The organism is Lysobacter olei, assembly GCF_054777355.1.
In genome coordinates this window covers 1-57,671 of sequence record NZ_BAAHAT010000003.1, presented here as the reverse complement: position 1 = coordinate 57,671, position 57,671 = coordinate 1, and the positions used below count along the sequence as shown (strand labels likewise).

General features: G+C 65.8%; 49 protein-coding genes and 1 pseudogene (1 of these 50 running past the window's edge). 33 read left to right on the top strand and 17 right to left on the bottom strand.

Features of this window, described 5'->3' with window-relative positions:
* From murL to ACYVBS_RS05160, 3 genes are all read left to right on the top strand, one after another.
* Positions 1-1,327: the 3' portion of a UDP-N-acetyl-alpha-D-muramoyl-L-alanyl-L-glutamate epimerase gene (gene murL, locus ACYVBS_RS05170; RefSeq protein WP_460822617.1), read on the top strand. The gene continues 56 nt to the left of window position 1, outside the view; 1,327 of the gene's 1,383 nt are visible here — the last part of the coding sequence; its start codon lies off the left edge, out of view; its stop codon occupies positions 1,325-1,327.
* The gene (gene murD, locus ACYVBS_RS05165; protein ID WP_460822244.1) at positions 1,308-2,708 is read left to right on the top strand and encodes a UDP-N-acetylmuramoyl-L-alanine--D-glutamate ligase; all 1,401 of its coding nucleotides are present in this window, start codon (positions 1,308-1,310) and stop codon (positions 2,706-2,708) included. The genes murL and murD overlap by 20 nt, the downstream gene beginning before the upstream one ends.
* Before the next feature lie 126 nt (positions 2,709-2,834).
* Positions 2,835-3,620, top strand: coding sequence for a dienelactone hydrolase family protein (locus tag ACYVBS_RS05160; RefSeq protein ID WP_460822242.1), 786 nt, complete (start codon positions 2,835-2,837; stop codon positions 3,618-3,620).
* Between the two features lie 87 nt (positions 3,621-3,707).
* Here the strand turns inward: ACYVBS_RS05160 and ACYVBS_RS05155 are convergent, their stop codons facing one another.
* A complete protein-coding gene (locus tag ACYVBS_RS05155) occupies positions 3,708-4,709 on the bottom strand; it encodes a polyprenyl synthetase family protein (protein ID WP_460822240.1) in 1,002 nt (333 codons plus the stop codon).
* Between the two features lie 172 nt (positions 4,710-4,881).
* On the opposite strand from ACYVBS_RS05155, the gene ssb reads away from it, so the two are divergent.
* The 8 genes from ssb to ACYVBS_RS05115 all read left to right on the top strand — a co-directional run bounded on the left by ssb (position 4,882) and on the right by ACYVBS_RS05115 (position 15,709).
* On the top strand, positions 4,882-5,364 hold the full coding sequence (gene ssb, locus ACYVBS_RS05150) for a single-stranded DNA-binding protein (RefSeq protein ID WP_460822239.1): 483 nt from the start codon (positions 4,882-4,884) through the stop codon (positions 5,362-5,364).
* Positions 5,365-5,605: 241 nt separating this feature from the next.
* Positions 5,606-6,271, top strand: coding sequence for a response regulator transcription factor (locus ACYVBS_RS05145; protein ID WP_460822237.1), 666 nt, complete (start codon positions 5,606-5,608; stop codon positions 6,269-6,271).
* On the top strand, positions 6,258-7,649 hold the full coding sequence (locus tag ACYVBS_RS05140) for a sensor histidine kinase (protein ID WP_460822236.1): 1,392 nt from the start codon (positions 6,258-6,260) through the stop codon (positions 7,647-7,649). Before ACYVBS_RS05145 ends, ACYVBS_RS05140 begins: the two co-directional genes overlap by 14 nt.
* A gap of 84 nt (positions 7,650-7,733) precedes the next feature.
* A complete protein-coding gene (locus tag ACYVBS_RS05135; RefSeq protein WP_460822235.1) occupies positions 7,734-8,774 on the top strand; it encodes an efflux RND transporter periplasmic adaptor subunit in 1,041 nt (346 codons plus the stop codon).
* Positions 8,775-8,776: 2 nt separating this feature from the next.
* Entirely contained in the window at positions 8,777-11,854 is a 3,078-nt protein-coding gene (locus tag ACYVBS_RS05130) for an efflux RND transporter permease subunit (protein WP_460822233.1), read from the top strand.
* Positions 11,851-12,165: a DUF3240 family protein gene (locus ACYVBS_RS05125; protein WP_460822232.1), complete on the top strand. Its 315-nt coding sequence runs from the start codon at positions 11,851-11,853 to the stop codon at positions 12,163-12,165. Before ACYVBS_RS05130 ends, ACYVBS_RS05125 begins: the two co-directional genes overlap by 4 nt.
* Positions 12,162-13,484 (top strand): TolC family protein, encoded by a 1,323-nt coding sequence (locus tag ACYVBS_RS05120; RefSeq protein ID WP_460822230.1) that lies wholly within the window; start codon positions 12,162-12,164, stop codon positions 13,482-13,484. Before ACYVBS_RS05125 ends, ACYVBS_RS05120 begins: the two co-directional genes overlap by 4 nt.
* 221 nt (positions 13,485-13,705) lie before the next feature.
* Complete coding sequence (locus tag ACYVBS_RS05115) at positions 13,706-15,709, top strand: alpha/beta hydrolase family protein (RefSeq protein WP_460822229.1); 2,004 nt, start codon at positions 13,706-13,708, stop codon at positions 15,707-15,709.
* 84 nt (positions 15,710-15,793) lie between these two features.
* Here the strand turns inward: ACYVBS_RS05115 and ACYVBS_RS05110 are convergent, their stop codons facing one another.
* A complete protein-coding gene (locus ACYVBS_RS05110; protein WP_460822227.1) occupies positions 15,794-17,371 on the bottom strand; it encodes a peptide MFS transporter in 1,578 nt (525 codons plus the stop codon).
* Between the two features lie 177 nt (positions 17,372-17,548).
* On the opposite strand from ACYVBS_RS05110, the gene ACYVBS_RS05105 reads away from it, so the two are divergent.
* Both ACYVBS_RS05105 and ACYVBS_RS05100 read left to right on the top strand, forming a co-directional pair.
* Positions 17,549-19,615, top strand: a complete 2,067-nt coding sequence (locus tag ACYVBS_RS05105) for a dipeptidyl-peptidase 5 (RefSeq protein ID WP_460822226.1) — start codon at positions 17,549-17,551, stop codon at positions 19,613-19,615.
* A gap of 106 nt (positions 19,616-19,721) precedes the next feature.
* Complete coding sequence (locus ACYVBS_RS05100) at positions 19,722-21,020, top strand: diguanylate cyclase (RefSeq protein WP_460822225.1); 1,299 nt, start codon at positions 19,722-19,724, stop codon at positions 21,018-21,020.
* A gap of 145 nt (positions 21,021-21,165) precedes the next feature.
* On the opposite strand, the gene ACYVBS_RS05095 is transcribed toward ACYVBS_RS05100, so the two are convergent.
* The 8 genes from ACYVBS_RS05095 to ACYVBS_RS05060 form a co-directional block, all read right to left on the bottom strand.
* Positions 21,166-21,627, bottom strand: coding sequence for a hypothetical protein (locus ACYVBS_RS05095; RefSeq protein WP_460822224.1), 462 nt, complete (start codon positions 21,625-21,627; stop codon positions 21,166-21,168).
* A 176-nt stretch (positions 21,628-21,803) separates the two neighbouring features.
* Positions 21,804-22,025 (bottom strand): YbdD/YjiX family protein, encoded by a 222-nt coding sequence (locus ACYVBS_RS05090; protein ID WP_460822223.1) that lies wholly within the window; start codon positions 22,023-22,025, stop codon positions 21,804-21,806.
* Complete coding sequence (locus ACYVBS_RS05085) at positions 22,025-24,094, bottom strand: carbon starvation CstA family protein (RefSeq protein WP_460822222.1); 2,070 nt, start codon at positions 24,092-24,094, stop codon at positions 22,025-22,027. The genes ACYVBS_RS05090 and ACYVBS_RS05085 overlap by 1 nt, the downstream gene beginning before the upstream one ends.
* A gap of 168 nt (positions 24,095-24,262) precedes the next feature.
* Positions 24,263-25,255, bottom strand: a complete 993-nt coding sequence (gene corA, locus ACYVBS_RS05080; protein WP_460822220.1) for a magnesium/cobalt transporter CorA — start codon at positions 25,253-25,255, stop codon at positions 24,263-24,265.
* Positions 25,256-25,309: 54 nt separating this feature from the next.
* On the bottom strand, positions 25,310-26,569 hold the full coding sequence (locus tag ACYVBS_RS05075) for a lipoprotein N-acyltransferase Lnb domain-containing protein (protein WP_460822219.1): 1,260 nt from the start codon (positions 26,567-26,569) through the stop codon (positions 25,310-25,312).
* Positions 26,570-26,603: 34 nt separating this feature from the next.
* Positions 26,604-27,461, bottom strand: coding sequence for an HlyC/CorC family transporter (locus ACYVBS_RS05070; RefSeq protein ID WP_460822218.1), 858 nt, complete (start codon positions 27,459-27,461; stop codon positions 26,604-26,606).
* A gap of 132 nt (positions 27,462-27,593) precedes the next feature.
* On the bottom strand, positions 27,594-28,079 hold the full coding sequence (ybeY, locus tag ACYVBS_RS05065) for an rRNA maturation RNase YbeY (RefSeq protein ID WP_460822217.1): 486 nt from the start codon (positions 28,077-28,079) through the stop codon (positions 27,594-27,596).
* A 31-nt stretch (positions 28,080-28,110) separates the two neighbouring features.
* Entirely contained in the window at positions 28,111-29,097 is a 987-nt protein-coding gene (locus ACYVBS_RS05060; protein WP_460822216.1) for a PhoH family protein, read from the bottom strand.
* A gap of 230 nt (positions 29,098-29,327) precedes the next feature.
* Here ACYVBS_RS05060 and ACYVBS_RS05055 point away from each other — a divergent pair, with 230 nt between their 5' ends.
* Entirely contained in the window at positions 29,328-30,890 is a 1,563-nt protein-coding gene (locus ACYVBS_RS05055) for an amidohydrolase (protein ID WP_460822215.1), read from the top strand.
* A 146-nt stretch (positions 30,891-31,036) separates the two neighbouring features.
* Here ACYVBS_RS05055 and miaB read toward each other — a convergent pair whose 3' ends face one another.
* Positions 31,037-32,458 carry a tRNA (N6-isopentenyl adenosine(37)-C2)-methylthiotransferase MiaB gene (miaB, locus tag ACYVBS_RS05050; protein WP_460822213.1) on the bottom strand — a complete coding sequence of 474 codons (1,422 nt, stop codon included), beginning with the start codon at positions 32,456-32,458 and terminating at the stop codon, positions 31,037-31,039.
* 232 nt (positions 32,459-32,690) lie between these two features.
* Between miaB and ACYVBS_RS05045 the strand changes: the two genes are divergently transcribed.
* The 6 genes and pseudogenes from ACYVBS_RS05045 to ACYVBS_RS05020 form a co-directional block, all read left to right on the top strand.
* A complete protein-coding gene (locus ACYVBS_RS05045) occupies positions 32,691-33,620 on the top strand; it encodes a lytic transglycosylase domain-containing protein (protein ID WP_460822211.1) in 930 nt (309 codons plus the stop codon).
* 185 nt (positions 33,621-33,805) lie between these two features.
* On the top strand, positions 33,806-34,417 hold the full coding sequence (gene petA, locus ACYVBS_RS05040) for a ubiquinol-cytochrome c reductase iron-sulfur subunit (protein WP_460822209.1): 612 nt from the start codon (positions 33,806-33,808) through the stop codon (positions 34,415-34,417).
* A gap of 3 nt (positions 34,418-34,420) precedes the next feature.
* Positions 34,421-35,680 (top strand): cytochrome b, encoded by a 1,260-nt coding sequence (locus ACYVBS_RS05035; protein ID WP_460822207.1) that lies wholly within the window; start codon positions 34,421-34,423, stop codon positions 35,678-35,680.
* Positions 35,673-36,440: a cytochrome c1 gene (locus ACYVBS_RS05030; protein ID WP_460822206.1), complete on the top strand. Its 768-nt coding sequence runs from the start codon at positions 35,673-35,675 to the stop codon at positions 36,438-36,440. Before ACYVBS_RS05035 ends, ACYVBS_RS05030 begins: the two co-directional genes overlap by 8 nt.
* Positions 36,441-36,612: 172 nt before the next feature.
* Positions 36,613-37,248, top strand: coding sequence for a glutathione S-transferase N-terminal domain-containing protein (locus ACYVBS_RS05025; protein WP_460822204.1), 636 nt, complete (start codon positions 36,613-36,615; stop codon positions 37,246-37,248).
* Positions 37,249-37,311: 63 nt separating this feature from the next.
* Positions 37,312-37,728: pseudogene (locus tag ACYVBS_RS05020) on the top strand (ClpXP protease specificity-enhancing factor); the annotation flags it as partial.
* A gap of 134 nt (positions 37,729-37,862) precedes the next feature.
* Here the strand turns inward: ACYVBS_RS05020 and ACYVBS_RS05015 are convergent.
* Positions 37,863-38,198 carry a DUF3301 domain-containing protein gene (locus ACYVBS_RS05015; protein WP_460822616.1) on the bottom strand — a complete coding sequence of 112 codons (336 nt, stop codon included), beginning with the start codon at positions 38,196-38,198 and terminating at the stop codon, positions 37,863-37,865.
* 75 nt (positions 38,199-38,273) lie between these two features.
* Between ACYVBS_RS05015 and ACYVBS_RS05010 the strand changes: the two genes are divergently transcribed.
* Positions 38,274-39,056 carry an FHA domain-containing protein gene (locus ACYVBS_RS05010; protein ID WP_460822203.1) on the top strand — a complete coding sequence of 261 codons (783 nt, stop codon included), beginning with the start codon at positions 38,274-38,276 and terminating at the stop codon, positions 39,054-39,056.
* A gap of 97 nt (positions 39,057-39,153) precedes the next feature.
* On the opposite strand, the gene nadC is transcribed toward ACYVBS_RS05010, so the two are convergent.
* Both nadC and ACYVBS_RS05000 read right to left on the bottom strand, forming a co-directional pair.
* Positions 39,154-40,038: a carboxylating nicotinate-nucleotide diphosphorylase gene (gene nadC / locus ACYVBS_RS05005; RefSeq protein WP_460822614.1), complete on the bottom strand. Its 885-nt coding sequence runs from the start codon at positions 40,036-40,038 to the stop codon at positions 39,154-39,156.
* A 2-nt stretch (positions 40,039-40,040) separates the two neighbouring features.
* On the bottom strand, positions 40,041-40,310 hold the full coding sequence (locus tag ACYVBS_RS05000; protein WP_460822201.1) for a Trm112 family protein: 270 nt from the start codon (positions 40,308-40,310) through the stop codon (positions 40,041-40,043).
* Between the two features lie 56 nt (positions 40,311-40,366).
* Here ACYVBS_RS05000 and purE point away from each other — a divergent pair, with 56 nt between their 5' ends.
* The 3 genes from purE to ACYVBS_RS04985 all read left to right on the top strand — a co-directional run bounded on the left by purE (position 40,367) and on the right by ACYVBS_RS04985 (position 42,726).
* Positions 40,367-40,876, top strand: coding sequence for a 5-(carboxyamino)imidazole ribonucleotide mutase (gene purE / locus ACYVBS_RS04995; protein ID WP_460822200.1), 510 nt, complete (start codon positions 40,367-40,369; stop codon positions 40,874-40,876).
* A 70-nt stretch (positions 40,877-40,946) separates the two neighbouring features.
* Positions 40,947-42,089 (top strand): 5-(carboxyamino)imidazole ribonucleotide synthase, encoded by a 1,143-nt coding sequence (locus ACYVBS_RS04990; protein WP_460822613.1) that lies wholly within the window; start codon positions 40,947-40,949, stop codon positions 42,087-42,089.
* 283 nt (positions 42,090-42,372) lie between these two features.
* Positions 42,373-42,726: a hypothetical protein gene (locus tag ACYVBS_RS04985; RefSeq protein ID WP_460822199.1), complete on the top strand. Its 354-nt coding sequence runs from the start codon at positions 42,373-42,375 to the stop codon at positions 42,724-42,726.
* Positions 42,727-42,808: 82 nt separating this feature from the next.
* Here ACYVBS_RS04985 and sodB read toward each other — a convergent pair whose 3' ends face one another.
* Entirely contained in the window at positions 42,809-43,387 is a 579-nt protein-coding gene (sodB, locus tag ACYVBS_RS04980; RefSeq protein WP_460822198.1) for a superoxide dismutase [Fe], read from the bottom strand.
* A gap of 157 nt (positions 43,388-43,544) precedes the next feature.
* Here sodB and grxD point away from each other — a divergent pair, with 157 nt between their 5' ends.
* From grxD to ppnN, 5 genes are all read left to right on the top strand, one after another.
* Entirely contained in the window at positions 43,545-43,862 is a 318-nt protein-coding gene (grxD, locus tag ACYVBS_RS04975) for a Grx4 family monothiol glutaredoxin (protein WP_460822197.1), read from the top strand.
* Between the two features lie 14 nt (positions 43,863-43,876).
* Entirely contained in the window at positions 43,877-44,599 is a 723-nt protein-coding gene (locus tag ACYVBS_RS04970; RefSeq protein WP_460822196.1) for an SDR family NAD(P)-dependent oxidoreductase, read from the top strand.
* A gap of 75 nt (positions 44,600-44,674) precedes the next feature.
* The gene (locus tag ACYVBS_RS04965) at positions 44,675-45,271 is read left to right on the top strand and encodes a MarC family protein (protein WP_460822195.1); all 597 of its coding nucleotides are present in this window, start codon (positions 44,675-44,677) and stop codon (positions 45,269-45,271) included.
* A gap of 240 nt (positions 45,272-45,511) precedes the next feature.
* A complete protein-coding gene (locus ACYVBS_RS04960) occupies positions 45,512-48,739 on the top strand; it encodes a TonB-dependent receptor (protein WP_460822194.1) in 3,228 nt (1,075 codons plus the stop codon).
* 88 nt (positions 48,740-48,827) lie between these two features.
* Positions 48,828-50,228, top strand: a complete 1,401-nt coding sequence (gene ppnN, locus ACYVBS_RS04955) for a nucleotide 5'-monophosphate nucleosidase PpnN (protein WP_460822193.1) — start codon at positions 48,828-48,830, stop codon at positions 50,226-50,228.
* Positions 50,229-50,234: 6 nt separating this feature from the next.
* Here the strand turns inward: ppnN and ACYVBS_RS04950 are convergent, their stop codons facing one another.
* Positions 50,235-50,648, bottom strand: a complete 414-nt coding sequence (locus tag ACYVBS_RS04950) for a type IV pilin protein (protein ID WP_460822192.1) — start codon at positions 50,646-50,648, stop codon at positions 50,235-50,237.
* A 164-nt stretch (positions 50,649-50,812) separates the two neighbouring features.
* On the opposite strand from ACYVBS_RS04950, the gene ACYVBS_RS04945 reads away from it, so the two are divergent.
* From ACYVBS_RS04945 to ACYVBS_RS04930, 4 genes are all read left to right on the top strand, one after another.
* On the top strand, positions 50,813-51,385 hold the full coding sequence (locus tag ACYVBS_RS04945; RefSeq protein ID WP_460822191.1) for a GspH/FimT family pseudopilin: 573 nt from the start codon (positions 50,813-50,815) through the stop codon (positions 51,383-51,385).
* Positions 51,379-51,972 carry a PilW family protein gene (locus ACYVBS_RS04940; RefSeq protein WP_460822190.1) on the top strand — a complete coding sequence of 198 codons (594 nt, stop codon included), beginning with the start codon at positions 51,379-51,381 and terminating at the stop codon, positions 51,970-51,972. Before ACYVBS_RS04945 ends, ACYVBS_RS04940 begins: the two co-directional genes overlap by 7 nt.
* 77 nt (positions 51,973-52,049) lie before the next feature.
* The gene (locus ACYVBS_RS04935) at positions 52,050-53,726 is read left to right on the top strand and encodes a hypothetical protein (RefSeq protein WP_460822189.1); all 1,677 of its coding nucleotides are present in this window, start codon (positions 52,050-52,052) and stop codon (positions 53,724-53,726) included.
* A gap of 14 nt (positions 53,727-53,740) precedes the next feature.
* Complete coding sequence (locus tag ACYVBS_RS04930) at positions 53,741-56,167, top strand: type IV pilus modification PilV family protein (protein ID WP_460822188.1); 2,427 nt, start codon at positions 53,741-53,743, stop codon at positions 56,165-56,167.
* A gap of 885 nt (positions 56,168-57,052) precedes the next feature.
* Here the strand turns inward: ACYVBS_RS04930 and ACYVBS_RS04925 are convergent.
* Positions 57,053-57,262, bottom strand: coding sequence for a helix-turn-helix transcriptional regulator (locus tag ACYVBS_RS04925; protein WP_460822612.1), 210 nt, complete (start codon positions 57,260-57,262; stop codon positions 57,053-57,055).
* Positions 57,263-57,671 lie beyond the last annotated feature (409 nt).

The window sequence follows — 57,671 nt, the reverse complement described above, 5'->3', positions numbered from 1 at the left end:
CGAACTGGATGCGGCGACGGGCGTCGCGCGGCTGGTGTACGCCTTCGACGACGGTCCGGAGATGGTGGAGACCGTCACCATCCCGGGTGCCCCGTTCACCCTTGAGGGCGCGCGCGCCACGGCGGTGCAGCGTGCGCTGCAGTTGTTGCACCTGATCACCGGCGTGAGCTATTACAAGGCGGCCGTGCCGGAAGAGATCCGCATCGAGTCGTACACGATCGACGCCGATACCGCTGCGTTGCTGGAGTCGGTGTACGTGCACGGGCTGGGAGAGTTCGCCTACCGCAACGGCCTGAACCTGCACGGGAAGATTCGTTTCCCCCACACCACGTCGGCGGGTGCCGGAGATCCGGGCGCGGCAGCTGCCGCACCCGCGCTGGGCCTGCGTGAGCACGCGCTGGTCGCAATTGGCGGTGGCAAGGACTCGCTGGTCAGCATCGAGGCGTTACGCGCGCTGGGCATCGACCAGACCGTGACCTGGATCGGCGGTTCGCAGCTGATCAAGGCCTGCGCGGAGCGCACCGGCCTGCCCACGCTCAACCTCGGTCGCGCGCTGGCGCCGCAGCTGTTCGACTACAACCGCGAAGGCGCGTGGAACGGCCACATCCCGGTGACCGCGGTGAACTCCGCGATCATGGTGCTGGCCGCCCTGCTGCACGGCGTGGACCAGGTGGTGTTTTCCAACGAACGCTCCGCCAGCTACGGCAGCCTGATCGAGGGCACCGGCGAAGTGAACCACCAGTGGTCGAAGGGCTGGGCGTTCGAGTCGGCCTTCGGCGAGTACATCGAAAAGCACGTCGCCGCCGACTTCCACTACTACTCGCTGCTGCGCCCGCTCAGCGAGCTGGCCGTGGCGCGGCAGTTCACCCGCACCGACCGCTACGACGCGCACTTCAGCAGCTGCAACCGCAACTTCCACATCCTCGGCGAACGTCCGGCCAACCGCTGGTGCGGCGTGTGCCCGAAGTGCCATTTCGTGTTCCTGGCGCTGGCGCCGTTCATGCCCAAGCCGCGGCTGGTCGGCATCTTCGGCCGCAACCTGCTGGACGATGAGTCGCAGACCGGCGGCTACGACGCCTTGCTGGAATACCAGGACCACAAGCCGTTCGAATGCGTCGGCGAGGGCAAGGAGTCGCGTGCGGCCATGGCCGCGCTCGCCGCACGCCCCGAGTGGCGCGAGGACGCCCTGGTGAAGCGTTTCGCGCGCGAAATCCTGCCGCAGCTCGACGCCACCGCGCTGGCGATCGATCCGCTGCTGGTGATCGACAACGAACACCGCATTCCCGCCAAGCTGTGGGACCGCCTGCGTGCGCATCTCGCAGCTTGATGGCCAACGCGTCGCGCTCTGGGGCTGGGGCCGTGAAGGCCACGCGGCCTACCGGGTACTGCGTGAGCGTCTGCCACGCCTCCCACTGACGCTCTTCTGCACCGCAGAGGAGGTCGCGAACGCGCAGGGCTTGGGCGATCCACTCCTGGCGGTCGAAACCGCCGCCACCGCCGAGCGCCTGTCCGCCTTCGACGTGGTGGTGAAATCGCCCGGCATCAGCCCCTATCGGCCAGAAGCCGAGGCCGCCCGGGCGCACGGCACCCGCCTCATCGGCGGCACGGCGCTGTGGTTTGCCGAACACGCCGGGGCCGATGGCGTGGTGGCCGACACCGTCTGCGTCACCGGCACCAAGGGCAAGAGCACCACGACCTCGCTGCTGGCGCACCTGCTGCGCGCAGGTGGGCACGTCACCGCGCTGGCCGGCAACATCGGACTGCCGCTTCTGGAGCTGGCGGAGTCGCCCGCGCCGGCCTACCGGACCATCGAGCTGTCCAGCTACCAGACCGGCGACGTCGCCGATAGCGGCGCGCGCCCGGAAGTAGCGGTGGTGCTCAACATCTTCCCCGAACACCTGGACTGGCACGGCAGCGAAGCACGCTACGTCAAGGACAAGCTGCGCCTGTTGACCGGCGCGCGCCCCAAGATCGCGATCATCAACGCCAACGACCCGCATCTGGCCGGTCTGGCGCTGCCCGACAGCCAGGTGCACTACTTCGGTCATGCCGAAGGCTGGCACCTGCGCGAGGATCTGTTGTTCCGGGGCGACATGCAGGTCATGGACACGCTCCCCTTGCCGCTGCCCGGGCGTCACAACCGCAGCAACCTGTGCGCGGTACTCACGGCGATCGAAGCCTTGGGCCTGGATGCGGTCGCACTGGCCCCCCACGCGGCCAGTTTCAAACCATTGCCGCACCGCCTGCAGACCTTGGGCACGCGTGATGGCCTGACTTGGGTGAACGACTCGATCAGCACCACGCCGTTCGCCAGCCTGGCGGCACTGGACTGCTTCCGCAGCCGTCGCGTGGCCATCCTCGTGGGTGGCCACGACCGAGGCGTGGACTGGCACGCGTTCGCCGAGGCCATGCAGCACGAGGCACCACGGGCCATCGTCACCATGGGCCAGAATGGTCCGCGCATCCGCGAATTGCTTTCGCCGTTGGCCGGGGATGGGCGCTTTGCCTTGTCCGCGGCGGCCGATCTGGCCGACGCGATCGCGCAGGCGCGTGCCGCATTGGGCGACGAGGGCGTGGTGTTGCTGTCCCCGGGGGCACCGAGCTTCGGGCCATATCGCGACTACGTGGCGCGCGGGCGTCACTTCGCGCAGCTGGCGGGTTTCGACCCGGATATCATCAGCGCGATCCCGGGGCTGGGCATCGCCTGAGTCTCGGCGCGGGACGCCCGTTGGTCGAACTGGGGTGACACCGCAGCAGGCGCGGCCCGCATCTCGACACCCGGCGAATGCGTGTCGGCGTAAGCTTCGTCGACCGCCGCCCGAGGAGGTGCCGCCATGTCGCGCCTGATTGTCGCCGATCTTGCCTTGTTGCTTGCGCCCGCCGCCCGCGCGGCGATGGTTGAAAAGTCCGTGGAATGGACCGTTGGCCAAGACCGCTTCAGCGGCGTGCTGGTCTTTGACGATGCGGTGACCGCCAAGCGCCCCGGCCTGCTGATGGTTCCCGATTGGCGCGGCATCACCCCGCCCAACGTGGCGAAGGCACGCGACATTGCGGGCCGCGATTACGTGGTGTTGGTGGCGGACATATACGGCAAGGGCGTGCGGCCCAAGGACGACGCGGAGGCCCGCACACAGGTCACGAAGCTGTATGCCGATCGCCCCGCGTTGCGGGCCCGCGTCAACAAGGCGCTGGACGTGCTGAGGGCGCAGGCGGCACATGCCCCTGTCGATGTCTCGCGCATCGCCGCGCTGGGTTACTGCTTCGGCGGCGCCACGGTCCTGGAATTGGCGCGCAGCGGGGCTGACCTGGCCGGCGCGGTGAGCTTCCACGGGGGATTGTCCACCTCGATGCCCGCCGCGCCCGGCGCAGTGAAGGCCAGCCTGCTGGTCCTCAACGGCGCGGACGACAAGGGGACGGCCGGGGACATCGCGGGATTTGAGAAGGAGATGAACGCCGCGGGGGCCGACTGGCAGTTCGTCAACTTCAGCGGCGCCGTGCATTGCTTCGCGTTGCCGCATGCGAACCGCCCCGGTTGCATGTACAACGAACGGGCGGCCAAGCGGTCGGAACGGATGATGCGGGACTTCCTGGTCGAGCGCTTCACGCGCGCGCAGGAGTGACGTGCGTTACGGCCCCCTGGAGGGCGGACCATTGCCGTCGGGTGGCATGCTCGGCGCCGCGTGCGACTGCTGAGGCCGTGGCCCGGCTCAGTGGTCCCGGCTGACGGCGTAACGCGCCAGGCCGCGCAGCGCCGCGACGTAATCGTTGTCTTCCAGCGCCTCGAGCGACTGCTCGGCGAGCGCGGCATAGTCCTGCGCGCGTTGGCGGCTGTAGTCCAGTCCGTTGGTGACATGGATGGCGGCCATCACCGCCGGCATTGCCGACGTGTCGCCGTTCTCGATGGCAGCACGCAGCACCTGGCGGGTGGCTTCGTCGCTGTGGCGGATGGCATGGATCAGCGGTAGCGTGGCCTTGCCCTCGGCCAGGTCATCGCCCAGGTTCTTGCCCAGCGTCTGTGCGTCGGACGCATAATCCAGCACGTCGTCGGCAATCTGGAAGGCGTAGCCCAGGTTGAGCCCGTAGTCGTGCAGCTTCTGTTGCACGGCCTCGTCCGCACCGGCCAGCAGCGCGCCCAGACGCGTGGCCGCGGCGAACAGCACCGCGGTCTTGCGCTCGATCACCCGCAGGTAGGCCGGCTCGTCGGTGTCCGGGTTGCGCACGTGCAGCAGCTGCAGCACCTCGCCCTCGGCAATGCGGTTGGTGGTATCGGCCAAGATGCGCTGCACCTGCATGCTGTCCAGCTCCACCATCAACTGGAAGCTGCGCGAGTACAGGAAGTCGCCCACCAGCACGCTGGCGGCATTGCCCCAGACCGCGTTGGCGGTCTTGCGGCCGCGGCGCAGGTCCGATTCATCCACCACATCGTCATGCAGCAGGGTGGAGGTGTGGATGAACTCCACGACCGCCGCCAACTGGTGCGCGTCCGCGCCGCAGTGGCCCAGCGCACCGGCGGCCAGCAGCAACAGCATCGGCCGCAGGCGCTTGCCGCCCGCGCCCACGATGTATTCGGCCACCTGGTTGATCAGCACCACGTCCGAGGCCAGCCGGTGCCGGATCAGGGCGTCCACGGCCGCCATGTCCTCCCGCGCCAGGGTCTGGACGCCCTTGAGGTCAAGGGCGGGGGCGGGGGCCGGGACGTCTGGGTGCATGGAGTCAGGTTGCGGGAGCGGGGGGGCAATTATAGGCCGTGGGCGGACTCCGGGGCTGGCTGCGGCCGAATCCTACGATGCGCCGAGACCGCCCCCGATGGCGGCTGACCCACGCGTATACTGCAATGGCGATCACCGGGCATGCCGGTGGCAACTACAGGAAACAACTCTCATGGCACGTGGTATCAACAAGGTCATCCTGGTCGGCAATCTGGGCGACGATCCCGAAACCAAGTACACCCAGGGCGGCATGGCCGTGACCAAGGCGCGCTTGGCGACCACCAGCGTCCGCAAGGATCGCGACGGCAACACCCAGGAACGCACCGAATGGCACCGCGTGACCTTCTTCGGCAAGCTCGGTGAGATCGCCGGCGAGTACCTGCGCAAGGGCTCGCAGGTGTACGTGGAAGGCAGCATCCGTTACGACAAGTACACCGGCCAGGACGGCACGGAACGTTACTCCACCGACATCATCGCCGACGAGATGCAGATGCTGGGTGGCCGCGGCGAAGGCCGTGGCGAGCCGCGCACGGAGCGCAGCGAGCGTCCGTCGCGCCCGCCGATGCGTCAGGAGTCGGCGCCGCGTCGCGAGGCCCCGCCGGCCCGGGAGACCAACTTCGCCGATGACTTCGCGGACGACGATATCCCGTTCTGATGCTCGCGCCAGGTGGTTCTCGCGTTGATGGTGCGAGCGCCACTCGTGCGTAGTCGGATGGATTAGCAGGGGCCCGTGGAGGCCCCTGTTTTTTTGGGTTGCCGCCACGGGCGCGCGCCGGACCCCGTCGGGGGCGCGGCCTGCCCGCGGGTGCGCCACGCTCGGCTGGCCGCATTGCGACCGGCTTAAGCTTCGCCAAAGCCGGCTGCCTCACCGTGAAGGCAGTCACCAGGAGACCGCCGTGAGGGTACTGATCGTCGAGGATTCCGAGCGCCTGCGCGAAGCCGTGCGCAGTGGCTTGGTCGCCGTCGGCCTCGCAGTGGACGTGGCCGCCGATGGGCGTGCCGCTCTGGCCTGCCTGGACGCCGGGGAGTACGACGTGATCGTGCTGGACCTTTTGATGCCGAGGATGGACGGGCGCGAGGTGCTTCGCGAGGTGCGTCGGCGCGGGTTGGCCGCGCGCGTGCTGGTCCTTTCGGCCCTCGATGGCGTGGAGGAGCGCGTGGGCAGGCTCGACGATGGCGCCGACGATTACCTGGTCAAGCCCTTTTCCTTCGACGAACTGCGCGCGCGGGTGCTGGCGCTTGGCCGACGGCGCCATGAGCAGCCCGCGCCGGTGCTCGAGCACCTCGGCTTGCGCCTGGATACCTCGCGCCGCACCGCCACCGGGCCGGAAGGGCCATTTGACCTGGGGCCCAAGGAATACGGGCTGCTCGAAGTGCTGGTGCGCCATCCGGGGCGCGTGTACAGCCGTGCACAGCTGTTTGAGCAGTTGTATTCGGCTGACAGCATGGCCTCCGACAAGGTGATCGAAGTGTTGATGAGCACCCTCAGGGCCAAACTGGCGCAAGGCGGCCTGGATGACCTGATTGAGACACGACGGGGCTTCGGCTATGCCGCGCGCTGAGGCAGCCTCGCTGCGGCGGCGGGTTGCGCTGGGCGTGGCGGCGGCGTTGGCGCTGGCGCTGGGGGGATTGTTCCTTGCCCTGGACGTGGCCGTGGATCGCGAGATCTATCGCCGCTTCGACGCCGGCTTGTCCTCGCGCGCGCATGCGATCGCCGTGTATCTCGGCGCCGACGTCAAAGGCGCGCGCCCGATCGAACAATGGATGCCCGAGTTCCGCGAGGAGGGGCATACCGACTTCTTCCAAGCGTGGGATGCGCATGGCAACGTGGTTGCGCGTTCGCGCTCGGCGCAGGCCAAGGATCTGCGCCGTCCAAGCACTTACGGATACTTTGACCTGCTCCTGCCCGACGGGCATGCCGGCCGGGCGCTTGCCCGGCGCTACCCGCTGGACCCGCGCGATGCTCGAGGGGCGCTTGACATCGTGGTGGCGGAGGAGCGTGAGCAACTCGACGCGCTGGAGGGTCGCCTGCACCTGATGCTGGCCGTTGCCATCAGTCTCGCGCTGGCGTTGGCCCTGCTGCTTGCAACCCGAGGCGCCATATTGGGCTTGCGTCCCTTGGACAGGCTGGTTCGCCGCATCGCCGCCGTGCGCCTGCAGGAACCCCGGGCGCGCCTGGACGACGGCAGCCTTCCGCGTGAGTTGGCGCCGGTGGCGCGGCGCTTTGACGAGGTGATCGACACCTTGATGGCAAACCTGGCGCGCGAACGGCGCTTCGCCCAGGATCTGGCGCACGAGCTGCGCACCCCCGTGGCCGAATTGCGCGCGATCACCGAGACCAGCCTGATGCACCCGGAGCCAGCGCGCCTGCGCCAGGCACTGGAGGAACTCTCGCGCCTTGGGGCGGAAATGGACCAGACCGTGGCGGGCCTGCTCGCACTCGCTCGCCACGAGGCAGGTCTGATGGTGGCGCAGCCTGAGCCGTTGGATCTCGCCGGCTTGGTGGACGCGACCTGCGCCAGGCTGGCCGCGCGCCGGGCCGAGCGTGGACTGGTCTGTACGCCGCAACTGCCTGCAGAGGCCTGGGTCAACGCCGATGCGGCGATGAGTACGCGCCTGCTGGCGATCCTGCTGGGCAACGCGGTCGAGCATGCGCCGGCCGGCAGCGTCGTGGAGGTGCGCCTCAGTCTTTCACCCTTGCGACTGGTGATCGGCAACGAGGCGCCAATGCTGTCACCCGCCGACCTGCCGGAACTGGGGCGGCGTTTTTTCCGTGCCGACGGCGCTGGGGGCAGCGGCACTGCGCACGCGGGCCTCGGGCTGGCTTTGGCGCACGCGCTTGCGTCAGCACAACAATTGACGCTGGCCTTCACCCTGGAGGAGGGCCAGTTGTGGGCCGAGGTTGCGGGCTGGCAGGGGCTGGACGAGCCGGTAGTTTAAGCAACCCCAAAGTTTGCGTCGCGACACTGGCCGGAGTCCCCGCGTCCCGGAGAACCCGTGTTCAATCCGCGCCCTGCCATTTTCATGCCCCTCGTGCTTGCCGCCCTGCTGGTTCCGGCGGCGCAGGCGGCCCAGCCGGTCTCGCTGCCGCTTGAGCCGGCCCAGATCAAAGCCATGGGGCTCGCGTTTGCGCCCGCGACCAAGGTCGCGTGGATTCCCGTGGCGCGGGTTCCGGCCGAAGTCGAACTGGCGTCCGACGCGCAGTTCACGTTGGTGGCCCCGTATCCGGGGACCGTAGCCGCCGTGCTGGCGGCAGAGGGCAAGGAGGTTGCCGCCGGTACGCCACTGATGTCCGTGGCCAGTCCGGCGTGGGCCGCCGCCCTGGCTGAGGCTGCGGGCCGCGGGGCACGTCGCGATGCAGCCGTGCGCCAGGCGGAACGCGGCCGCGCCCTGCTTGAGGCCGGTGTGGTCGCGGCCCGCGAAGTCGAGGCGCTACGGGCGGAGGCCGCCGCGCTGGGGGCCTCCGCGCGGGCCGATCGTGCGTTGCTGGGCACGGCATCGCTTGCCGCCGACGGAACCGTGCTCGTGCGTGCGCCCCGCGCGGGGCGACTGCTGCAGCGCGCCGGCAGCAGTGGCCGCGCCATCGAGGCGGGAGAGCTGCTGGCGCGGATTGGCGAACGCGATCAGCGCGTGGTGATCGGCAGGGCGCCGGCAAGGCTCGCCGGAACGCTTGCGCCGGGCATGCGCGCGTCGGTGGGTGCCGCGGTCGGTACCCTCGACTCGGTGGCGGGTGCCATCGATGCGGGCAGCCGCTCCATCACCGTCTCCGCGCGGATGCCGGCTGAGGCCGGCTTGCCGGGCGCGCTGGTGGAACTGGCGATCGATCGTGCCGCGCCGTCCGGGACCCAGCGGGTGCCGGGCAGTGCCCTGGTTGGCATGACCGGCGGTGACGTGGTGTTCGTGCGCCGCGGCGAGGCGATCACCATGGTCCCGGTGAAGGTGCACTTCCGCGATGGGACACAGGCGTGGGTGGGCGGTGTGCCGGCCGGTGCCCAGGTGGTCGCGCGGGGCGTGCTTGCGCTCAAGGCCGTGGCGGAGTCCCTGCGGGCCGGCGGAGGTCGCTGAACATGCTTGCCCGCCTGATTGCCTGGTCGCTGTCGCAGCGGCTGCTGGTGGCACTGGCCGCGCTGGCGCTCGCCTTTGCCGGCGTGGTCGCGTGGCGCGGCCTGCCCGTCGACGCCTTCCCCGACATCGCGCCCACCCAGGTCAAGCTGATCCTCAAGGCCCCTGGCATGACACCCGGCGAGGTCGAGCAGCGCGTGGTGGTGCCGCTGGAAATGGAACTGCTCGGCATCCCGCGGCAAACCATGATGCGTGCATCGGCCAAATATGGATTGGCTGACATCACCCTCGATTTCGAACAGGGCACCGACATCTACTGGGCACGCCAGCAGGTGGCCGAGCGCTTCTCGGTGGCGGCCGGCGACCTTCCGCCTGACCTTGACGGTGGCCTGGCGCCGATCGCGACGCCGCTGTCGGACATGTACATGTTCACCATCGAGGGCGATGGCTACTCGTTGGCCGAGCGCCGCGAGGTGCTCGACTGGGTGGTGCGCCCCGCGTTGCGCACGGTGCCAGGCGTGGCCGACGTCAACGCCCTGGGTGGGCGGGTTCGCACCTGGGAAGTGGTGCCCGACCGTGCTGCGCTCGCCGCCGCCGGCCTGGGTATCGGCGACCTGGAGGCCGCGCTTTCGGCCAACAACCGCAATGACGGCGCCGGTCGTCTGGACGAAGGCGAGGAGTCGCTCGTGGTCCGCGTCACCGGTGCGATTGCCGGCGCCGACGATATCGAGGCCACTGTGGTCGCCGAGCGCGACGGCCGTACCTGGCGCGTGGGCGATGTCGCCACTGTGGCCGAAGGCGCACTGACCCGCTACGGCGTGGTCACCCGCGACGGCGAGGGCGAGGCGGTCCAGGGCCTGGTGGTGGGCCTGCGTGGCGCCAACGCGTCGGCGGTGGTGAGCGCGGTCAAGGCGCGGCTGGCGGAACTCACCCCGAGCCTGCCCCCGGGCATGCGTATCGAACCGTTCTACGACCGCAGCGACCTCATCGCCCGTGCCACCGGCACCGTCAGCAAGGCGCTGGTCGAGGCGATGGTGCTGGTGGTGGTGCTGCTGCTGCTGTTCCTGGGCAACGTGCGTGCGGCGGTGGTGGTGGCGGTGACCTTGCCGCTGTCGGTGCTGGTCACGTTCCTGGTGATGCGCCTCACCGGCTTGAGCGCGAACCTGATGAGCCTGGGCGGTTTGGCCATCGCCATTGGCATGCTGGTGGATGCGGCCGTGGTGGTCGTGGAAAACACCGAGGAGCAACTCGCTGGCGCGCAGCCGGGCGACGGCGTGCCGCGCCTGCATAGGATCTGGCGCGCGACCGCCGAAGTGGCCGCGCCGGTGACCTCGGGCATCCTGATCATCGCCCTGGTGTTCACGCCGCTGCTCACGTTGCAGGGGCTGGAAGGACGCATGTTCAGTCCGGTCGCATTGACCATTGTGTTCGCGTTGGGCGCGTCGCTGTTGCTGTCGCTGACGGTGGTGCCGGTGCTGGCCTCCTGGCTGCTGCGCAGCCACCACCACGAGCCATGGCTGATGCGTCAGGTCTCGGGTCCCTATGCGCGCGCGCTGCGCGCCACGCTGGCCCACCCACGGCGCGCGGCCGTGGCCGCCGTGGCGGCGCTGGCGCTGGCGGCGCTGGCGTGGCTGGGGATCGGCAAGACCTTCATGCCGACCCTGGACGAAGGCGCGATCCTGGTGCAGCTCGAGAAATTGCCCTCGGCCAATCTGGATGCCAGCGGGGAGGTCGACCTCGCCGTGCAACGCGCGATCCTGGCCGAGGTGCCGGAGGTGCGCAGCATCATCGCGCGCGCGGGTGCCGACGAACTCGGCTTCGACCCCATGGGGCTCAACCAGACTGACAGCTTCCTCGTCCTGGCACCCAAGGACGAGTGGCGGCAGCCCGACAAGGCGTGGCTGGCCGAACAGCTGCGCCAGGTGCTGGAGCGCTTTCCAGGCACGGCCTACGCCTTCACCCAGCCGATCGAGATGCGCGTGTCGGAGATGCTGACCGGTGCCCGCGGCGACGTCGCCATCAAGTTGTTCGGCCCTGACCTGGCCGAGCTGGAGGCGTTCTCCGCGCGGGTGGAGGCGTCAGTGCGCGCCGTCCCCGGCGCCGAGGACGTGTACCGCCTGGCCAACGATGGCGTCCAGTACCTGGAGATCGAGGTCGACCGCCTGGCGGCCGGTCGCGCCGGCTTTGACGTCGCGGCGCTGCAGCGTGAGCTGCGCGCGCAGGTTGAAGGCGTTGCAGTCGGCGTGGTGGTCGAAGGCAGCCGTCGAATCCCGCTGGTGATCCGTGGAGAATCCGCGCTGCGTAGCGATCCGGCGCGTTTTGCCGACCTGGAACTGGTGTCGCCGGGTGGCCAGCGCGTGCGCGTGGGCGACGTGGCACGCGTGCGCCGCGTCGAAGGCCCGGTGAAGGTCGACCGTGAAGCCGGTTCGCGCTACGCACTCATCCAGGCCAACGTGGCCGGCCGCGACCTGGTGGGTTTTGTGGCCGATGCGCGCGCCGCGGTGGACAAGGCGGTGCCGCTGGCGCCCGGCTACCGGCTTGAATGGGGCGGCCAGTTCGAGAACCAGCAACGCGCCTCCGCCCGTCTGGCGCTGGTGGTGCCTGTGGCCATCGGACTGATCTTCGTCGTCCTGTTCTCCAGCCTCGGCGGCGTCCGGCCTGCGTTGCTGGTGCTGGCCAACGTTCCATTCGCCCTGGTCGGCGGCGTGCTGGCACTTTGGATCGCCGGCGAGTATGTGTCGGTGCCGGCGTCCGTTGGATTCATTGCGCTGCTTGGCATTGCGGTGCTCAACGGCACGGTGATGGCCAGCCATTTCAACGACCTGCGTGCGCGGGGCATGCCGATGGCGCAGGTGGTCGTGGAAGGCGCGACGCGGCGACTGAGGCCGGTGCTGATGACCGCGTCCATCACCGCCCTTGGCCTCGTGCCCTTGCTGCTGGCGACCGGCCCCGGCTCGGAGATCCAGCGCCCGCTGGCGATCGTCGTGGTCGGCGGCCTGGCCACCGCGACGCCCTTGACCCTGCTGATGCTGCCGCTGCTGTTCCTGCACTTCGGCCAGCCGCGTTCCCGGAGCAACCCATGAGCGAGTCTTCCCTGGTCCAGTTGGTGCTGGCATTTCCGGTGCCTGCCGAACGCCCCCTGCTGGCCCTGCTGTACGAACTGAATCCGGACCTCGGCGGATTCTCCACCGTGGAGGCCGCGGGGCACGGCCACGGTTTCGACCACGCCTCGGTGCAGGAACTGGTGCGTGGCCATGCCGACCGTCGCCTGCTGTTCGCGGTGATGCCGCGGGAAGACGCCGAACGGCTGCTGGACGGCATCCGTGCGCGGATGCCTTCGGCGCGCATCGCATGGTGGCTCACGCCGGTACTGGAATTCGGGAGGCTGGCATGAAGCTTCTGCAGGTGGGGTTGCTGGCCTTGGGACTCGCAACGGCGCACAGCGCGGCCGTGGCCGCCGGGCAACCTGTGACGCTGCCATCCGAACTGATGCGCACGTTGCCTGATACGGCAACGGCAAAGGCAGCGATCGATGCCCATCCACGGGTCGAGCGGGCGCGGGGTGAGCAGGCCGCGGCCCTTGCCCGTGCCGGTGGGCGCAAGCGCGGCGCGCACGACTGGATCGCGGGCGGACAGTGGCAGGAACGCGATATCAACAACGAAGGCCGCTTCAACGAATGGGAGCTCAGCCTGCAACGTGCCGTTCGCTTGCCAGGCAAGGCGGCGCTCGACCGGCGCATGGCCGACATCGAAACCGCGGTGGGCGCGGACACCCTGGCTGACGCACGCCACGTGGCCGCCATCGGATTGCTTGAAGCCTGGGTCGAATGGCTGACGGCCTCCGAGCTGGACGCACTCGCGCGCGAGGCCGCGGACATCGCCACGCGCGACCGCGAGGCGGTGGCGCTGCGTCTGCGCGTGGGCGACGCTTCCGCCGCCGAACACGATGCGGTGGTGGCTGCCGAAGCCCGCGCACGCCGTGCGGTCGAGGAGGCCGCGTTGCGCGAGCAGGAGGCGCGGCTGGGCCTGGCACTGCGATACCCGCGGCTGGGACTTCCCGGTGCGCCGCCACGGATTGCTCCTCCCACCGGCGAGCAAGCCGAGTGGAATGCGTGGGCCGAACGTGTGGTGGAGGTCAGCCACGACATCACCCTGGCCGAAGGACGGGCCGCACTGGCCGACCTGCGCGCGCAGCGCGCACGCCTTGATCGTCGTGCCGATCCGAGCATCGGCATGCGCGCGATGTCCGAGCGTGGCGGCGACGAGACGGTGCTGGGCGTGTTTGTCAGCGTTCCGCTGGGCGCCGGACCACGGCAGGCCGTCGCCGAGGAGGAAGCGGCGCATGCGACCGCCTTGTCGGCAGATGCCACGGCGTCGCGGACCGAGGTCACACTGCGTGCCCGAACCCTGGCGCGCAGGGCGTCGCTGCAGACGGCGGCCTGGAAGTTGGCCGATGCAGCCGCACGCGCGCAGGCGCAGGAGAGCGAGCGACTGGCCCGTGGCCATGCGCTACGCGGCGTCGATCTGTCCGATCTGCTCGCGGCCCGTCGCCGCGCAGGCGAGGCCGCTGCCGCCGAAGTCGAGGCCCGCGCCGCGGCATTCGCCGCCATCGCCGGCCTGTTGCTGGATGCGCATGCCTATTGGATCGACGATGACGAGCATGCCGGCGAGAACCACGCTGCCTTGGGGGTGCCGGCAGGGGCGGCGGAATAGCCGCAAGTGTTGGGCGTGGGGCCGAGTCGCTGCATGGCAGTCGAGGGCCCCGTGAATCATGGATGCCCGAGAACGGGTGTCCTGTTTTTCTCATTCAGGCCGACAGAATGAACCGTGTTCCTGCGGTAGCCTGAGGCGCGGCTCGGCCCGAGTGGGCCAAAAGACGTGCGTCTTGCACACCTTTGGGCCGCCTCGACAGGACCAAGGGAGCACGAGTGTTGATGAAGCAGGTCGCAGGGGTTTTTGCATTGGCCTTGCTCGCGGTGTCCGCGGCGGTAAATGCCAGTGGCGTGGATGTCGCCGCCTTCGTGAAAAAGGACAGGTTCGGAACAATCCGCCTCTCTCCCAAGGGTGACTATTACGCAGCCACCGTTCCGCTGGAGGATCGCACGATCCTCGTGGTGATGCGGCGGGCCGACAACAAGGTTACTGGGCAATTCGCGCGTGAAAAGAACACCCACGTGGAGGATTTCACCTGGGTCAATGACGAGCGGCTGCTGATTTCCACGTCCGAGAAGTTCGGCGACCTTGCGCAGCCACAGCTGACCGGAGAGATCTACGCGATCAACGCCGATGGCAGTCAGGCGGACATCCTGGTCGGACAGCGCGTGCAGGGCGCGGGCTTGGGCACCAAGATCCAGTCCAAACGCGTGGAAATGGTGGCTGCGGAACTGGTCGATGACCTGCCAGCCGACGACAGGAACGTCATCATCGCGGTCCGTCCGTTTGCGGATGATCCCTTCAGCCGTGCCGAACGCATGGATGTGTACAGTGGCCGCCGGACGCCGGTTGCGCTTGCGCCGGTTCGCAACGCGGATTTCGTCACCGACAACACCGGGGAGGTCCGGTTTGCGGTGGGCGCCGGCGTGGACAATCGCCAGAAGCTCTATTACCGGAGCGGCCGAAGCGTCGAGTGGACCCTTCTCAACGATGAGTCGCAGGCGGGCCTGAAGCAGTACCCGATCGGCTTCTCCGCCGACAACGCGGTGGCCTACCTCGAAGTGGAGCGTAGCAGCGGCCCCAACGTGGTGATGGCGTTCGACGTGGCTTCAGGCAAGTCGACCGAGCTGCTGCGAGATGACAACGTTGACCCAGCGCATTATCTGTACTTGCCCTATACCAACACGCCCTTCGGCGTGCTTTACCAGGACGGGCGACCTCGCCTGGCGTTCTTTGACGAGAAGCATCCCCGTGCCCGTCTATACCGCAGCCTCGAGGCGGCGTTTGCGCCCGAACCCGTACTGATCACGTCCCAGACCGCCGACGGTTCCACTGCGCTGATCCAGACCTGGAGCGATCGCAACCCCGGTGACTTCTTCCTGTTCGACCTGATTGGCAAGAAGGCCAGCCACCTGATCAGCCGCCGCACCTGGTTCAATCCGGACGAGTCGGCGGAGATGCGGCCGGTGACAATCAAGGCGCGCGACGGTCTCGAGTTGGCGGGCTATGTCACCTATCCGAAGGGCAAGCCTGAGACGGGCTTGCCGATGGTGGTGATGCCGCACGGCGGCCCGTTTGGCATCCGCGACACCTGGAGCTTCGATGACGACGCGCAGATGCTGGCGGCTGCAGGGTATGCCGTGCTGCAGGTGAACTTCCGCGGCTCAGGCGGGTATGGCAAGGCCTTCGTGGATGCCGGCGCACGCGAATGGGGCGGCCGGATGCAGGACGACCTGACCGACGCCACCCGCTGGGCCATCTCGCAGCGCATCGCCGATGCGGGACGCATCTGTGTGTATGGCGCCAGCTATGGCGCTTACGCCGCCCTGATGGGCGTGGCCAAGGAGCCGGACCTGTACCGCTGCGCGGTGGGATACATCGGCGTGTATGACCTGCCCACGATGCATACAGACGGTGACGTGCAGCGCCGTGGCTCGGGTGAAACCTTCCTGAAGGAATGGCTGGGCCCGCGCGAGGAATTGGGCGCGGTATCTCCCAACCGCATGGCCGACCGGATCAAAGTCCCGGTATTCCTGGCGGCCGGCGGCGAGGACGAACGGGCTCCCATCGCGCACACCAAGATGATGGAACAGGCACTGCGCAAGGCAGGCGGTTCCGTCCAGACGCTTTATTTCCCCAACGAAGGCCACGGGTTCTACGTGCCTGCCAATCGTGAGGCGTACTACACGCAGTTGCTGCGGTTCCTGGCGGACAGCTTGGGGGGCAAGCTGGCCAGCGCCAACGGGGCGGAAGCGGGCGATCCCAAGTCCGCTGCCTCGCCTTGATCGCGGCCCAAAGGACCTTCCCGATAAGGAAACGGCGCCATCAGGCGCCGTTTCCTTTTCCGCACGAGGGCGTCCGACCCGGCGTCAGTCCCGGATCAGCCGCTTCAGCATCGGCGTGGCCAGGAACAGCAGCACGCCCGCGCCCAGGCCGATCCACATCATCTTGGTGAACACATCGCCGTACACGGCCAGCGCTTCGGCACGGCTCGCTTCCGGGGCGATCTCGGCCCACGTGCCCATGCGGCCGGCGATGATTTCGCCGAAGGCCGAGAACAGGAACCACGCGCCCATCATCATCCCCACCGCGCGCGGGATGGACAGCGAGGTCACCGCCGACAGGCCCACCGGGGACAGCACCATTTCGCCCAGCACCAGCACGAAGTAGGCCAGGATCATCCACCACAGGCTGACCGTGGCGGTGTCGCCGGCATTGGCCACGGCAAAGGACAGCACGCCAAACGCCAGGCCACAGAAGACGAGGCCCCACGCGAACTTCGCCGGGTAGCTCGGGTTCAGGCCCAGCTTGTCCAGGCGCGGCCAGACCCAGGCAAACACCGGGCTCAGCGCGATGACGAACAGCGCGCCGATGGCCGTGGTCTGGCCGGCAGTCCACTCGACGCCGAAGGTGGTGCGATCCATCACGCGATCGGCCATCGCCACCCACGGGCCGTAGGTCTGCTCGTACAGGCCCCAGAACAGCGCGCTCACGGTGATCAGGGTCATCAGCATCACCATGCGGCCCTTCTCGGCGTGGCTGATGCCGGAGAACAGCAGGCGGATGAACCAGATGTACAGGCCGGCGCCCAACAGCACCGCGACGACTTCGGTCAGCGTCACTTCGTGGCCGCCAAACAGCGCGGACAGCGGTCCAAAGTTGATCCGCGTCTGCAGCACCTGCCACACCACCAAGGTCAGCAGCAGGCCGCCGAGATAGATGGCCCACTCGCGGGAAAGGCCGCCCAGCACCGGTGCCTTGAGCGCGGCCGGATCTGCAGGTTCAGCATGGCCGAGCAGATGCTTGCGTCCCCACAGGAACTGCACCAAGCCCAACGCCATCATGATGCCGGCCAGCGCGAAGCCGTAGCCCCAGCCAATCTTCTCGCCAATCCACGCCACGATCAGCGACGACAGGAACGCGCCGACGTTGATGCCCATGTAGAAGATGGTGAAGCCCGAGTCGCGTCGAGGGTCATTCACGGCATACAGGCGGCCCACGATGGTGGAGATGTTGGGCTTGAGGAAGCCCACGCCCACGCCGATCAACGCCAGCGAGAAGTACATCACCTGCACGGCGAACGCATCCTGCGTGCCGGCGCCCTGGGTGCCACCGGCCGCGTGGCCGGTGTAGGCCATGCCCAGCTGGCCCAGCACCAGCAGTACACCGCCGAACACCACGGCCTTGCGCATGCCCAGGTACTTGTCCGCCAGCAGCCCACCCAGCAGGGGCAGGGCGTAGGCCAAGCCTGCGTATGTGCCCAACAGCAGGTAGCCGTCGGTGTCGCTGAAGAGATGGTGCTTGGTCAGGTACAGGAAGAGCAGGGCCTTCATGCCATAGAAGGCAAAGCGTTCCCACATCTCGGTCAGGAAGCAGACGTACAGGCCCTTGGGGTGGCCCATGAACTCGCCCGTGGAGGGCAGGGGTGCGGTGGTCGTGGCTGTCACTAGGGGCTCCGGGCCAAACGGTCGGGCGAGTATAGCGGCCGCGTGTCTGCGGGCCGCATACGGTGGATTGCCCGCTCGGTGGCGCATGCTGCAGTCGCAGCATGGCCCCGGGTGCTTTGCGAACCGCTACCGCGACGGCCTACCATCGCGTTTTCGCCCGTCCCTGGATCCGCCCCCATGACGCTCCGCCATGCCCTCCTGCCGTTGCTGGTCGCAACCGCGCTTTCCGCCCACGCCGCTCCGCGCGGTCTTGACGTCCGCGACCTGGCGGCCATGGACCGCTACTCCTCGCCCACGCTCTCGCCCAACGGCCGCATGGTGGTGTTGGCCAAGCGCGTGGTCGACCTGCCCGCCAACAAGTCGTCCACCTCGCTGTGGATCGAGGACCTGTTCGCGCGCGACGCCGCGCCGCCCAAGCGCCTGACGCCGGAAGGCTGGAACGTCAATTCGCCGGCCTTTTCCCCAGACGGCAAGACGGTGTACTTCCTCAGCGGCAAGTCGGGTACTTCCCAGCTGTACGCCATTGCGGCCGCGGGCGGCACCCCGCGTCAGATCACCGATGTCCCCGCCGACGTGGGCGGGTTCCAGATTGCGCCGGACGGCAAGCGCGTGGCGTTCAACACCGAAGCGTTCGCCGAGTGCGGAACCGACCTGGCATGCACCAAGCAGCGGCTGGACAAGGACGGCGAGCGCAAGAGCACGGGGCAGGTGTTCGACCGCATGTTCATTCGCCACTGGGATGCGTGGAACGACGGCCGCCTCAACCGCGTGTTCGTCGCAGCGCTGCCGGCGGCGGGCAAGCCGGCCGTCACCCAGGCCACCCTGGTGGGCGGCGACGTGATCGGCGACGTGCCGTCGCGTCCGTTTGGCGACAGCAGCGAATACACCTGGGCGCCAAATGGCAAGACCCTCGTGTTGAGCGCGCGCACGGCCGACCGGGCCGAGCCGTGGTCCACCAACTTCGACCTCTACCAGGTCAATGCCGATGGCAGCGGCAATGCACGTAACCTGACGGCCGATAATCCGGCCTGGGACACCGGCGCGGTGTTCGCACGCAATGGCCAGAAACTGTTCTACCGCGCAATGAAGCGTCCGGGCTTCGAAGCCGACCGCTTCGCACTGATGGAAATGGACCTGACCAGCGGCAAGCGCCGTGAAATCGCACCGAAGTGGGACCGCTCGGCCGACAGCATCACACTCTCCGCCGATGGCCAGACGATTTACACGCCGGCCGGTGACATGGGCCAGCACCCGTTGTTTGCCGTGCACGTGGCCAGTGGCGGCGTGACCAAATTGGTGGGCGATGGCTCGATTGGGTCGGTGCAGCTGGCCGGCCCGACGCTCGCCTTCACCCGCAACAGCCTTAAGAGCGGTGACCAAGTCATGACCGGCGGCATCAACGGCGCACCGTTGCGGGCCATCACTCCCAGCGCGGGCGAGATGCTCAAGGACGTGGCCTTTGGCGACTTCGAGCAGTTCAGCTTCAAGGGCTGGAACGGCGACACCGTGTACGGCTACGTCGTCAAGCCGTGGAATTACGAGGAAGGCAAGAAGTACCCGGTGGCGTTCCTGATCCACGGTGGTCCGCAGGGCAGCTTCGGCAACGGCTGGAGCTACCGCTGGAACCCGCAGACCTACGCGGGTCAGGGCTACGTGGCCGTCATGATTGATTTCCATGGTTCCACCGGCTACGGCCAGGCCTTCACCGACGCCATCAGCCAGCACTGGGGTGATCGCCCGCTGGAAGACCTGCAGAAGGGCTGGGCCGCCGCGCAGAAGCAGTACGCCTTCATCGACGGCGACAAGGCCTGCGCGCTGGGCGCCAGCTACGGCGGCTTCATGGTCAACTGGATCGCCGGCAACTGGAACGGGCCGTGGAAGTGCCTGGTCAACCACGACGGCGTGTTCGACCAGCGCATGATGGGCTACGCCACCGAAGAGCTGTGGTTCACCGAGTGGGAGCAGGGTGGCACGCCGTACGACGTGCCGAAGAATTATGAGCAGTTCAACCCGGTCAACCACGTCAAGGACTGGAAGAAGCCGATGCTGGTCATCCACGGCCAGCAGGACTTCCGTATTCCGGTGGAGCAGGGCATCGCGGCTTTCACCGCGCTGCAGCGCCAGGGCATCGACTCGCAGTTCCTGTACTTCCCCGACGAGAACCACTGGGTACTCAAGCCGCAGAACAGTATCCAGTGGCATGACACGGTCAATGCCTGGCTGAAGAAGCACATCGGGCAGTGACCCGCTGAGGCGCCTGGTCCGGGACTCGCCCGGGCCAGGCTTCAGTTTTCCGCGGGCTGGCCGTTGATGGGGCCAAGTCCTCCGCTGACACGGACGCAACCTGATCGTGCGCGCCAACCCGGACATCCTGCCAGCCTCGCCTGCCGTCCAGGGGGTTCTGTTGGTGGACAACTCCCCGTCGTTTGCGGGGATGGTCGCCGCGCGCGTGGAAGAGCGCCTCGGCCTGCCGGTGACGGTCGCGGGGACGCTGGCCGAGGCGCAGGGACATTTGCATAATCCCGAGCGCTATTTCCTGGCGCTCACCGGGCTGGTGCTGGCGGACGCGGACACAGACGCCATCCTCGACTGCTTCGCCAAGGCCGGGGTGCCCACGGTCGTGGTGTCCGGCGTTTACGACGACGAGGTCCGCGAGCGCGTATTGGGCCGCAACATTGTCGACTGCGTGCTCAAGAACATGCCGGGCAGCGTCGATTACCTCGTGTGGCTCGCTCGGCGCATCGAGCGCAACCGGCACATCGCCGCGCTGGTGGTCGATGACTCGGCGGCCGCCCGTGCGATGGCCGCGTCAATGCTCGCGCAGTATGGCTTCGAAGTGCTGGAAGCGGCCGATGGCGAGTCCGCCTTGCGCACCATCGCCAACAATCCCCGCGTCCGCATGCTCATCACCGATTTCGAAATGCCGGGCATGAATGGACTGGAGCTGGTGCGTCGCGTGCGCGCCATGCACGCCCGCGACCACCTGGCGATCATTGGCGTGTCCGGCAGCGGCAGCCAGGCGCTCGTGGCCCAGTTCCTGAAAAACGGCGCCAATGATTTCCTGCACAAACCGTGGTCGCGCGAAGAGTTCTTTTGCCGCGTCTCGCAGAACGTGGACAACCTGGAGTTGATCGGCACACTGCACGACCTGGCCACCAAGGACTTCCTGACCGGCCTGCCCAATCGGCGCCATTTCTTTGAACGCGGCGCGGAACTGTTCGCTGGCGCTGGCGAGCAAACCCTGGTTGCCGCGATGCTGGACATCGACCATTTCAAGCACGTCAACGACACCTACGGCCACGACGTGGGTGACCTGGCGATCCAGGCGGTGGCCAACGCGGTCATGCGCCACGCCCGCGAAAACGACTTGCCGGCGCGCTTCGGCGGTGAGGAGTTCGCGTTGATCGCGCCCGGGCTTTCAACGGACGAGGTCATGGGCTCGCTCGATCAGTTGCGCGAGACCATCGCGGCCATGCGGATCCCGTTGCCCGATGGCCGTCACATCGGTGTGACCGTCAGCATCGGGGTGTCCGTGAACGGCACGAGCCTGTCGGAAATGATGTCCGAAGCGGACCGGTGCCTGTATGTCGCCAAGGCCAGCGGGCGCAACCGGGTCGAGGCGTGCCTTCCGGCGACCTGCCCCGGCTGATCCACTCCCGGGGGCCGTAAGGGCCAAGTGGCATGAAACGGTTGACGGGCCGCGCCACAGCAGTGTGCCGGGCGCTGGCTGCCGACGGAACGCGTGCGGACACTAAAAAACCCCCTGGTCTGGCCAGGGGGTTTTCGGGTCATGCTCAGTTGAGCGGGCAGCCCTCGGGGCCGTTGTTGATGCTGTCGAAATAGGTCGCGCGCGTCAGGATGGTCGGCCGCCACTGGGATTCCAGTCGGTCAACGGTGCTGCCGATGATCTGGGAAGGATCGTCCTCGAAGGCGTTGCCCAGAGCCTCCGCGTTGAGCAACGAGGCCACGGCCGCGCGCAGGAGGATCTGGGTGGCGCCTGCCACGCCTGGACCGCCACCGTAATTGAGCGCCTCAAGGAACGTGTCGTCCGGCACGTAAGTCTCCGGCGTGGTCTCAAAGACATCCCGCAGCAGCGTGTCCGGGCCATAGGGGAAGGGCCAGGAGTCGAAGTGCTGCTGCTGCTTCCAGTAGCCGGGTGTGCAGCCGTAGTCGCCATTCCAGGCCAGTGCGTTGCCGGAGGCAAGCGACAAAACAAGGGTGGCAGCGACACCAAGGATCGCAGAACGTGTGTTCATGGGAGGAGGCTCCATTCGTGGTCGGATATGCGCCTCCCCCGCCTTCGGCCGTAACGCGACCCCATCGCGTGGCGTGAAGGAAGCTGCATAGTGGGAAACGAAGGGGCCTTCGTCTTCCGGTCGACTCAAAACAGCCTCACCCATGCGGGGGAGCACGCTCCCCCGCGGGTGGTCCTTCAACAGCAGCGGAAGCCGCCGCCGCCATACCGCGCGTCCTGCCGTTGCCGGAAGAACGTCGCGTAGTCCGGGATGGGGCGTTCCGGATGCTTCTCCATCAGGTGCCGGACATAGTTGTCGTAGTCCGGCACCCCGCAGCACAGTCGCGCCGTCTGCACCAGCCGCCGCCACACGCGGCGGATTTGCTGGTGCTCGCTGGCGGGGACGAGTGCAGTGCCCATCAGAGGTTCATCTCATGCGGCTTCAGCGCCACGTACGCGGTTTCGCGGTCGGTGCGCTGGCTTTCGCGGCGCGCCGCCAGGATCGACTTCACCGAGTACACCAGCACCGCCAACACCACGAACAGGAACAGCGCGGTGAGGCCGGCATTGATGTAGTTGTTGATCATCACCTGCTGCATCGCGCCCATGCTCTTCGCGGGGGCGATGATTTCGCCGGCGGCAATGGCGGCCTTGTACTTGTTGGCCTGGGCCAGGAACCCGATCGCCGGCGTCGGGTCGAAGATCTTGATGAAGCCCGCCGCGGTGGTGCAGATCAACAGCCACGTGGTCGGGATGATCGTGACCCACGCGTAGCGGTCCTTCTTCATCTTGAACAGCACCACCGTGCAGAGCATCAGTGCGATACCCGCCAGCATCTGGTTGGCGATGCCGAACAACGGCCACAGCATGTTGATGCCGCCCAACGGATCGGTCACGCCCTGGTACAGGAAGTAGCCCCACAGCGCGACGCAGCCCGCCGTGGCCAGCACGTTGGCACCCCACGACTCGGTCTTGCGCAGCGCCGGCACGAAGTTGCCCAGCAGGTCCTGCAGCATGAAGCGGCCGGCGCGGGTGCCCGCGTCCACCGCGGTGAGGATGAACAGCGCTTCGAACAGGATGGCGAAGTGGTACCAGAACGCCATCATGCCTTCGCCCGGCAGCACCGCATGCAGGATCTGCGCGATGCCCACCGCCAGCGTCGGCGCACCACCGGCGCGCGAGAGGATCGACGCCTCACCGATGTCGTTGGCGGTCTGCGACAGCACCTCCGGCGTGACCACGAAGCCCCACTGGGTGATGGTCTGCGCCGCACCCACCGGGTCGGTGCCGATCACCGCGGCCGGGCTGTTCATCGCGAAGTACACGCCCGGGTCAATGACCGAGGCCGCCACCATGGCCATGATCGCCACGAACGATTCCATCAGCATGCCGCCGTAGCCGATGTAGCGGGCATGGCTCTCGTTGGCCAGCAGCTTGGGCGTGGTGCCCGAGCTGATCAGCGCATGGAAGCCCGACACCGCGCCACAGGCGATGGTGATGAACAGGAACGGGAACATGCCGCCCTTCCACACCGGGCCGGTGCCGTCGGTGAACTGGGTCAGCGCCGGCATGCGCAGGTCCGGCATCACGATGAAGATGCCGATGGCCAGGCCGACGATGGTGCCGATCTTGAGGAAGGTGGACAGGTAGTCACGAGGCGCCAGCACCAGCCACACCGGCAGCACCGCCGCGACGAAGCCGTAACCGATCAGCATCCAGGTGATCTGGGTGCCGGTGAAGGTGAATGCCGGGCCCCATTCGGGATGCGCGGCGACCTTGCCGCCCAGCCAGATCGAAAATAGCAGCAGGATGATGCCAACCACCGAGATTTCGCCGATCTTGCCCGGGCGGATGTAGCGCATGTACACGCCCATGAACACCGCGATCGGGATGGTGGCCATCACCGTGAACATGCCCCACGGGCTTTCCGCCAGCGCCTTCACCACGATCATCGCCAGTACCGCGAGGATGATGATCATGATCAGGAATGCGCCGAACAACGCGATCGTTCCGGGTACCTGGCCCATTTCCTCACGCACCAGGTCGCCCAACGAGCGGCCGTTGCGGCGGCTGGACACGAACAGGACCATGAAGTCCTGCACCGCGCCCGCCAGCACCACGCCGGCAATCAGCCACAGCGTGCCGGGCAGGTAGCCCATCTGGGCGGCCAGCACCGGCCCGACCAGCGGGCCCGCGCCTGCAATCGCCGCGAAGTGGTGGCCGAACAGCACGTGCTTGTTGGTCGGGACGTAGTCCAGGCCATCGTTGTTGACCACCGCCGGTGTGGCACGGGTGGGATCCAGTCCCAGCACCTTGTTGGCGATGAACAGGCTGTAATAGCGGTATGCGACCAGATAGATCGACACCGCCGCCACGACGATCCACAACGCATTGATCTGCTCGCCGCGTCGCAGCGCAAGCACACCCAGACACACGGCGCCCAGAACGGCCAATGCCGCCCAGGCCAACCTGGTGATTCCACCCTTCATGAAAAAGTCTCCCAATGGACTTCGGAAGGGTCGCCCCCGCGCCCCGGGGGGTCAATCCGCAGTGCGGCATAAACCGTGCGACTTTGGTCTAGCGACCGACCAAGGTCGCAAGCCGCCCGCGGCCATGTCCGGGGCGGGCACCGCGCGGGCGGCACGGACGCCCGCGTATTACAGCCAGCGCGCTCGCTTGAACATCCGGTACAGCACCAGGCAGGTCACCGCTACCACGCCAATCAGGACGGGATAGCTCCATCGGCCCGCCAACTCCGGCATGTGGGTGAAGTTCATGCCGTACCAGCTGGCAATCAGCGTCGGAGCCGCCAGCAGCGCGGCCCATGCACCCAGCCGCTTCACCACTTCACCCTGGTGCACCGTGACCAGCGACAGGTTGACGCTCAGCGCCGCCGTCAGCATTTCACGCAGGGTGTCGGTGCTCTCGTTGATGCGCACCGCGTGATCATGCACATCGCGCAGGTACAGCTGGATCTCTTCCTCGAACAGGCCGCCGCGCGACCGCGCCAATTGGCCCAGGATGTCCTGCAGCGGCGCCACCGCCATGCGCAGGCGGGTCAGCTCGCGCTTGAGCTCGTACAGCTCACGCACGGTGGTGGGACGGAATTCGTTGGCGAAGATGTCCTGCTCGAGTTCGTTGAGCTCGTGGTTGAAGCCGTCAACGATGGGCAGGAAATTGTCGACCACCATGTCGAGTACTGCATACAGGGCTGCGCCCGGGCCGTGCCGCAGCAAGTCCGGTTCGCGCTCCATGCGCGCGCGCGCGGCCGCATAGCTGGATGAGGCGCCGTGGCGCACCGTCACCAGATAGCGTGGCCCCACGAACATGTGGGTTTCGCCAAAACGGATGCGGTTGTCAACGGTCTGCGCAGTGTGGATGGCGATGAACAGCGAACTGCCATATGCCTCCAGCTTGGGGCGCTGGTGGGCCTTGTGCGCGTCCTCGATCGCCAGGTCGTGCAGGCCGAATTCCTCCTGCAGTTTGACGAGGATGTCTTCGCTGGGCTCATAGAGACCCAGCCACACGAAGCTGCCGTCATCGACGGCCAATACGTCGCTGATCGCGTCCAGCGAGATATCGCGCCGCGCGCCATCGCGATCGTAGGCGACACAGTTGATCACGGATTTGGGCAGGTCGACGCGGCTCATGAAACCCGATCGTGAAGCGTACAGGGCGCAGACACAAGGCGTGCCCGAAGAGGGTCAGGCGCGGCGCAGGCCGGCCAGCAATCCCAGTTGGATGGGCAGCAGCAGGGCAATCCAATGGGCGTTGCGCTGAGGTGCCAGCGGCAGCCAGTGGGCAAACAGGCCGGCGACCGCCAATACAGCGGTCACCACCAGCACCCGGTTGAACCACACGCCCGGGTTGCGTCCGCGCACCAGGCGCACGCCGCCCGGGAGCAGCACCCATGCCAGCGGGCTCAGCAGGAACAAGTTGTGGTTGGCCCAGGCAAACCGGTGCTCGGTGCCCCACCACAGGAACAGCAGCAGCGCGCCTACCGCGCCCGCGAGCGTCCAGAACGGCAGGGCGACGGCCGCGGTCGCGCGCGGGTAGCGGCGTCCGGCCCAGGCCAAGCCGCCGCCCAGCACCAGGCCGGGCAGGGCCCACTGCCACCAGCGAAGCGCGCTTTCCTGCGGTTCCGGCGCCAATCGGTGAGGCAGTATTTCATGCTCACCGCGGACCACCGGCCGGCCGTCGGCATGCTTGACCTCGCGCAACGCCGTCGCCAGTCGCATCGGCACGAAGGCCTCTTCCCACAACGCCAGCGGCGCGTCGGCGGCCGGGCCGAGGCCGACATCGAACCCCAGCCACATCCAGAAGTCCGGCGACGCCAGCCGCATCGCCTCGCTGCGGTACGTGTTGCCTCGGGAACGGCCTTGGAGCTGGTCCCGCAAGCGGCCGTGCAGCGCGCGATCCAGGGCATCGCGCACCCGGGTGGAGCAATTGTCGAGGAAGTAGTCGTACCGGTAGCGCGCGTTTTCCGGCCGCGCGTTGTCCGCCAGTGCCGCCGCCAGTTGGCGCGCGTCGTCGGCGGGCAGGTCGAGCCATTGGATGCTGACGCCACGGCCTTCGGCCTCGTAGGTAGCCAGATCCCGGTCGACGGGCAGGGCGACCAGCTGGTAACGCATGTCGCCGCGAACGAAGCGCGAGGTGAAGTCGGGCTCGTCCAGGTCGAAGAAGCCGAAGTTGTACGACGTGCCGACCCGAGTGACCGGGTCAATGACGACGATTGCGTCGTGGCCGAACCGCTCCCAGAAGATCTCGCCGGGCAGCATGGTCATCATGCCGATTTCAGGCGCGGGGCCGCTGGCGGGGCTGACGGGCGCGGGCGCGGGCGCGGCGGGCAGCGTTGGTCGAGTGGCCGCATCGTCCGCCGGCGCGGCCAGCGCCGCGCCTTGCAGCAGTGTGATCCCTAGCAAGGCGACCGCCAACAACGCCCGCACGCGGGCCGCCCAGCGCATCACGCTTGCTTTGCCCGCCCCGCGGGCCGAGCCCTCACGCGTCACCCAGCACGCCCACGTGGAAGGCATGGATACGTCGCGCGTCGGCGCTGGCCACGCGGAACACGAAGCGGCCCAGCGTCAGCTCCTCGCCGGCCTCCGGCAAGTGGCCAATGGCGGCCACCACGAGGCCACCGATGGTGTCGTACTCGTCGTCGTCGAACTCGGCCTTGAAGCGCTCGTTGAAGTCGCCGATCGGGGTCAGCGCATCGACCACGAACTGGCCGTCGGCCTGCGCCGCGATCAGCGCGTTGGGGTCTTCGGCGTCGTCATGCTCGTCATCGATGTCGCCGACGATCTGCTCCAGCACGTCCTCAATCGTGACCAGGCCGGCCACGCCGCCGTGCTCGTCAATGACGATGGCCATGTGGTTGCGCGACTGGCGGAACTCGCGCAGCAGCACGTCCAGTCGCTTGGATTCGGGGATCAGCACGGCAGGCCGCAGCAACTCGTGGATCGTGCCCGGGCCGTGGTCGGCCACCACCCCGCGCAGCAGGTCCTTGGCCAGCAGGATGCCGAGGATTTCGTCCTTCTCTTCGCCGTGCACCGGGAAACGCGAGTGGCCGGATTCCACCACCAGCTTCATCAGGTCGAGGAGCTTCGCGTCGGCCGGCAGCGCAACCATCTGCGAGCGCGGGACCATCACGTCGCCCACCGTCAGGTCGGAGACGGCGATCGCGCCTTCCATCATGCGGAGGGTATCGGCGGCGATCAGGCCATCGGCCTGGGCATCGCGCAGCAGCTCGACCAGGTCTTCGCGGGTGGTGGGCTCGCCGGACAGCGCGGAGCTGATGCGTTCGAGCCAGGAGCGCCGTTCCGGCGCGTGGGAGTGACTACTGTCGTCCTCGGACATGGGGCATGGTCAGGTCGCCCCCTGGGGGATGGGGGCATTCAGGAAGTCTAACGCGGTTGGCGGACGAAGCGGTGAATCGAGCCGGACCCCTGCCGGGACGTGTCCCGGCGGCTCCCTCGAAGCGCGACTTCTTCAGCCCGCGACCGCGTACGGATCCTCGATGCCCATCGCCGCCAGGATCTCGCGCTCCAACTGCTCCATGCACTCGGCCTCGCGATCGTCCTCGTGGTCCCAGCCCAGCAGGTGCAGTACCCCGTGCACGGTCATGTGGGCGTAATGGGCGGCCAACGACTTGCCTTGTTCCTGCGCCTCGCGCGCCACGACCGGCGCGCAGATCACTAGGTCGCCCAGCAGCGGCAGCTTCACGCCTTCCGGCAAGCCTTCGGGCAATTCCGCCGGGAAACTGAGCACATTGGTGGCGTAATCCTTGCCACGGTAATGGTGGTTCAGTGACCGGCCTTCCTTGTCGTCAACGATGCGGATGGCCAGGTCGGCCTCGCGGATGCGGCCTTCCAGTGCCGCGGCCACCCATTTGCGGAAACTGGCGGGGGCCGGGACACCCGCGCGCGGCAGGCCGTAGCTGATGGATACATCGAGACGAGTGGGGCCGACAGTCATGGCAACGAACCGTTGATGAGTGGGCGGAAGGTCAGGTGGCCGCGCCGGTCTGCGCGTCCTTGTCGTCGCGCGAGTCATACGCTTCCACGATGCGCGCGACCAGCGGATGGCGCACTACGTCGCGCGCCTCGAAAAACGTGAAGCTGATGCCCTTCACCTGCCGGAGCACGTCCAGCGCATCCTTCAGGCCGGACTTCTGGTGGCGCGGCAGGTCGATCTGGGTCATGTCGCCGGTCACGACCGCAGTGCTGCCGTAGCCGATGCGGGTGAGGAACATTTTCATCTGCTCGATCGTGGTGTTCTGCGCTTCATCGAGGATGACAAACGCGTCGTTAAGCGTGCGTCCGCGCATGTATGCGAGCGGCGCGATCTCGATGACGTTCTTCTCCAGCAGCTTGACCACCTTCTCCACGCCCAGCATCTCATACAGCGCGTCGTACAGCGGGCGCAGGTACGGGTCCACCTTCTGTGTGAGATCGCCGGGCAAAAAGCCCAGCTTCTCGCCGGCTTCCACGGCCGGGCGGACCAGGATCAGGCGCTGCACGCGGCCCTCGTTCAGTGCTTCCACTGCGCTGGCCACGGCCAGGTAGGTCTTGCCGGTACCGGCCGGTCCGATGCCGAAATTAATGTCATGCACGGCAATGGCATGCAGGTACTTGGCCTGGTTGTGGCCGCGCCCGCGGATCGTGCCGCGCTTGGTGCGAATCGCGACCTCTTGCGGCTCGATGTCCTGCTCGACCACGCGGTCGGCATCCGCTTCGGCCAGCCGTAGGTGGATTGCCGGCTCATCCAGCGTCTCGTTGGCGGCATCCAGCCACAACTCGCGCAGCAGACGCTCGGCCTTGCCCACCGCCGCTTGCGGACCGACCACGCGGAACACGTTGCCACGGTTGGCGATCTCCACCCCCAGGCGCAACTCGATCATGCGCAGGTGGCCGTCGAACGGGCCACTGAGGTTGGCCAGGCGCTCCGCCTCAGGCGGATCGAGGGTGAATTCGGAAGTGGTTCGCGAGGACATCGTCGATGTGGTCGGGGACGGGCGCGTGGGGTGGCGCGCGCAGAGGGCCAGCTTGCGCCTGTCGCGGCTTTTTCGCAAAGTGCCGCGATCTTATCGTTCAGCAGGAAGCGGCTATGCGCGGATTCAGGCACTCACGAATCGGTCATGCGATCGCCTTGTCGCTCGTCGCGGCGGCGATGCCGGCGCATGCGGCTGAGGTTACGGTGCTCACGGCCGGTCGGATCCACACGATGGACACGGCTCACCCGCGTGCACAGGCGATGGCGTTTGACGACCGCGGCGCCATCCTTGCGTTGGGAGACACTTCGAGCCTGCTCAAGCAGTACCCCAATGCCGCGCGTATCGACGTGGGCACGGCCGCCGTGGTCCCTGGCCTGATCGACGCACACGGCCACGTGGCGGGCCTGGGCCTGACCCAGTTGCGCGCCGACGTGGTCGACACGCGCAGCAAGGCCGAGGTGCTGCAGCGCCTGGGTGCCTTCGCCCGTGACCTGCCGCCGGGCGCCTGGCTGCTGGGCCGCGGCTGGGACCAGAACGACTGGCCGGACAAGCAGTTTCCGACCGCCGCCGACCTCGACGCCGCGTTCCCCGACCGTCCGGTGTGGCTGCGCCGTGTCGACGGCCATGCCGCATGGGGCAACACTGCGGCCATGCGCATTGTGAAGCGCGACTTGCGCGGCGACTGGCAGCCCGACGGCGGCCAGATCCTGCGCGACGCCCAAGGCCGTCCCACCGGCGTGTTCGTGGACGCCGCGATGGATTTGGTCGAATCGGTGATGCCCGCGATGGACGAGGCCACCACCGAGCGTGCGCTGGTGCTGGGCATGCAATCGGCGGTTGCGCACGGACTCACCGGCGTGCATGACGCCGGCGTGTCGCTGTCCCAGTTGCACGCGTACCAACGTCTTGCCGACCGCAATGCCATGCCATTACGCGTGTACGCCATGGCCGATGGCGATGGCGCGGCCCTCAACGCCCTGTGCCAGAACGGCCTGTACCGTCACGCCGGCGGTAGGCTCGAAATGCGCGCGCTAAAGCTCTACGCCGACGGCGCACTCGGCAGCCGCGGCGCCGCGATGCTGGAGCCCTACAGCGACGACCATGCCAATAGCGGTCTCCTGCTGATGAAGCCGGAAGAGCTCGACCGGGTCGCGGCCAAGGCCCGCGGCTGCGGCGTGCAGGTGGCGACCCATGCCATTGGTGATCGCGGTAATCGCGACGTACTGGATGCCTATGCCAAGGCGTTGGGCACCACCGAGCCGGCCACGTACCGCTGGCGCATCGAGCACGCCCAGATCCTGTCGCCAACCGACCTGCCGCGGCTGGCGCCGCTGGGCATCATCGCCTCGATGCAGCCTACCCACGCCACCAGCGACATGCCGTGGGCCGAGGACCGCGTGGGCGCCAAGCGCATCGTGGGTGCCTACGCGTGGCGTCAGTTGCGTGACAGCGGCACGCGTCTTGCGCTGGGATCGGATTTTCCGGTCGAATCGGTGGATCCGCGGCTGGGTCTGTACGCCGCCACGACCCGCGCCGATGGCGCCGGCATGCCCGTGGGCGGTTGGCATCCGGAAGAAAAGCTGACTGCCTTCGAGGCCCTGCGTGGCTTCACCCTCGACGCCGCGTATGCCGGCTTTGCCGAAGCACGCGTGGGCAGCCTGGTCCCCGGCAAACGCGCCGACTTCGTCGTGCTGAAGCAGGACCCGCTGGCCATTCCCGCTGCCCAGTTGCGCAGCCTGGACGTGCAGGCCACCTACGTCGACGGCCGGCCGGTCTATCAGGCCAAGCCATAAGCCCCCCCAATTGAGTATCCGAGGGGCTGGGCTGCCGCGGGGATTGCGACAAGCCGGCCATGGATGGCCGGCGTCCGAGTCGGGGCAGGATGCCCCGACCGAGGGAAGAGCAATGCCCGCGGCAGACCAGCCCCGGGCCGACCAACTCAATCCGCCAGAACCACCCGCCCACGCAGCGAATTGCTCAGCGCCTCGGTAATCACCACATCCACGAACTGACCCACCAGCCGTGCCGGCGCCGGGAAATTCACCGAGCGCATGTTCTCCGTCTTGCCGGTCAGCTCGTTCGGATTCTTCTTCGACGGCCCTTCCACCAGCACCTTCTGCGTGCTGCCCACCATCGCCTGCGAAATCTTCGCCGCATTGGCATTGATGGTGGCCTGCAGGCGCGACAGGCGCGCGTGCTTCTCCTCGCTGGTCACCGTGTCTTCCAGGTCGGCGGCCGGCGTGCCCGGGCGGCGCGAGTAGATGAACGAGAACGACTGGTCAAAACCCACGTCCTCGATCAGCTTCATCGTCTTCTCGAAGTCCGCATCGGTCTCGCCCGGGAACCCGACGATGAAGTCGGACGAAATCGAGATATCCGGCCGCACCGCGCGCAGCTTGCGGATCTTCTGCTTGAACTCCAGCGCCGTGTAGCCGCGCTTCATTGCCGACAGGATGCGGTCGCTGCCCGCCTGCACCGGCAGGTGCAGGAAGTTGGCCAGCTTGGGCACGTCGCGGTAGGCCTCGATCAAGGAGTCGCTGAACTCCAGCGGGTGCGACGTGGTGAATCGGATGCGGTCGATGCCCTCGACCTCGGCGATGGCGCGGATCAGCAGGCCCAGGTCGGCCAGTTCCGGCTCGGCCCCCTCCTCGGCCGCGATTGGACCGCGGTAGGCATTGACGTTCTGGCCCAGCAGCGTCACCTCGCGCACGCCCTGCGCGGCCAGCTCCGCCACTTCCACCAGCACGTCCTCGAACGGCCGGCTGATTTCCTCGCCGCGGGTGTACGGCACCACGCAGAACGAGCAGTACTTGCTGCAGCCTTCCATGATCGAGACGAACGCGCTCGGACCTTCGGCCCGCGGCTCCGGCAGGCGGTCGAACTTCTCGATCTCCGGGAAGGAGATGTCGACCTGCGGCTTGCCGGTCTCGCGCTTGGCCTGGATAAGCTCCGGCAGGCGATGCAGGGTCTGCGGGCCGAACACCAGGTCCACGTACGGCGCGCGCTTGACGATGGCCTCGCCTTCCTGCGACGCCACGCAGCCGCCGACGCCGATCAGCACCGGCTTGTCGCCCAGCTTGAGCTGCTTCCAGCGGCCGAGCAGGCTGAACACCTTGTCCTGCGCCTTCTCGCGGATCGAGCAGGTGTTGACCAGCACCACGTCGGCCTCGGCCGGGTTGTCGGTCAGCTCCAGGCCCTCGGCGGCGGCCAGCACGTCGGCCATACGCGCCGAGTCGTACTCGTTCATCTGGCAGCCGTGGGTTTCGATGAAGAGCTTGCCGCGGGCCGGCAGGGCGGGGGCGGAAGAAACGGTCGGGGCGGCGGCAGCCGAGGGCTGGCCGGGGAGGGCGGTGTCGGTCATGGTCAGGTCCGGGAGGGGCGGCGGTTAATCCGCGCCGGAAGGGCCGACTAGTCTACCGGTTCGCTCCCGCGCGCTGGTTGAACGGCGGAGTCAGCCGCTCGCCTCGCGCGCCGGTGACGCCGGGAGCCCCTGCCCACTTTTCCCTCGAGTGGCCAGGCCGGATGTGACCCTGGGTCCCGTTTTTGGATCAATGACTTGGCAAATACCCTCGGGAAGGGGGACACTCGGGCCGATGAAGGGGAGCCTCCTGACATTGGGGATCATCACGCTGCTTGCCACGGCACCCGCGGTGGCCGGCACCGTGTACCGCTGCGAGACCGCCGATGGCGGCCGGAGCTATGTCAGCAAGCGCGTTCCCGGCGCCAAGTGCAAGGCTGTCGGTGCCTACTCGGGAGCCTCGCGCACCCGCCGCACACCCGCTCCGGCGCCTGTCTCGGTGGGGTCGGCCACGCCCGCCAATCCCGTCGTCGGCTCCCCGGCCAGCGGGGCGACCCTGGTGGAAACCGCCGCCGCTACCTCCAGTCTCTCGACCCCCGTGGCGGCCACGGCCCCGCAGCGCACGCCTTCCGGTGGGGGGCGGGTGGTCCGCGGGCAGGTCTATTCCTACATGCAGGACGGGGTTCGCCACTATTCCAGCCGGCCGCCGCGAGGCGGTGCGCGGGCGCTGGCGGTGCGCACCATCAAGTACAGCTACATCGAAACCTGCTTCGCCTGCAGCGCCAAACCGGGCGTCAATTTCGGCTCGGTTCGCCTCAATACGCAGGCTTATCGCGATGAAATCCGCGCCGCGGCCAGCAAGTTCGGCGTCGACGAAGCCATCGTACGCGCCATTATCCATGCCGAGTCCGCATTCAATCCCAATGCCCTGTCGCGGGTTGGGGCGCAGGGGCTGATGCAGCTCATGCCGGCCACGGCGCGCCGGTTCGGGGTGGGGAATGCCTTCGATGCCACGCAGAACATCCACGGGGGCGTCCAGTACCTCGCCTGGTTGCTCAAGCGGTTCAACGGCAACCTGACGCTTGCCGCCGCCGGCTATAACGCCGGCGAGGGCGCCGTGGACAAGTACAAGGGCGTCCCGCCCTACAGTGAAACTCAACGGTACGTGCAGCGCGTGGGCGTGCTGGCGGACCGCTACCGCGGTGCGTCGGGCGGCATGCAATAGCTCCCGGAGCCCCGGGAGAGGGGCTTCCCGTGGTTCAGGCTGCGCCCAGTGAAATCGGGCGCCCGCCGCGGATTGTCCTGCTGTTCACCGTTCCGTTACACTTCCCCGTCTTTTGAGCCGCGAGCCGTCGCCAGAGGTGGCAGCTTTGCGGTGAAACTTCGTTACTAAGCTTTGCGGAGTGCCGAATGGCCAACCAAGGGGTCAACGATCCTGTAAACACGGGACGCCGCCGCTTCCTGACCGCGACCACGGCTGTGGTCGGTGCGGTCGGGGCCGGCTTTGCGGCGGTGCCGTTCATCAAGTCCTGGAACCCGAGTGCCCGTGCCAAGTTGGCCGGTGCCCCGGTGACCGCTGATATCAGTGCCCTGGCCGAAGGCCAGCGCCTGATCTTCGAGTGGCGCGGCCAGCCCATCTGGATCGTCAAGCGTTCCAAGGCGGTCTTGGATGCTCTGCCGACCCTGGACGGTATGCTGCGCGACCCCAAGTCCGCCAACCCGGAGCAGCAGCCGGCGTACATCAAGGGCGAGCTGCGCTCCATCAAGCCGGACATCTCCGTGCTGGTGGGCCTGTGCACCCACCTGGGCTGCTCGCCGGAAATGAAGGCCGAGATTCGCCCTGAGCCGTTCGACACCGAGTGGAAGGGCGGCTATTTCTGCCCGTGCCACAAGTCGAAGTTCGACATGGCTGGTCGCGTCTACCAGGGCGTGCCCGCGCCGACCAACCTGGTCGTGCCGCCGCACCACTATGCCGATGACAACACCATCATCATCGGCGTCGATCCGCAGGGGGCCGCGTAAGCCATGGCGAACATTCTTACCCGTACCGCCAATGGCGTGATGGATTGGGTCAACGAGCGTGCACCGGGCATGATGCCGATGTACCGCAAGCACATGACCGAGTACTACGCGCCGAAGAACTTCAACCTCTGGTACTACTTCGGCTCGCTCGCGATGCTGGTGCTGGTCAACCAGATCGTGACCGGCATCTTCCTGACGATGCACTTCAAGCCGTCCGCGGCTGAGGCGTTCTCGTCGGTCGAATACATCATGCGTGACGTGGAGTGGGGCTGGCTGATCCGCTACATGCACAGCACCGGTGCGTCGATGTTCTTCATCGTCGTGTACCTGCACATGTTCCGCGGCCTAATGTACGGCTCGTACCAGAAGCCGCGCGAGCTGGTCTGGATCCTGGGCATGCTGATCTACCTCGTGCTGATGGCCGAAGCCTTCATGGGCTACGTGCTGCCGTGGGGCCAGATGTCGTTCTGGGGCGCCAAGGTGATCATCTCGCTGTTCGGCGCGATCCCGGTCATCGGCGGCGGCCTGGTCGAATGGATCATGGGCGACTACCTGCCGGGCGACGCCACCCTGAACCGATTCTTCGCGCTGCACGTCATCGCGCTGCCGCTGGTCCTGCTGCTGCTGGTCGTCCTGCACCTGGGCGCGCTGCACGAAGTGGGCTCCAACAACCCGGACGGCGTGGATATCAAGAAGGGCCCGAAGGGCAACCGTTGGGACGCCAACAAGCCCAAGGACGGCATTCCGTTCCACCCGTACTACACGGTGAAGGACCTGGTGGGCGTCGGCTTCTTCCTGATGCTGGCCGCCTTCGTCATCTTCTTCGCGCCTGCGTTCGGCGGCTGGTTCCTGGAGCATGACAACTTCACCGAGGCCAACCGCCTGGTGACGCCGGCCCATATCAAGCCGGTGTGGTACTACACCCCGTACTACGCGATGCTCCGCGTGATCCCGGACAAGCTGGGCGGCGTGATCGTGATGTTCTCGGCGATCGCCATCCTGTTCGCCGTGCCGTGGCTGGACCGTTCCAAGGTCAAGTCCTACCGCTACCGCGGCCTGCTGTCCTGGGCACTGCTGCTGGGCTTCGCCGCCAGCTTCGTCTGGCTGGGCAAGATCGGCGCCGGCCCGGGCACCGACCCGGTGGAAACCCAGGTCGGTCGCGTGCTGACCTTCTACTACTTCGCTTTCTTCATCACGATGCCGCTGTGGACCAAGCTCGACAAGACCAAGCCGGTGCCGGAACGGGTGACGATGCATGACTAACGCAACTGTTTCGAAGCGGGTGAACCCCTTCCACAAGGTCGCGGTGTTCGCCGCCGGCCTGCTGGTCTCGGTCTCGGCCTTCGCGGCCGCGGGCGGCGACGTGCAGCAGGCGGGTACCGACCTGAACGACCGTGCCTCGCTGCAGCGTGGCGCCCAGCTGTACATGAACTACTGCTCGGGCTGCCACTCGCTCAAGTACCTGCGCTACTCGCGCATGGCCGAGGACCTGGGCCTGACCGAAGACGAGGTGATGAAGAACCTCAACTTCACCGGGGCCAAGGTCGGCGAGCAGATCCAGGTCAGCATGACTGAGGCACAGGGCAACCAGTGGTTCGGCAAGCAGCCGCCGGATCTCAGCCTGATCAGCCGCGTGCGTGGCAGCGACTGGGTGTACACCTACCTCAAGTCGTTCTACCTGGACGAGACCCGCCCGCTGGGCTGGAACAACAAGCTTTTCCCCAACGCGTCCATGCCGAACCCGCTGTGGGAACTGCAGGGCCTGCAGCACGCCGAGTTCGGCAAGCCCGATGCCACGGGTGAGCGTCCGGTGCTGGGCCTGACCGTGACGCAGCCGGGCGTGCAGAACGCCGAGCAGTTCGACCAGACCGCCCGCGACATCACCGCGTTCCTCGAGTACGCCGGTGAGCCGGCCGCCCTCAAGCGCGAGAAGATCGGCGTGTGGGTGATCCTGTTCCTGGCGTTCCTTACCTTCCTGGCCTGGCTGCTGAAGCAGGAATATTGGCGAGACGTCGAGCACTGACCCCCGCTGAGCATGCAAAGGCCCGCCTCGTGCGGGCCTTTGCACATCTGGCGATTGCCAGGGGGGTGTGGCAAATGTGGAAAAAGCGTTAGGCTCGGACGTTGGCGACTGCCCGCACGGGGTGTGGCGGCGCCCAGCGGCCGGTGGAATCCGGTTTCCTGCGAGGTCAATGATGGCGGCTAGCCCACGAATGCGTAATGCCCTCACCCTGTTCTCGGCAACGGACTGCGTGCTGTCCCACCGGGTCCGCCTGGTCCTGGCGGCCAAGGGCGTCACCTACGACCTGGTGCCGGTTGACCCGCAGAACCCGCCGGAAGACCTCGTAGACCTCAACCCCTACCATTCGGTGCCCACCCTGGTGGAGCGCGAACTGGTCCTGTACGCCGCCAGCGTCGTCAGCGAGTACCTCGACGAGCGCTATCCGCATCCGCCGCTGATGCCCGTCGATCCGCTGTCACGCGCACGGCTTCGCCTGGCGATGCTGCGTCTGGAGATCGACTGGGTGCCGCAAGTGCAGGCGATCCAGCTGGGCAACAAGGCGCAGGCCGATGCTGGTCGCAAGCGTCTGAAGGAGCTGCTGACGGCGTCGGTCCCGCTGTTCAAGGCGTCCAAGTTCTTCCTCAACCCGGAAATGAGCCTGGCGGACTGCGCCATGGCGCCCATCATCTGGCGCCTCGATGCGCTGGGCGTGCCGCTGCCGAAGGATGGCAAAGCCATTGAAGACTACGGCAATCGCATCTTCCGGAGCCCCGGCTTCGCACGCAGCCTGACCGAGCACGAGCGCCGCCTGCGCGATTTGCCAGGCTGATTCGCGTCAGGCGTCTAGCCCGTGGGCGTCGCCGTGCCGAACGGGCGACGTTACACTGCGTGCATGACCGATCAGTTTCCGCCGATGACCAGCCACCGCCCGTACCTCCTCCGGGCCCTGTACGAGTGGATCGCTGACAATGGCATGACCCCGCACCTGCTGGTCGATGCCACGCGCTCGGGCGTGCAGGTCCCGGTTCACGCGGTCAAGGACGGACGCATCGTGCTCAACGTGGCTGAGCGCGCCGTCGCGCGGCTGGAAATGTCCAACGACGTGATCCGGTTCAGTGCACGGTTCGGCGGTGTCAGTCATGCCGTCTCCGTGCCGGTGAGCGCGGTGCTGGCGATTTATGCGCGGGAAACCGGACAGGGAATGGCCCTGCCCGAAGACATGCTCGCGGGCGATGCGGACGCCGATGTCGAATCCGGCTTGGAAGACGAGGCCGCCGACAGCGAGGCGCCTGCCGTGACCTCGACCACGGGGCGCCCGAGCCTGACTGCGGTGCCCGACTCGTCGGCCGGGGATGACGACGATGGCGGAGACGGCCCCGCGGGCCCTGACTCGCCGCGGCCGCGTCCCGGCGGGGCGTTCCTCCGCGTCGTGAAGTAAGCGGATCAGTCGCCCGACGAATGGAGCGCGACAGGGGGCGCCGTCACCGGCCCGCTGAACGACACCAGTCGATCTCCCCGCAGGATCATGCGTCCGACATGGCGGTCGTCGCCATGAATGGAGTAATCAAAGCGGAACGTGCGTTCCATGCCGAGCCAGCCGTTCTCGCGGCGGTACAGGCGCCAGGCGATGGCGTGCACGCTTTGATCCAGCCATTGCACGCCCGCCGCGCGGCAGGCATCGCGGCCAACGGACTCGGCCCGTTCGGCGGCGGCACGGTTGGCATTCCAGATTGAGACGACGATCGCAGTCGCGATCATCAGGAAGATTAGAGTCGGCATGGGACTAATGTGCGGGCGCGTCGACTCAGTCGCAAGCGCCGCACCGGCAATCGTCAGCAAGGGGGCTGCGTCGCGATGAAACTCGTGTTTCCGGGAGGGGAGTGTCCGCAGGTGTTGTTGGGGCCTGGCATCAACCGGGTCGGATCGGATCCGGATGCCAACGTCGTGATCGATCTCCCCGGCGTCCAGCGGCAGCACTGCCTGCTGCACGTCACGGGCACGGGTGTCATGCTGGAGGTGGCCCAATCCGCCGACGTCAGCGTCAACGGCCGAGTCGTGGAAGGCCTCATTTCCCTGCGCCCCGGTGATGCCGTGGCCTTCCATGGCGTGCAGGCTCGCCTTGCGGCGATCGAGCCGGTCGCGCCAGTGAAGAAGCTTTCCGACCCGTGGCACGTCGCGTCGTCTGCCAACGACGATCCCGGGGCCACGGCCGTGCGGCCCGTTGCGCCGAAATTCGTGTTGCGAGGGACCGCGGGCCGTGCATTCGGCCGAAGCATCCCTTTGGTCGGCGTGGTGACCGTGGGCCGGGGACCGGAGTGTTCACTCCGGCTGGATGAGCCCGGTCTGTCCCGGGCCCACGCGCGGCTGCTGGCTACCGACCAGGGCGTCCAGGTGGAGGATGTCGGGTCCTCCAACGGCACGTTCATCAACGGCAAGCGCGTATTGCGTGGTGATGCCCGCGTGGGCGACGAGATTGGTTTCGACAGCCTCCGCTTCCAGCTCCTCTCGTGCGGCACCCAGGAAGTGGTCGCCAAGTCGATGCGGGCGCCAACGTCCGCGGGTTGGCGACGTTATTGGCCCGCCGCCGTGGGGGTTGGCGTCGTGCTGGCAGCCTTGGCGGCACTGGCCCTCAACTGACGAGAGTCGCGTCCGCGCAGATGGACGCCTGCGCCTTCCCGCCACAGTGAGGGGAAGGTGCCCGCATCCTAAGGATCCGGACCGCCTGGACGATGCCTCAGTCCAGCCCGGTCGGCGGCGGTCCCAGTTTCAGCGACAGGTCGATGGCGCGGACGTGCTTGGTCAGCGCACCGATGGAGATGCAGTCCACTCCATCCTCGGCAATCATCCGCAGCCCTTCCAGGTCCACCCCGCCGGACACCTCCAACGGGATGCGACCGGCAGTGATGCGAACCGCCTCGCGGCGCGTGGCTGCATCGAAATCGTCGACGAGGATGCGGTCGCAGCCTACTGCCAAGGCTTCTTCGAGTTGGGCGAGCGTTTCCACTTCCACGATCAGGGGCAGCGCGGGGTGCATCGCCCGCGCGGCATGCACCGCGCCGCTCAGGGAGCCGGCGGCACGGATGTGGTTTTCCTTCAGCATGACTGCGTCGTACAGCCCCATCCGGTGATTGATGCCGCCACCCACGCGCACGGCGTACTTCTGTGCCTGGCGAAGGCCGGGGATGGTCTTGCGTGTATCCAGAATCCGCGCGCGCGTGCCGCTTACCGCGTCGACGTAGCGCGCGGTCACCGTCGCGGTGCCCGACAGTGTCTGGAGAAAGTTCAGCGATGCCCGCTCCGCGCTGACCAGCGCGCGCGCGCGGCCCTGCAACGTGGCAAGGACCGTGCCCTTGCGCACGCGATCACCTTCGGACACGCGCCAGTCGATGTGCACGTCCGGGTCCAATGCCCGGTGGCAGGCGTCGAACCAGGGGCGCCCGCAGACCACGGCGTCTTCCTTGCACAGCAGGTACGCGCTATCGGCGACGTCGGGCAACAGGGCGGCCGTCGCGTCTCCTGCACCGAGGTCTTCGGCCAAGGCCGCGGCCACGTCCGCCTCGACGGCCGTCGCGGGTGGTGGGGCGATGCCCGGTACACGCCCCGTGTCAGGCCGGGACATGCTCATGCGGCCGGAAAGTCCGGCACTTGGGCCGTGGCGATGGCGTCTTCCACCAGCAGCACCGGGATGCCGTCATCGACGCGGTAGACGGTCTTGTGGTCACGGGTCACCAGCGCCTCGCGCAGCGCTTCGGCCTGGGGGCTGCCGTCGCCACGCACCACGCCGCCGGTCCCGATGGCGGCATTGAGGGCCTGCAGGCCGCGACTGTCGAGCAGGGCGAGTGGCTGGCGGGTGGCCGGGCAGACGAGCAGGTCGAGCAGTTTGCGGTCCATACGGTGAAGCTCTGGCGGAAGGCCGGTAGAATACCGTTTTGCCGCTAGGGCCAGCCATGACCCCCCCTGACAACGCCTCCGCGCCGCTGGTCGGCATCGTGATGGGTTCGCGCTCCGACTGGGAGACGATGCAGCACGCCGCCGCCAAGCTCGAAGCACTTGGCGTGCCGCACGAAGTCCGCGTGGTGTCCGCGCATCGCACGCCCGACGTGCTGTTCTCCTATGCCGATATGGCCGCCAGCCGTGGCCTGCGCGCGATCATCGCCGGTGCCGGCGGTGCGGCCCATCTGCCGGGCATGCTGGCCTCCAAGACCGCCGTGCCGGTGCTGGGCGTGCCGGTGCAGAGCAAGGCGCTGAACGGTATGGACTCGCTGCTGTCGATCGTGCAGATGCCGGCCGGCATTCCAGTGGCTACCTTCGCGATCGGCAACGCCGGTGCCGCCAATGCGGCGCTGTTCGCAGCCGCGATGCTGGCGCATGACCATCCCGCCATCGGCGAGGCTCTGGCGGCCTTCCGCCAGAAGCAGACCGATGACGTTGCCGCCAACGACGACCCCCGTCGTTGATCCTGTCCCCGGCGGCTTCGCCCACGAGCACGACCTGAGCAAGACGTTGATGAGCACTCCTGATTCCCGCATGACCACCGTCGGCATCCTCGGCGGCGGCCAGCTGGCCCGCATGATGGCGTTGGCCGGCGCACCGCTGGGCCTGCGGTTCCTGGTGATGGACAACGTGGCGGACGCCTGTGCCGGCCAGTTCGCGCCAATGGTCGTGGGTGACTACACCGACGAGGCGACGCTGGCCGAATTTGCCTCGCGCGTGGACGTGGCCACCTTCGATTTCGAAAACGTGCCCGCCGAGTCGGCGCAATGGCTGACCAGCCGCGTGCCGGTGTTCCCCAACCCGCGCGCGTTGGCCACCGCGCAGGATCGCTTGGCCGAGAAGACCCTGTTTCGCGAGCTGGGCATCCCGGTGCCACCGTTTGCCGCGATCGACACCCGTGAGCAACTGGAAGCCGCGGTGGCCGAGATCGGCACGCCGTGCATCCTGAAGACTCGTCGCCTCGGCTATGACGGCAAGGGCCAATTCCGCATCAAGACGCCCGCCGATGTGGCGGCCGCGTGGGACGCCTTGGGTGCGCAGGCGGGCAAGGTCGGGCTGATCCTCGAAGGCTTCGTCGCGTTCCAACGTGAGTTGAGCGTGGTGGCCGTGCGCGGCCGCGATGGCGAATTCCGCGCCTGGCCATTGACCGAAAACTGGCACGTCGATGGCGTGCTGTCCGCGAGCCTTGCGCCCGCCAAGGTCGACGAGGCCATGACCGCCACGGCGATCAGCCATGCCCGCAAGTTGGCCGAAGCGCTGGATTACGTGGGCGTGTTCGCACTCGAGCTGTTCTGCCGAGACGGTGAACTGCTGGCCAACGAACTCGCGCCGCGCGTGCACAACTCCGGGCACTGGACCATCGAAGGCAGCGAGACCAGCCAGTTCCAGAACCACCTCCGTGCGGTACTCGGCCTGCCGTTGGGAGACACCCGCATGGTGGGTATGGCTTGCATGCTGAACTGGATCGGCCGCATGCCCGATGCCACCGCGGTGCTGGCCGAGGCCGGCGGCCACTGGCATGACTACGGCAAACAGCCGCGAGATGGCCGCAAGGTGGGGCACGCCACGCTGCGCGCCGATTCGGTCGACGCGTTGGCGCTGGTGCTGGCGCACGTCGGGAAGACGCTGGGCCGAGAAGCCCAGGTCGCGCCGGTGATTCACGCGCTGCAGACCTGAGGAGCGCCACGGTGGGGGAATGAAACCACGTTCCCTCGCCATGTTGGGTTGGATTGGCTGCGTTGCCGTATTGGCTAGCGCATGCCATCAACCGTCGGACTCGGCACCCGCCGTCGCACCGTCAGAGCCGGCCGTGACGTCCCCCGCACCGGTGGGACGTCCTGACGCCGATGTGGACGTTGCGCCTCGCCCAGAGAGCCGCGCGGAGGCGGCACCGGCGTCCACCAAGGTCGGTTTCGCGCCTGAGCCCCGGTCGGGATGGGTCATCCGCAGCAGTTGCCGCATGGGCAGCTGTGCCTGGATCCGATATGAGGAGGTGCAGCGCGCCGGTTCGGTTGCGGCGCCCGACTATCAATTGCGTATTACCCAGGGCGATTCCCGCCATCCGGGCGACTATCCGCTCGCTCCGGAAGGCGTGACGATTGGATGGGATGCGCGCGCGCAATCCGCTCAGGTGCGATGTTCGCGCACCGAACCCTACGCTGCCGTCGATGACCGTGGGGACACCTTGAAGCTCAATCCGCGCGGAGTGTCTGGCGCGGACCAGGGGCTGGCCAATTTCTATTTCGCCACGTGCCATGGCGCGTATGGCGATGATGCAGCGCTCGCGGCCAGGTTCGGGTACGACCTGCGCTAGGCCATGTCTTCGCAGACGAGCACTAAAAACAAAGGGCCGGGATTTCCCCGGCCCTTTGCGTATTCGGTGACGACTGCTTCGCTTACTTCATCTGCGAGGCAACGAAGTCCCAGTTGACCAGGTTCCAGAACGCCTCGACATACTTCGGGCGGGCGTTGCGGTAGTCGATATAGTAGGCGTGTTCCCACACGTCGCAGGTCAGCAGCGGGGTGTCCTCGCCGGTCAGCGGGGTGGCGGCGTTGGAGGTGCTCACCAGCGCCAGCGAACCGTCCGGACGCTGCACCAGCCAGCCCCAGCCCGAGCCGAACGTGCCGACGGTGACCTTGGTGAACTCTTCCTTGAACTTGGCGAAGTCGCCGAAGGCCTTGTTGATGGCATCGGCCAGCTTGCCCGCCGGCTCGCCGCCGCCGTTGGGCGACAGGCAGTTCCAGTAGAAGGTGTGGTTCCAGATCTGCGCCGCGTTGTTGAACATCCCGCCCTGCGACTTGCGGATGATGTCCTCCAGTGACATGTCGGCGAACTCGGTGCCGCCGATCATGTTGTTGAGGTTGGTCACGTAGGTCTGGTGGTGCTTGCCGTAATGGAAGTCGATCGTCTCGGCCGAGATGTGCGGCTCCAGGGCGGTGCGATCGTAGGGGAGGGCAGGCAGTTCGATGGCCATGGGGCTTGCTCCTTGCAGCAGGGGCTGGCGGTTGGGGGCGCGGCGCGGGCGGGGCCCGGGTCCGCAGGGGTGAGAACGTTTAGAATGGGCATTCTATCCCCATGCGTCGTTGCCTGAACGTCAAACCCGGGCAACGCACCTTTGCAGGAGTCGTTCCATGTCCGTGATGGACCGCATCAAGGCCGAAGTCGAAGGCCACCCGATCGTGCTTTTCATGAAGGGCACCGCACAGTTCCCGATGTGCGGCTTCTCCAGCCGTGCCGTGCAGGCCCTGAAGGCCGCGGGCGCCAGCCAGCTCCACACGGTGAACGTGCTCGAAGACCCGGAGATCCGCGCCAACCTGCCGCGCTACTCCAACTGGCCGACGTTCCCGCAGCTCTTCATCAACGGCGAGCTGATCGGCGGGTGCGATATCACCATGGAGCTGTTCGAGTCCGGTGAATTGGCGCGCATGGTCAGCGAAACCCAGGCATAGTGAGCACCGCGCCGATGACCGAAGCCGCTTTGGCCGGCCGCGTGGTGCTGGTCGCAGGCGCCCATGGCGGCCTCGGCAGTGCCGCCTCGCTGGCCTGTGCCCGCGCCGGCGCCACGGTCGTACTGCTGGGTCGCAAGGTGCCCAAGCTCAACCGTCTGTATGACGCGTTGGCGGCCGAAGGCCCCGAACCGCTGCTGTACCCGCTGGACCTGGAAGGCGCTTCGCCCGATGACTATGCCGAGATGGCCGAGCGCGTCGACGCCGAGCTCGGCCGTCTGGACGGCGTGTTGCACTGTGCGGCCGAGTTTCGGGGGCTGACGCCCTTGCTGCAGACCGACCCCGCCGCGTTCGCGCGCGCGCTGCACGTCAACCTGACCGCGCGCTGGTGGTTGTCGCAGGCCTGTCTGCCGCTGCTGTCCAAGGCTCCGGATGCGGCGCTGGTGTTCACCATCGACGACCTGTCGCGCGTGGGGCAGGCGTACTGGGGGGGCTACGGGCTCGCGCAGCATGGCCTGTCTGCACTGGTGGGCATGCTGCATGCCGAGCTACGGAACTCCAGCGTGCGTGTGTCTGGCCTTCAACCCGGTCCGATGCGGACGCCTTTGCGCAGCAAGGCCTACGTGGAGGAGAACGACCGACAGGCCCGCGACCCCGGCGCCTATGCGGGGGCCTGTGTCACCCTGTTGTCGCCCGAAGGCGCGCTCCATCGCGGCACCGTGTGGGCGCCCCAGCCCTGACCATGGCGTGCCATCCCGTGCCGGCGCCCTTGGGCGCGGGCGTATGCTGACCCCGCCTGTCCGAGCCTTTGCACGATGACCATTGCTTCCGCCGCGTTGCTGCTGTTCCTGATCCTGGATCCGCTGGGCAACGTCCCGGTGTTCCTCAGCCTGCTGCGGGGGCTGCCCGCCCGGCGCCAGCGCATCATCGTGGCCCGCGAACTGCTCATCGCGCTGGGCGTGCTGATGATGTTCCTGTGGGGCGGCAAGTACGCACTGGAACTGATGCACCTGCGGCAGGAATCGGTGTCGATCGCCGGTGGCATCGTGCTGTTCCTGATCGGCATCCGCATGATCTTCCCGCCGCCCGAGGGGCTGATGGGTGAGATCCCGGACGGCGAGCCCTTCATCGTGCCAATGGCCATCCCGCTCGTGGCCGGGCCATCGGGCATGGCCGCGGTGATGCTGATGGGCAGCAACGAGCCCGCCCGTCTGGGGGATTGGAGTCTGGCCCTGATCATCGCCTGGGGCGCAACGGCCGCGATCCTGATGTCGGCCACCTACCTGTACAAGTGGCTGGGCTCGCGGGTGCTGACCGCGGTCGAGCGGCTGATGGGCATGCTGCTGGTGGCGATCTCGGTCCAGATGTTCCTGGATGGGCTGGGGACGTATCTGCAGATCTCTGCGCCGTAACCCTGGGCGTTGCGGCGGCCGTGTGGTCGCTAAAGTCCGTGAGACGGGGCTGCCGTGCAGGTGGCCGTTATTTGACCGCCGTCATGAAAGCGAAACACATGCGGATCAGTATGTTAACCTGTCATTAACCCCAGCGCGCTCACGCGTGGGGTGGGGCAACTGAAAAGTAAAGGGCCGTGCGCGTCATCGGGGGCGCGGGCCGTGCTCTGTCGAACTCAAAACGCATCGAGGCCAGTTTTCATGACCGACAAGAACCGTGTTCGTATGTCCAAGCTGACGCTTGGGCTCATCGCCGCGCTCGCCACCGCTCCGGCGTTTGCCCAGCAGACTTCGGCTGGCGTGGGTGGTGTAGTGACCAGCGCCGAGGGCAAGCCCGTCGCAGGTGCGGACGTCACCATCACCCACGTTGAATCCGGCACCGTCAGCCGCGCCACCACCGATGCCAGCGGCCGCTACAACGCGCGCGGCCTGCGCGTCGGCGGCCCGTACACGATCACCATCACGAAGGCCGGTGAAGGCACCTCCAGCGAAGACAATGTTTACCTGACCCTGAGCACCGTCGCCCAGGTCGACAGTCAGCTGGACAACTCGGTCGCGACCGTGGAAGCCGTGCAGGCGATGTATACCGGTGGCTCGGAAGTGTTCAGCGCCAGCAAGATGGGCGCCGGCACCAGCGTGACCCGCGAAACCATCGAGGCCCTGCCGTCCATCAACGGCAACATCCAGGATTACATGCGCCTCGATCCGCGCGTGGCCTTCACCGACCGCGCCAGTGGCAGCATCAGCGCCGGCGGCCAGAACCCGCGTTACAACGCCATCCGCATCGACGGCGTCTCGGCCAGCGACACCTTCGGCCTGGAAGGCAACAACATGCCGACCCGCCGCCAGCCGGTGGCGATGGACGCGATCGAAGCGCTGAACATCGACCTCGCTTCGTATGACGTCACCATCACCGGTGCCACCGGCGCCGTGGTCGATGCGGTGACCAAGTCCGGCACCAACGAGTTCCACGGTTCGGTCTACGGCTACTACCGCGATGGCGAGTGGTTCGGCGACGACCCGACCGGCAAGAAGTTCAACGGCTTCAATGACGAGCAGACCTACGGCATGACCTTCGGTGGTCCGCTGGTCAAGGACAAGCTGTTCTTCTTCCTCAACTACGAGAAGTTCAACCAGTCGGCGCCGGGTGCGGACATCGCCGGCAGCGCGCTGGGCAAGGCCAACGCCGTCATCGACATGGATGACATCGCGCGCGCCACGCAGATTGCGCAGTCGTACGGTATCGACGCCGGCGGCCTGGACTCCTCGGGCGACACAGACCTGGAAGAGTACGCCGCCAAGATCGACTGGAACATCAACGATGCCCACCGTTTCAGCTTCCGCTACTCCAACCTGGAGCAGAGCAAGCTGCGCGTGAATGGCATCAACTCGAGCTCGATCTCGCTGAGCTCCTACTGGTACCAGCACGTCAAGAGCGTGGAGAGCTACGTCGGGCAGCTGTTCAGCGACTGGACCGACAACTTCTCGACCGAATTCAAGGTGTCGTACCGCGACTACTCCGCGGTGCGCGAGACGCCGACCAGCGCGCCGAGCGTGCGCATCTTCTTCGGCGGCACCGAGGCTTCTCCGTCGGGCGACTCGCTGTACCTGGGCACCGAGGTCAACTCGCACCAGAATGCGCTCTACACCGAGACCTGGAATGGCTTCGGCGCCGGGACGCTCACCCTGGGTGACCATGACGTCAAGTTCGGTTTCGACTACAGCAGCAACGACGTCTACAACATCTACGGTCCGCAGCTGTTCGGCGTGTACGAGTTCTGGGGCCTGGATAACTTCGCCGCCGGGAAGTGGAGCACGTACAACCTGCGTACCCCGCAGCCGGGCCTGGGCTTCGACTCGGTGGCGGGTGCGTTCAAGTACGACTCGCTGGGCTTCTTCCTGCAGGACACCTGGTACGTCAACAGCAACCTGACGCTGAACTACGGCATCCGTGCGGACAAGCCGGGCGTGGATTCGCTGCCGACCTACAACGCGGCCGCCGAGGCGGCGTTCGGTTATGACAACTCCAAGGTCCTCAACGAGGATTGGCTGGTCCAGCCGCGCTTTGGTTTCAATTACACCTTCGACAGCGCCCGTCCGACCCAGCTGCGCGGTGGCTTCGGCTTGTTCCGCGGTGAGTCGCCGCAGGTGTGGCTGAGCAACGCCTACAACACCACTGGTTTCAACTACATCCAGTACAGCCAGAACCTGAGTTCGCCGGAAAACTGGGAAGACCTGCCGTTCAGCGGCGATGGCTACAACCAGCCCGTGCCCGGCAACCCGCGCGCTGCACTGATGAACGTCAATTTCGTCGCCCCGGATTTCGAGCAGCCGTCGGTGTGGAAGGCCAACCTGGCGTTTGAGCATGAGTTGCCGTGGTACGGCATCGTCGGTTCGGCCGAAGTGCTGGTGAGCAAGGTCAAGACCGCTCTGTTCTACCGCAACCTCAACCTCGGCGCGCCGACGCTCGAGGCGCAGGACGGCCGCGACCTGTTCTGGAACCCGAGCAACGTCGGTCGCTCGTGGAGTTCGTCGAACAACCGCTTCAACCGCAACCGCGCGTTTGACACCGTCTACCTGCTGGATACCACCGAGGAAGGCAGCAGCCAGCAGTTCACGGTTTCGTTGAACAAGCCGTGGTCGCCCGAGAGTGACTGGTCGTGGTTCCTGGGTTACACCTACACCGACGCTGAGGAAGTCAGTGGCCTGACCAGCTCGACCGCGAGCTCGGGCTGGAACTACAACTACCTGTTCGATGCCAATGAAGAAGTGGCCGCGACCTCGCGCTACGAGATCCGCGACCGCATCAGCGGACAGCTGAACTGGAAGCACGCGTTCTTCGGCGACTACGAAACCCGTGTGGGTCTGGTGTATGAAGGCCGCAGCGGCCGCCCGTACAGCTGGGTGTACTTCAACGACGTCAACGGCGACAACCGCACGTCCAATGACCTGTTCTACGTGCCGGCGGGCCCGGGCGACGTGCTGTTTGGCACGCTGTCCAGCAGCGGTGCTTTCGTTGCCAACCCGCAGATGGAGCAGGCGTTCTTCAACTGGCTGAACGACAATCCGGAGCTGAAGCGTTACCAGGGCGGTGTGGCCCCGGCCAACGCCGGCCGCGGCGACTGGGTCAACACCTTCGACGTGCGCTTTACCCAGGAGCTGCCGGGCCTGTTCAAGGGCCACAAGTCCGAGATCTGGCTGGACATCCAGAACATCGGCAACCTGATCAACAAGGATTGGGGCCACATCATGGATTACGGGTTCTTCGCCAACCAGCGCGTGCTGTCGTCGCCGGGCATGTACAACGGCAAGTACGTGTATGACTTCCGCAACCCGGATGCGCCGACTGCGGCCAACGGCGATGCCGACGGCTTCAACACCGGTGTCTCGCAGTGGTCGCTGCAGGTGGGCTTCCGCTACAAGTTCTGATCGGTACGCCGACAGTTCGTTCAAGGCAACGGCCGGGGCATGCCCCGGCCGTTTTCTTTTGGCAAGCGCCTTGCGCTACATTCGACGCATGAACAACCACAGTCCAAACGAGAGCACCTCCCGCCCCACCGTCCTCCCGACCGAAAGCACGCGCATCTACCCGCGCGGCGGCCTTGACGTCCTATCCCGCGAGGAGGTCGCGCGCTTCCGTGATGCGTCCACGGGCATGCATGACCTGTTGCGTCGGTGCGCCCTTGCGGTGCTCACCACCGGTAGCACTTCGGACGATCCGCGCGCGGCTCAGGAGCTATATCCGGAGTTCGACATCGAGGTGCACCAGCAGGATCGTGGCCTACGCATCGACCTGCACAATGCACCCGCCACGGCGTTCGTGGATGGGGAATTGATTCGCGGTGTGGCCGAACTGCTATTCGCCGTAGTCCGCGACCTGGCCTATACCGCCATTGAGTTGGCCGACGACGCGGGCCGCGACCTGGACTCGAGCGATGGCCTGACCGACGCCGTGTTCGACCTGCTACGGAATGCGCGCACGCTGTTCCCGACCGACCCCAACCTGGTCGTGTGCTGGGGTGGTCACTCCATCTCGCGCGATGAATACGTGTACACCAAGCAGGTCGGCTACGAGCTGGGCCTCCGCGGCCTGGACATCTGCACCGGCTGCGGCCCGGGTGCGATGAAGGGGCCGATGAAGGGCGCCACTATCGCGCACGCCAAGCAGCGCAAGCACCGCCCGCGCTACATCGGCATCACTGAGCCGGGTATCATCGCCGCCGAGTCGCCCAACCCCATCGTCAACCACCTGGTGATCATGCCGGACATCGAGAAGCGCCTGGAGGCCTTCGTCCGCATCGGCCACGGCATCATCGTCTTCCCGGGGGGGGTGGGCACGGCGGAGGAGATCCTGTACCTGCTCGGCATCCTGCTGCGGGAGGAGAACGCGCACGTGCCGTTCCCGCTGATCCTTACCGGCCCCACCGCGTCGGCGCCGTATTTCGAGCAAATTGACCGGTTCCTGCGGCTGACCTTGGGCGAGGCCGCCACGTCACGCTACGAGATCATCATCGCCGACCCGGCTGCGGTCGCGAAGCGGATGATGGGCGGGATCCGCAAGGTGCGCGAGCATCGCATCAGCCAGAAGGACTCGTTCTTCTTCAACTGGTCGCTGGATATCCCGTTGGCGTTCCAGCAGCCGTTCGTGCCTAGCCATGAGGCGATGGCTGGCTTGGACCTCCATCATGGGCGCAAGCCCCACGAACTGGCTGCCGACCTGCGCAGGGCGTTTTCCGGCATCGTCGCCGGCAACGTCAAGGAGGACGGCATGCGCCGGATCGAGGCGCACGGGCCGTTCGAAATCCACGGCGACAGCGGGATGATGCAGTCGCTGGATGCGCTGCTCCGGGCGTTCGTGGAGCAGCGCAGGATGAAGATTGCGGGTGAGTACCGGCCTTGTTACCGGGTGGTGGCATAGAGACTGCTAGTTACAGCTCGCCGTTGCCCACTGTGGCTTGCCGTTGCTCACCCCGGAGGCGAGCGTAAGCACACCGCATCGATCTCCGCTCTGCGCCCCAGCGGGGGTCGCCGTTATGGAGTACGCGCTCGTCGTCGCTGTGGCGATCGCGATGGTATAAAACGGAGAGACTGTGGACGTCGGCGCCACAGGGTAGGTTCCCGAGCCGCAGCCGGTGCCCGAGCAGTTGGCATATGACGGATTTTCCGCGCGCCACCGTTCAAGTGCGAGTTGCATATCCCCAACGAAGCGAACAGCCTCGGCGCGACGGCTCTTGCGCACCTGCTCGGTGTACGCGGGAACGGCAATCGCCGCGAGAATTCCCACAATTGCGACGACCACCATCAGCTCGATCAAGGTGAAACCGCTCGCCTGTTTCATGACCTGCTCCCCAAGTATTGCGCCAGCCTAACATCCTCGTCAGCACGTTTGACAGCAGTGTGGAACGTTTGTCCCCCTGGCTGCGCCGTTCGTCAGCAACGCCTTGTTCTCTTGTGGATCAAGGATTTAGATTTCCATGGTGTTCAAGGGTTTGGGATCAGGGCATGCCGTTTCAGCAACGGGGCTTCACATTGATCGAATTGATGGTGGCGGTGGCAGTCCTGGCTATTCTTGCCGCGATCGCGTTCCCTTCCTTCGACGACTTTTTTGACCGCTACCGGGTTCGCGGGGCGGCAGACGAAGTCCTCGACGTGATATCGGCCGCCCGCGCACAATCGGTAAAGGACGGCCTGGATGCTGCAGTCAGCTCGACGGTTGGGTCGGCGTGGTGCGTAGGGGCAAATTCCGCTTCATTGCCAACGGGGGGTGCCCCCGCGGGCGCCGCGTCGGCTTGTGATTGCACTGTGGCTGATGCGTGTTTGGTAGCAGGAGAGGAGTTGGTTGTCTCGGCCATCAAACATCCTGGTGTGACAATGGTCGGTGGAACCACTTTTGCATTCGATGGGAAACTGGGTGTCGCGTTGACTTCTTCGGGAGTTGTCGCTGACCCGGATGCGATTGTGCTGCGCTCTCCAAAAGGAAAATACGACGTGTCTGTAAACGTTGGTCCGTTGGGGCAGGCGACTCTTTGTACGCCAACTGGAAAGCCCTCGATATCTGGAATTGCGCCATGCTGATGCGAGCTAGAAAGTACTCTTCCGGAGTCGCGGGATTCTCCCTGGTCGAGCTTATGGTGGCGATGGTCCTGGGGCTTATCGTCGTTGGTGCAGTTCTCGCGCTTGTGCTTTCGATGATGCGGGCTAATAACCAGACGATTGCGGCGACCCGTCTTACCCAAGAATTGCGGGCGACCGCTGCCCTGATCAATACGGACCTCCGCAGGGCAGGCGGCGTGCGAGATCCGTACACCGTGGCGACGGCAAACAATGGAAGCCCTTCCAACCCATTTGCGTCAATCACAATTCCTGCGTCACCAAACAACAATTGCATCCGGTATGCCTATGCAGATGCGGAAGGCGGCAATTTTCACGCCGTTTCTTTGCAGAATGGTGCGGTTTGGATGGATGCAGGTGCCACTGCAGCAGATGCAACCTGCGATGGCGGAAGTCGGTTAAGCACGCCCCAGGTAACCATCACGGCAATGAGCTTTGCCCAGAATGGCCGTCGCATTGACGTCACCCTGAACGGGCGTTTGACGAACAATGCCGATATTCGCCGTTCCTACACCCAGAGCGTCTATGTGCGCTCTGTTCCGGGTACCTGATTCGAGGCCACGATATGCGACCCTTACCCATACCTTCCGTCCGGATGCAGTCCGGGTCCACCCTGCTGGTCGCAATTGTGCTGTTGTTGCTTGGTGGCGTAATGACGGTGCTCGCGCTCAACGTCGGTGTGTTTGAGCAGCGCAGTAGCGCCAATGATGTGCGAGCGAAAGGCGTGCATGAAGTCGCAGAGGCGGGCCTTGCGCAGGCCTCTGAATACCTGCTCCGTCAGCACCCTGAGTTGCTGAGTTTTGGTGGAAACTGGGTCACCTGTGGAGCGGAAACCACCTTTCCTTGCGGCGCCGTTCCCACCGATCTAGTTGATGCCGATGGTAACCCTGCCACAACCGGCACTGTGTCGCGCAGAAGCACCATGTATCGGCTGGGGGGTGGTGGTATTTCAAGTGGCGCTACGTTTGCGGCTCTAGGGAGCGAGCTTGCGTCCAGAATGCTACCAATGGCAAATACGATCACGACCGTGGGTGCAGGGTTCAACGTCGCCTACGGTGTGGCCCCGGTGATGTGCTTTGTTGCCAACCGTAAGGTGAACGAGCCAGCCAACAGCCCCATTCGATGCGCAACGAACGCGGCTGACGCCAGTGAACGTCGCATTGTTACCTTTGTTTCCGTCGCGTCAATCCCGGGTGATTCAGCGCGGGCGACGCTGGTGCAGACCGTTGGTCGCTATCCGCTGTTGGGGAATCCGGTCGGAAAGCCTCCGATCATTGCATCGGGTTCGGTCGATGTCACCGGGACGCTGCAGATCGTGACGAATCCTAACGCAGGTGGAGATGGCGTCCCTGTATCAGTTTGGACTCGGAAAAACGTCGACAAGACCGGCACCCCGAACACGTGCTATGCAGGTGATTTCTTCCGCTACGGTGCCAAGAACAACAGCCCTCCAACCTTGCTGGGTACGAATCAGACCATTGTTTGTGACACGTGCCAGTGCGACGCACAGTATTCCCTTTCCTACGACAATTCCGGCAACCTCCAGGATGAGGGCATTGATATTCTTGACGTAGAGGGAACCTCGGCTGTACGTGGGACTGGGACGAATTACAACGTGCGAAGCGATGCATTGTCTTATCCAACCTGTGAGTTTCCGCCAGACCTGTTCGCGCACATGTTCGGCGTGCAAGCTTGGGATGACGTCGATCATGATTGCTTTGCCGAAGTCAAGATAATGAAGACCTACACAAACCCGAACAGCGGGGCAGTAGTTACCATTGGCGCAGACGAGGCGTTCCTGTACGAGAACGCGAGCAAGATCATCAACCCGACTTCAGCGGGCACACCTTTGATGTCTGCAGGCCAGGCCTATACAGGATCCTATCCGGCCAGTGCGTTGTCGGGTCTTCTCTGGTGTCAATCGAATTGTGACATCGGCTCGAATCAGACACTTGGCACGCCCGACAATCCAGTGGTATTGGTCGTGGACGGTGATGCGCGTATTCAAGGGCGCGTGTATGGAATCGTGTTCCTGCGCAGCACTGCGAATGGAGCAACAAATACCCCGGCCGCTGGTTACACCATGACCAGCGGTGAAATAGCTGCGGGCGGCAGTAGTGCGCTGCGCATGAATGCGGGTGCCGCAGTGTATGGATCTATCATCGTGCAGGGCACCGTGGAAAAGGCAAATGGTACGGCGGCTGTGATCTACAGCGACACGGTACTGAACGCGATCGGCCAGAACCCGGACAACAGTCGTTTCGGCACCTTGCCAGGTGCGTGGAATGATCGCCCCACCTACTGACTGAGGACTGGATGATGAAGGCCCGAATTCGCAGGGGCGCGGCTGGTTCTTCTGGCTTTAGCCTGATTGAAGTATTGATTGCTGTTGTAGTGCTTGCGACCGGATTGCTTGCGCTGGCTGCGCTCCAAGGTCGATTGACTCAGGCGTCCGCGGAAGCCAAGACGCGCAGTCGTATCGCCGCAATGCTTTCCAGCCGGATGGATGAACTGCGGTCAGGACAGTACAACAACGCTGCACTGAATGTGAGCAGCGGCACGGGCAGCGCCACGACGACCTTCACCTGTGCTTCCGGTGCCCCTGCATGGTTATGCACTGCGCAGTTGGAAAGCGCGATTGCCGGCCTCTCTGTTACCCAGCAGGTTGATCGCTATACGAGTGCGATCGGTGCAGGGTCGTTTTCGATCAGTGGTGCTGCTGCTGCCAATGGCGCCATCCCTGAGTACAAGCGAATCACGCTGACGGCCTCTTGGACTGACGCGACGGGCAGTCAGCGTCGACTTGGGGCCTCGACGGATGTCAGCCCGTTGTCGCTTACGTCCAACACGATCCCCAAAGCGCCTAACCAAAGCGCGGGTGGCGGTAAGGCCATTGTTCGGCAAGATTCGCCCGAAACTGCTGGTGTCATTCCCATCGCACTAGGTGACGGCAATTCGACCGCCGCGTCGAATCCGACACCAGAGCTTAAGGGGAGTGGGCAAAACCAGACCATTACTGGTACGCGCTTCAACGTGCTTACTTATGTGCCAAGTGGAGGGGGCGCAGTAGTTCAGAAGCGCTTTGAAAACGAAGTTATTAAATGCTCGTGCCGGTATGGGGCGGCGGGTAACAACTTTAATAATCTCGGTGAGATTTACCGTAAGGCGCAATGGCCGGCGGTCTGGACAGGCGGGCGATATGAGCTTTATGCACCATCGCCAGCATCGAATGCGCCGGGGACTAGTCTCGTCTCCGGTGAGGCAAGTGGTGTAACCCAAAGCGATTTGTGCATGGAGTGCTGCCGGGACCATCACGATACAATTTCGTCTGGGGTTGCCAAGTTCGACCCGGAACGCTTCGCCGCGAGCGGCGGGGTCTCAAAGTACAATGCAAGTTTGGTCGAGGTCACGGATACGACTGGTGGCGTGTACGTCAATGCCTGCCGTGTCATTCGCGTCGATGGATTCTGGCGGGTCGCTGCCGATATGTATTCCCGGCACCTGGGACTGCTTGAGACGGAGACTGTTGGTGGCGTGAAGGCCAAGACAGGTCTGCCCACCACGTCCGCAAAGACTTCTTACGAGACATTTGTCAAAGATTTCCTGGATGGCTACACGGGTGCATCTGGCGCGGCTCCCACGGGCGCTCAGGCCATGTTCGATGATTCCGGGCGAGGCCTTAACCTGCCGACTCAGGTTGTGATCAACACACCATCCAACACTGATTACCGGTACTTGCATGCTCGTGGCTTGTACGTAGATTTCCTGGAAGAAAAGGCGCGAGCGGCAGTCGTCAAGGCAATCGCCGATTGCGGCACGGGGAATCTAACTAACTGCATCCTGCCAGTGCTCCCGTTTACAACGATCAACATGAGTGAGATTGCCAAATGGACGGCTAGTGTTCCGTCAGTCATTACGGTCAATTCTGGCAGCTTGCTGACAAATAACCCGACCGAGCCTTCCGGCGGGCGCACGATCGGAAAGACAAACGGGACATCGGACAATACTGCGGAGGTTCGGATATCCAACTCCGGGGTCGCTGTCACCTCCTCGTTTGCATTTAACGGCGTGGATCCTTCTGACAATACGACGGTCCAGAGTGATGCTCAGGCCTTCAATGTTGGCGGTACCGTAACTACCAATCCCAGTGGCGAGTCTTTCACTGTCGCTCAGTCTGGTGGTGGCCTTGATCCCAGTGCCTTCTTTACGATTGGTACGGACGTGAATGTGGAATGTCTTGGATCCAAGGCCAGCAAAGTCTGTGATCCAAACGCTAGTGCGAGTCCGTGGAATGGCTCGATCAAGCTGTCTCGCTATTGGGAAGTGACGTATGTCAGCGGCACGAGGTCTGCGGTAACGACGGGCTCAGGCAATAGCGCGGTCACGCGGGTGGATGGTGTCCAGTGCACCAAGACAGATAGCAATGGCCCTGATGGCCCGCTTTCGGTTGACGTGCCCATCTTCAACAATTATCAGGTGAACACGGTGACGGTGACGGGAGGTGGCAGCATCGCCTCTGCGTTACCCGCCGCCGCGGATGCCAGCCCAGGTGACAACAAGCAGGCGGAGACGACGACAATTGCTTTCACAGGCCTTGCTGCGAATAGCACGGTCAACGTGGGCTACAGTCTGCAGGCAAGCAGCCTTCCGACTGACCCCGATGTCACCGTTGCGGCTTGCACTGTGAAGAAATCGGGAAGCAACTGGATCCTTACAGTCACCAGTTGGAACGTTCCTTGGGATTGACGCGGTGGCGGTTGGCCTCAGAGGGCGGAAACTGCTCCACGTGGGCCTCGCCCGAATGACGGCTGGTTAGGGCACTTGACTGTTACTCAGTGGGCGTTGGCAAAGCTCTGAAAATTTCAGCAATTTGAACTCTTCGACAGAAGCAAGAACGCCCACGCAAGTGGGCGTTTTTCGTCAATCGGGAACGGAAGGAGCTGGGGTTTTCCTTGGCAAAGGTGACCGGTTCAATGGCGATGGGATCTTGCTCGCCTACGCAGAGAACAATGGCAGCGAGCGCGCGTCTTTGTCGTGCCCCGTGCATTCTGATTCTCCGAGCCATCAACGAGAAACTGGCCGGTGTCAGCTCATTGCACGGCATGATTCGCACCGCTTGATACCGGGGGCGCGTAAAGTGCCCCTCCTACAATTGGGGAGGGTCGATGGTCACTTACGTCGACATACTAGGTCGCCCGGGTGGCGGCTCGGGCACGTTCTCAGCCATTGTTCACGCCCTGACGCCGGGCATGGCTCGCAACATTGCGATGACCCAGTTTCCGGGGTTGTCCGTCCACGCCGTGAAGGTTGCAGGTAGACGAACCACCCGACTGAAAGAGCGGTTACCGACCCAAAAGACGCTGCTGCCCCTACAGTGTCCCTACGGTGAAAATCGCCCATGAAAAAGGGTCGCTTTCGCGACCCTATCTCTTTGTATCATTTGGCGCCCGAAGTTGGTTTCGTTTTGCATGCTTAAGGTGTTGAAACCGAAGGGAAATAAAAGGCTGTTTTCTAGCGGTCTACCCAGAAGTCTACCCGGCGGCTGATTGGGAACTTTTGCCCAACCGGAGTGGGGGGCAGATGACGGTCAACTTGCACGCGTTCGTCGATCAAAGCAAGGCAGGGGACGCATTAGGCCTCCCTCTGGGGCGCCTCTCCAAGCTGGTGAGCAGCTAACGACTTCGACACAGGACGCCGAGCGCGGACGAATTCGTCGATTGCCTGTGCCGACCAGACGGAGGTTCGGGGCGACAGCTTGATCGGTGCGGGGAATTGCCCCGATTTCATGAGGCTGTACAGCGTTGAGCGCGACACGCCCAGGGCGTCTACAAGCTCTTTCATACGGAAGTAGCGTTCAAGGTTCATGTAACGTCCAAGATGTGGGAGGGCATACCACCTTATCGTCGGATGCCGCGGCGGACGTGGTCATCGCAAAGCCGAAATCGCCTGGAATCCCCGAATGCCATTGATGCGATCCGCCAACCGAGCTGGTCGTCTTACCACGGGCCGACGGCCGCTGTCGTTGCACGCTTCCATACGACAAGGTTGCCTTCGCGGTTGCATTGGCAAATAACGGTGGCTTTTTCCGCCGTACCTTCTGGTTTGGACCGCTGAAGTTTCCCAATTATGGCGGCCTGCCACGTGCTGAACCCCCGTGACCTGCCCCCGGTTTTCAGGGCCACCCTGACTTAAGTAGAGTCCGTTCCCAAGAAGAGGACGGACATGAAGAAGCGCTTCACCGACGAGCAGA

Coding starts and splice junctions, on each gene's coding strand:
- ACYVBS_RS05160 (WP_460822242.1), top strand. CDS start 2,835: ATGTCGCGCCTGATTGTCGCCGATCTTGCCTTGTTGCTTGCGCCCGCC.
- ACYVBS_RS05155 (WP_460822240.1), bottom strand. CDS start 4,709: ATGCACCCAGACGTCCCGGCCCCCGCCCCCGCCCTTGACCTCAAGGGC.
- ssb (WP_460822239.1), top strand. CDS start 4,882: ATGGCACGTGGTATCAACAAGGTCATCCTGGTCGGCAATCTGGGCGAC.
- ACYVBS_RS05140 (WP_460822236.1), top strand. CDS start 6,258: ATGCCGCGCGCTGAGGCAGCCTCGCTGCGGCGGCGGGTTGCGCTGGGC.
- ACYVBS_RS05135 (WP_460822235.1), top strand. CDS start 7,734: ATGCCCCTCGTGCTTGCCGCCCTGCTGGTTCCGGCGGCGCAGGCGGCC.
- ACYVBS_RS05130 (WP_460822233.1), top strand. CDS start 8,777: ATGCTTGCCCGCCTGATTGCCTGGTCGCTGTCGCAGCGGCTGCTGGTG.
- ACYVBS_RS05125 (WP_460822232.1), top strand. CDS start 11,851: ATGAGCGAGTCTTCCCTGGTCCAGTTGGTGCTGGCATTTCCGGTGCCT.
- ACYVBS_RS05120 (WP_460822230.1), top strand. CDS start 12,162: ATGAAGCTTCTGCAGGTGGGGTTGCTGGCCTTGGGACTCGCAACGGCG.
- ACYVBS_RS05115 (WP_460822229.1), top strand. CDS start 13,706: ATGAAGCAGGTCGCAGGGGTTTTTGCATTGGCCTTGCTCGCGGTGTCC.
- ACYVBS_RS05105 (WP_460822226.1), top strand. CDS start 17,549: ATGACGCTCCGCCATGCCCTCCTGCCGTTGCTGGTCGCAACCGCGCTT.
- ACYVBS_RS05095 (WP_460822224.1), bottom strand. CDS start 21,627: ATGAACACACGTTCTGCGATCCTTGGTGTCGCTGCCACCCTTGTTTTG.
- ACYVBS_RS05090 (WP_460822223.1), bottom strand. CDS start 22,025: ATGGGCACTGCACTCGTCCCCGCCAGCGAGCACCAGCAAATCCGCCGC.
- ACYVBS_RS05085 (WP_460822222.1), bottom strand. CDS start 24,094: ATGAAGGGTGGAATCACCAGGTTGGCCTGGGCGGCATTGGCCGTTCTG.
- corA (WP_460822220.1), bottom strand. CDS start 25,255: ATGAGCCGCGTCGACCTGCCCAAATCCGTGATCAACTGTGTCGCCTAC.
- ACYVBS_RS05075 (WP_460822219.1), bottom strand. CDS start 26,569: ATGCGCTGGGCGGCCCGCGTGCGGGCGTTGTTGGCGGTCGCCTTGCTA.
- ACYVBS_RS05070 (WP_460822218.1), bottom strand. CDS start 27,461: ATGTCCGAGGACGACAGTAGTCACTCCCACGCGCCGGAACGGCGCTCC.
- ybeY (WP_460822217.1), bottom strand. CDS start 28,079: ATGACTGTCGGCCCCACTCGTCTCGATGTATCCATCAGCTACGGCCTG.
- ACYVBS_RS05060 (WP_460822216.1), bottom strand. CDS start 29,097: ATGTCCTCGCGAACCACTTCCGAATTCACCCTCGATCCGCCTGAGGCG.
- ACYVBS_RS05055 (WP_460822215.1), top strand. CDS start 29,328: ATGGACACGGCTCACCCGCGTGCACAGGCGATGGCGTTTGACGACCGC.
- miaB (WP_460822213.1), bottom strand. CDS start 32,458: ATGACCGACACCGCCCTCCCCGGCCAGCCCTCGGCTGCCGCCGCCCCG.
- ACYVBS_RS05045 (WP_460822211.1), top strand. CDS start 32,691: ATGAAGGGGAGCCTCCTGACATTGGGGATCATCACGCTGCTTGCCACG.
- petA (WP_460822209.1), top strand. CDS start 33,806: ATGGCCAACCAAGGGGTCAACGATCCTGTAAACACGGGACGCCGCCGC.
- ACYVBS_RS05035 (WP_460822207.1), top strand. CDS start 34,421: ATGGCGAACATTCTTACCCGTACCGCCAATGGCGTGATGGATTGGGTC.
- ACYVBS_RS05030 (WP_460822206.1), top strand. CDS start 35,673: ATGACTAACGCAACTGTTTCGAAGCGGGTGAACCCCTTCCACAAGGTC.
- ACYVBS_RS05025 (WP_460822204.1), top strand. CDS start 36,613: ATGGCGGCTAGCCCACGAATGCGTAATGCCCTCACCCTGTTCTCGGCA.
- ACYVBS_RS05015 (WP_460822616.1), bottom strand. CDS start 38,198: ATGCCGACTCTAATCTTCCTGATGATCGCGACTGCGATCGTCGTCTCA.
- ACYVBS_RS05010 (WP_460822203.1), top strand. CDS start 38,274: ATGAAACTCGTGTTTCCGGGAGGGGAGTGTCCGCAGGTGTTGTTGGGG.
- nadC (WP_460822614.1), bottom strand. CDS start 40,038: ATGTCCCGGCCTGACACGGGGCGTGTACCGGGCATCGCCCCACCACCC.
- ACYVBS_RS05000 (WP_460822201.1), bottom strand. CDS start 40,310: ATGGACCGCAAACTGCTCGACCTGCTCGTCTGCCCGGCCACCCGCCAG.
- purE (WP_460822200.1), top strand. CDS start 40,367: ATGACCCCCCCTGACAACGCCTCCGCGCCGCTGGTCGGCATCGTGATG.
- ACYVBS_RS04990 (WP_460822613.1), top strand. CDS start 40,947: ATGACCACCGTCGGCATCCTCGGCGGCGGCCAGCTGGCCCGCATGATG.
- ACYVBS_RS04985 (WP_460822199.1), top strand. CDS start 42,373: ATGGGCAGCTGTGCCTGGATCCGATATGAGGAGGTGCAGCGCGCCGGT.
- sodB (WP_460822198.1), bottom strand. CDS start 43,387: ATGGCCATCGAACTGCCTGCCCTCCCCTACGATCGCACCGCCCTGGAG.
- grxD (WP_460822197.1), top strand. CDS start 43,545: ATGTCCGTGATGGACCGCATCAAGGCCGAAGTCGAAGGCCACCCGATC.
- ACYVBS_RS04970 (WP_460822196.1), top strand. CDS start 43,877: ATGACCGAAGCCGCTTTGGCCGGCCGCGTGGTGCTGGTCGCAGGCGCC.
- ACYVBS_RS04965 (WP_460822195.1), top strand. CDS start 44,675: ATGACCATTGCTTCCGCCGCGTTGCTGCTGTTCCTGATCCTGGATCCG.
- ACYVBS_RS04960 (WP_460822194.1), top strand. CDS start 45,512: ATGACCGACAAGAACCGTGTTCGTATGTCCAAGCTGACGCTTGGGCTC.
- ppnN (WP_460822193.1), top strand. CDS start 48,828: ATGAACAACCACAGTCCAAACGAGAGCACCTCCCGCCCCACCGTCCTC.
- ACYVBS_RS04950 (WP_460822192.1), bottom strand. CDS start 50,648: ATGAAACAGGCGAGCGGTTTCACCTTGATCGAGCTGATGGTGGTCGTC.
- ACYVBS_RS04945 (WP_460822191.1), top strand. CDS start 50,813: ATGCCGTTTCAGCAACGGGGCTTCACATTGATCGAATTGATGGTGGCG.
- ACYVBS_RS04940 (WP_460822190.1), top strand. CDS start 51,379: ATGCTGATGCGAGCTAGAAAGTACTCTTCCGGAGTCGCGGGATTCTCC.
- ACYVBS_RS04930 (WP_460822188.1), top strand. CDS start 53,741: ATGAAGGCCCGAATTCGCAGGGGCGCGGCTGGTTCTTCTGGCTTTAGC.
- ACYVBS_RS04925 (WP_460822612.1), bottom strand. CDS start 57,262: ATGAAAGAGCTTGTAGACGCCCTGGGCGTGTCGCGCTCAACGCTGTAC.